Genomic DNA, 40,614 nt, shown 5'->3' on the forward strand with positions numbered 1-40,614 from the left:
AAGGGCATAAAGAAAGCGGATTGCGGGGTGGGCTTTATAGGCCTTATGTGACCAAAGTCTGTGGTAACCCGCCGTGATGGATAAACCACTGGCAAAGGCTAGCACAATAAAGGCAATCCATTCACTGGCACCATAACCGTGCACGATACCGCGCCAAGGGACAAGTATGACCGCGCTAAGGAAGGTCACTGCAAACAAACTGACATTAAGCCAGATGATAGGGGGTTTTTTCATTATAAGTTTCCAATATCCGCATTTGAGCGTACAACTGTAAGCTAATTTAGCCTAGCAATATTGTTTGGTCAAGGTCGATGGGGCTGTGTTTAATGCTTAAAAGCGGTATTATCGCGCTATTACATTCAGTTAGCGGATTTGAGAATGGGTATTCGTGCACAGCAAAAAGAGAAAACTCGTAGGGCATTGGTTGATGCTGCTTTTAATCAGTTAAGTGCTGAGCGCAGTTTCTCGAGTCTAAGTTTGCGGGAAGTGGCAAGGGAAGCCAATATTGCACCAACATCCTTCTATCGTCATTTTAAGGACATGAACGAACTCGGCCTGACTATGGTTGACGAGGGTGGGCTCACCCTAAGACAAATGATGCGCAAGGGCCGTCAGCGAGCCGAAGCGGGTGGGAGTGTTATCCGTATTTCCGTCGATACTTTTATGGAAGTACTTGATTCTAATCCCAATGTGTTTCGAATTTTGCTGCACGAGCGTTCAGGCACTTCGGCGGCTTTCCGTGCCGCTGTGGCCCGTGAGATTGAGCATTTTATCTCTGAACTGGCCCATTACACTGAGGCCACCGCAGGGCGTACACCTATGTTGGCGAGGGCTCAGGCCGAGGCATTAGTGACCTTAGTATTCAATGCTGGCGCATCGGCATTGGATATGAAGCGTGCTGATAGAAAAGTGCTTGCCGATCAACTGGTCATGCAATTGCGTATGGTCGCTAAGGGCGCAGAAGCATTGCAACATAAGGTTGAACATCGTTAGGTTGGATTCGATTTAGCTGAAAAACATAAGGAGCCATAGGCTCCTTATGTTTTTATGTGTACATCTGATAAAGCTAACTCTAACGACGCTCTAGCAGTACACCCGTTTCCATGTGATCTGTGTAAAAGATTTCCAATCTACGGGTGTCCACGCAAGTCCATTGCTGTCTTATATCAAGTTGATTTTATATGATTTTATTTTTACTGTTGTCCATGGATGTCTCAGGGGATACAATAAAAACTCATCCGTCGCCGTACCCCCAGCCGTACCCAGAATTGTTGAGGTTTACTCATGACCACAAAGCGAATTAGCAGCAATGCCACATTACAAGCATTGAGTCCGCAAGATAAAGAGTACCTAATCCCAGATAAAAAAATTGAGGGGCTCAACATCCGCGTCCGCCCAACTGGCACTATGACTTGGGTATTTCGATTTCAAGTTGGTAAGAAGCACGAAAAAATCTCAATGGGCCGATACGACAAGTTAAGACCAGAAACGGGAATGACATTAGAGCAGGCTAGAAAAGAGGCGGGACGTTTTCGTAGTTGGTTAGAAAATAACAAAAATCCTAAGCAAGAATTGTTAAGGGAGCATCGCGAGCAAGAGGAAGCGAAAACATTTGATAATGCTTTTGTGAGTTTTGATGAGAAGCAGCTATCAAAGCAATTGCGGGGTTCTCAGGCAAGAGCCATCTATTTACGCGACATAAAGCCGTATCTTGGCAACATTAAATTAGCTGATTTGAGAATGAATGATCTCAATAAAGTATTTGATGCTAAGGTGGATAAAAATGGTCGGAGGATGGCTGGCGCTATAGGGGTGTGTCACAAGATCATCAATCAGGTTATCAAGCATGCCTTAGCGTTGAATATGCTTGATACGCATCCTGCGCCGCTATTGAGGGCGAGAGATGTTGGTGGTGGGACGAAAATCACAAGGCGAAATTTGAGTTTCGACGAGCTGAAAATATTGCTAACAGGGTTGCCTTCTTGGCGAACGGATGCTGCCAATATTCGGCTATTACATTTTTTACTTGGGTGTGGACAAAGGATCAGTGCAGTACTTGAAATGCGCTGGAGTGAGGTTGATTTTGATAAGAAACTTTGGCTGCTTCCTGCGAGTTCAGAAGAACGACACACTAAGAGCCAAGAAAGTCGCAAAGTGCCATTAAGTGATTACCTTATTAAACTGCTTGAAGATCAACGTGAAACTGTCTCTAGTCATTGGAAATTAGTATGGCCTCAGGTTGGCTCAGATAAAGCACAAGAGCCTTCTGCTATTCGCTCTCATATCAAACGTAATCTGCCAGTGAATTTTGATCGCTTCTCGCCTCATGACTTGCGCCGTACTTTTATCAGTCGATGCAGTGAAATGGGATTAGATATCGTGGCAATTGAAAAGACGGTTGGGCATCAGCTTCCTAGTATGCTTCGAGTATATAACCATCATGATTACTTTGACGAGCAATTATCAGTATTACAAGCTTGGGGTGAGAAGTTGGAAACTCTGATTATTGAGAATGTAGTGCCTTTAACTTCGAGGAAATTCATATAGGCGGCTTTTCCGTCAGATTAGAGTCCGTCAATATTATTGAATACTCCACTATTGAACTTTCTTGCTATGTGAAATCAGTAAATAGTGTGTATGTCTGAACGCAAAAACAACATGAAATACCTCAGGGCGTCAATTCTATGTAACTCATTAATACTATGTAAGAGCGTTAGATTTAACACGCAATTGCCCACTAGCATGACCATGTGACGTGTACAGAATAGCTGCCTTTTAAGCAGAATCGTTCATATTTGAAAAATGTGAAAGCAAACCCATTATGAACTGTTTCTTCATAATATATGTATCATTGTTACCAGCATATTTTACTGATTGTTATTATTTTTATCGGTAGAAATATTTTCCTCTATTAGCACTTCAGGTGTAGGTTCTGGATCTTTAGATGTAATTCTTGAATTTTTAATAAAGGCTATTTTTTGTTGTAGTGACTCGGCTAAATCTCTTAACTCTTGCAGAGTTTCATCATCATTTCTCTTACGTGATTTTGTTTTATTCATAAATCGTATTTTTTTCATTTCATAGTTCTTTTTGAGCTTTTTAAGATATGCTAAGGTTTCCCAATCTTTATCGTGCAATGAGAAATGAATTGACGTAATTATGCAATCCATTTTGTCTTTTGGAGTTATCGGCTCCAGGTTATCCGCGTGTAAATTATTTTTAATATTGTTCCATACCCAATCTATATCTCTATCATGGATATTTAATATCCAATCAGTTATTTTTGATGTTTTGTATTCATATTCTCTAATCTGATTTTTTAAGCTTTCTAATAGGTCAAATTTCGCATGCATATTGTCAGACTGTTTTGGATTCCAAAAATCCATAAAGTATATGATTGAGTTAAATCTGTGCAAGGTATTGTCTAGGTATAGCGAGTTAATTATTAAGTCATATGTTTTTTTATGTTTTTTTGTTGAGAAATATAATGGTGGTGCATATTTACTTTGTATTGATGGAGTGAATTTTGTAATTGTTGATTCTTCAGAGGATCTTATGAAATACCAGCATATTAGAGTATGTAATGAGTTTTTAGGGTTAAGCCATGAAAAATAGTTTTCATCTAAGATATTTAATTTACATTCATAAATAAGTTTTTCATTTCTTAGTTTTGCTAGATCTATTAATAGTTCAGGTTTTAGGTTTGAGTTTAATAACGTAGAGCCGGAAAGTTTTTTAATTTTACTTGATTCAATATTTCCACTAATGATTGATTTTATTTCTCCATAAATAGCTTCCATGCTTGTTGATGTGTGTAACTTTTTTATAATGCCTTCTTTAATCATTACTTTATAAAGGTATATAAATTCTCTTTCTTTTTTAGATGGAATTTTATTTAAGTTTTCTATCATTTTGGTTGTTTATGAGTTGTTTTTCTAATGTTAGCATGTAATTTTTTCGTGGTAAAGATGTGGTTTTTTTGTGGGTTTGTATGTTTTTTATCAACCATTTGAAATTAAAAGTGCTTTTAATTTCAAATGGTTAGGTGTTGCCTGTCGTTCGGCGCACGATTTTTGCGTACTTGTTTAACAATAAACTGTTTTTTGTAGAACTTAGTTTAAGACATAACTCCAGAGTTGAAGATACCAGGATTTAGCGCGTAAAAAGGTTAATTTCTTTGAGAAAGGTTAGCTTTCGTGACTAACTGAATTTCGGATTAGTAATATAGGTAAGTTTGGTGTGGTTTGATGAGGGAGGAGATCTAAGAACATCATACAATGATATCGTGTAGAAAAATACATGCTTGGTACATCTTGTGAATTAATTACACAGGAGTATCACCATGACACCATTCAATCCAAGCTTCTTACAGCTGACTAGCGAATATCCGCTAGTACCAGAGTATCAAGCTATCCTTCAGCGCACACTTGAATTAGAACTTAGCAACTTCAATCGAGTTTGTGCAATGCGCTTTGATTTGAGATTTCCTGACAACATGTTTTATCAGGACCCTAAAGTGATCTCGCGTTTTATTGACTCGTTTAAGGCTCATTTGCTGACCTGGAATAGTCGACGGTCGAGCTCACATAGCATCGGCTTTAGTTATGTTTGGTGTCGAGAAAGATATCGCTCACCAAACTGGCATTACCATTTGATCTTTTTGTTTAATAAAGATGCTGTATGTGGTTTTGGAAGTAATGCCTTCAAAGATGACAGTACCTACAATCGCATTTTAGACTCATGGGCGAGTGCAATTTCCATTCCTGCTGAACAAGCTTTAGGTTTAGTTCATATATGTAATAACGGGGTGTACTGGCTCGATCAACGTTCTGAGTTTTTTCTTGCACAGCTAGACTTGGCAATGAAGCGATTTAGTTATCTTGCTAAAGAAAAAACGAAAGACATTAATGATGGATACCGAAATTTTGGTTCTAGCCAAAAAATTTTTTTGATTTAGTTCCATTATCATTGGCGGTATTCATACCAAAGTATGTTACCCACCAGCAGAAAAAGTGTCAGTATGTTTATTACTAGACGAATATTCATAGCAAATAGGCAATAGATTTGAGTTGGTAGATTATTGCTGCGTGAGCAATCCCTTAGCCTCACACTCACGCAGCAATAACTATGGTTTGCAGTTAAAGTTTACATAGGGTTCTAAGGTTATGAAATTAACCCACAAGGAATGTCAAAATGGATATAGGTCACAGAGAGTTACAACTACATCTTAATAGCCAATATTATTGCTTGGCGCTAGATAAACTCGACTTGATTTCACAAACCATGAGAGCCGCTCTAAATAAGTATTCAAGAGTCTTTATGGTCCGGTTTGATGTGCATTTACCTCGGTTGAATTTAAAATATTCACCAAAAATTTATGATTCAGCTGTAATAGACCGGTTTATTGACTACCTGAAAGGCACTATTCAAAAGGGAAGTTTTCCACAGGGCTGCAAAGGTAAGCAAACTTATCCCAGTAAAATGTTCTATGCATGGTCAAGACACTATTCAGATGCAGATACTGACCATTATCATGTTGTCATTTTCCTTAATCATGATGTTTGCAGTCATTTGGGGGATTTCAGTGTCCATGGATATAGCCTGAATACTAAGATTGTTGAAGCTTGGGCCTGCGCATTGGAGTTAGACATCGACAGTACTAAGTTTCTAGTGGATTACCCTGAGGATACACCTGTTTACTACCTCAATCGTAATGCTAAAAAATTCCCTCAGACTTTTGACAAAGCATTCTTTCGCTTAAGTTACTTAGCCAAACAAGGGACTAAGCACTATGAAGATAGGATGCATTCATTTGGTTGTAGCATAGTGTAGGATTCTCATTAAATCTGCCTGCTGGTGGGATTAACTATTGAGTTTTTAAACGTTTTAATCTGATAGAGCAAAACGCCCAATTAAAACATTGGGCGTTTTTAATTCTAACATTGTTTATTTTTTGAGTTTTGAATGACAGAGAGGTATTGACCAGCTCACTAAGTCTTTATCGGGGGGCGTTGATATCGTTCGTTGGAGAGGATAGTAAGCTATCGTACTGTGGTTGCCTTTATGTTTTTGTTTGGTTGCTAAGTTGTTTTGTTGTGTAACCGTTTATTTTTTATTAATTGCTCATCCTGCATTTTGTAAGGGGTTTATTTGTTATTAGATTTTGCTTAATTGTTGGACGGTGTTGATTTGATTTTGGTTAACGGTTATAGCTCGTTTGTTGCTATGTCAAACGGAGCTTGATGATGTATACCAATCCCTTCAAAACCCTATTAGTCTTTTTTCTCACATTCACCGCGTCTTTCTCTATTTTCGCAGATACCGAAACTGTGGCATTAACAGGTGCATTTCGTGTGAATGAGATGGGAGCTGCAACCTATTCTTTGCCGATAGATGCGGCGCCAGGAAGAGGGGGCATGAAGCCTTCAGTAGCAATAGCGTATTCGTCGTCCGGTTCGGATGGTTATTTAGGTTTGGGTTGGGGTATACAGGCTGCGTCAGCGATAAATCGCTGTCCTAAGACCATTGAACAGGATGGTTTTTTACAAGGTGTCCAATTAACGGATACCGATAGTTTTTGTTTGGATGGCCAGCGATTGATCCTTGTGAGCGGTCAAAATGGTACTGATGGTGCGGAATATCGTAAAGAGATTGATGATGCCTCGTTAATTACTGTATTAGGCCGAGCAAGCGGTGGCGGTCCAGGCGCATTCAAAGTAGAAACTAAAGCCGGTGAAACCTTTTACTATGGTGATGTATATACCCAAGCGGGTAAAAATTTTGTAACGACATCAAACTCTAATAACCAAAGTGACTCGTATCAAGTTGCATTGAAAAATGGCAATGAAGTTATTCATGCTTGGAGTTTAAAGGCGATAGAGGATGTGGTGGGTAACTACATTAGTTACCATTACTTTAAAACTAACGATGAACAGTATTTATCCAGCATTGATTACTCAGGACATACTAACGGCGCATTGCCCTATAAAAAGATTAGTTTTGATTACGGCGCTCGTCCATATCCTAAAAAGGGCATTGTTTATGGTTCAGCGGTTTCGCAGACAAAGTTACTGACTAAAATCATCCTATCAACAGATTCTCAAATTGAAAAAACCTATTATCTCACCTATCAACTAGCCAGTTCTCTGTCCGAGTTTAATTATCTCGATAATATCCGAGCCTGTGTGGGGACAGATACAACTGATTGTACCCGCAGCATTCATTTTACTTGGGAACGAAGCCAAATCCCGCAATCACCAACCTATAAACCCTATACAGGACTGGACACAACTACCAACCTAAATATTCCTTCCGGTGAAAACCTCACCGCCAATATTTTTGATATGGACGGTGATGGGTTGGCGGATATCGTCTATGTTAGAAATGGCACTTGGTATAAGCGATCTATTGCGTCAGGTGTCGAAACGCAAATGGCAAGCATAGGTGCCTCTCAACATGCTTATGCTCAAACTATCGATTTTGACGGCGACGGGCAACGTGATTTGCTTATTGCTGCAAACAACACTTCTCCTTGGCAAGTGCTCTCTTTTAAACCATCACAAGAAAATACCCACGATTGTGAGCCTGATGGTAATGGCGGTCAACTTTGTACTGATAGCACTCGCACGGTGCAATACACCCAAACATCCTTAGGGCAGACAGCGGTTGGTTTGAACGGTAGTGCGATGGTCGCTGATGTGAATGGCGATGCTTTAGAGGACATAGTGTTTCTCGATGCAGGCCAGATTAAGTGGTACAAAAACTTAGGCGGAGGGAGTTTTGCTGCAGCGGCGAGTTTGTTTACGTTCCCTACGGGGAGTGATGCAAGCCCAGGCATTCCACGCATTAATCATACGGCAAAAGGCTTCGAGTCGAGTGCGCTTTTGGATGTCAATGGTGATGGATTGACTGACTTATTGCTGAAAGTCAAAAAGACAGTTAACTATTGCTCTACGGGCTCGGGGATTATTTACGATATTACCCAGTCTGAATGTATTGGCGATTTTAATGGACGCTGGGGACAAAATATCACTGACAACTGGATACTTTATGTATCAACCGGTAGTGGCTATAAAGAGCAGCAAATTATTACCATCGTATCGGGAATGGATACCTTACGGGCAGCTGATTTTAATGGTGATGGACTAACCGATATTGCCTATGTAAAAAGCAATCAATGGTACATCCAGTTATCAGACAGTAATGGTTTTTTAGCACCGATTGCGACAGGGATTGCGACAGACAACGATAAAAAGTTAAACACCTATTTTGTTGATATTTCGGGTAATGGACGTGCTGATATACTTGCTAAATCAGAGTCGCTTCAATCGACTATTTACATGTCAGAGCCAAGTTCAGTCAATGGCGCCTCATCTTGGAAAGCGTCCGGCATAATAGACCATGTCTCTAACCAGCGGCTGTTTTTTGCAGATATTGATGGTATTGGTAAATTGGACATTATCGCTAATGCCAGCGGCTGGTTTCGTTATGCCCCTCTTTCACCCAAATACAACAATACTATCAAAGCCATTACAGATGGTTTTGGGGTGACGACTAACATCAATTATGCCTATTTAACTGAGCAGCTTAATGGTCAAAGCCGGGTATATAAAACTCAAACCTCCAGTAATGTTGATCATTCAAAAAACTTCTCTATCATCGCGCCACTGCAAGTCGTTGCTGAAGTAAGCACACAGGCAAGTAGTACCGGTAGTGTCAGTGTTGCTTACGAATATGGTGGATTACTCGTTAACCGTTTAGGGCGAGGTGTTGCAGGTTTTGAATTACTGAGAACCATTGACAACCAATCTAAGGTTGTTACTGAAACCATGTATGACCAGATATTTCCACGTATTGGGTTACCGATTGCTTCCAAGCAAAGTTACCAATCACAAGCATTATCAGAGGCAAGAACCAGCGTGGATTTTGTCCGCGATAGCTATGGGGTGTATCGACAAACCAGCATGAGCAGTACCGATATTACTCGTCAGTACGGAACGGATAATGTGGTTCGGGAACTTACGCAAGTTGATACTCAAAATACTTATGATGATGCGGGGAATATTCTCAGCAGTGAGGTAGTAACTCGTGACTTACAAACTAACACTGTCGTCTCTACCGTTTCTATCAACAACGAATACAACGGTGCGGGAGGCGACGCCAGTAAGGGGCGGCTAAGTCATTCTGTCGTGACAAAGTCTCGAGCAGGTCAGCGAGATAATGTCCCTGATATCACCAATGAGAGTAGTTTTACTTACTTTGATAACGGCTTAATCAAAGACTCCATCGTATCGCCCAATGACAATCGTTACAAAGTCACTACCTCTGTCACCTATGATATTTATGGCAATAAAACTTCAGAATCGATAACGGCAGGCACGAAGGCTGATGGTTCTGAACCCCAAACTCGTAGCAATTACAGCACCTACGATGCGAGAGGACGCTATTTAAAAACCTCTACCAATCCCCTTGGTGATACGGCAACCTATGGTTATAACGGCACAACGGCCGATAGTGTTACTGGGTTGATCACTAAAGTCACGCTAACGGATGCAAATGGCCGAAGTTTAACAAAGACCGCTGATAAATGGGGACGGCCTGTCGGTGAGTTAACGCCTGATGGCGTATTAACCCAAATCAGCTACCAATCTTGTAGCAGCGGTGGATGTTCTTTGTTTGCTGATGGTTACCTTTTGACGGCCACATCAAAAGCCGGAACGCCGAGTGCAAGTGTCATTACCGACAAATTTGGGCGCACGGTCGGTAATTTGCTGGTGGGATTTGATGGTAAGACGATTGCCACTGCAAAAGAATATGATGGATGGGGTCGTCCAATTAAAGACTATGAGCCTCGGTACGATACCGTATCCACGTATTTTACTGAGCTTAGGTATGACGGTTTTGGCCGAGTCATTGCGCAAGTCAATCCTGATGGTGGTGAAACATTAAATGACGTGCAAGGTTTTGAATCTCTGACCATTGATCCGTTAGGAAATCAAACATCCGTGGTCGTGGATGCCCTTGGGCTGCAGTCTGTTGTAACTGATGCCTTAAATAACCAGTTGCATTTTGTCTATGATGCATCGGGAAATTTACTCAAGTCTTATGTGTCGGGTAATGGTACCGAGATTGTCAGGACGCAGCTGATTTATGACGATTATGGTCGTAAAACCACCTCAATTGATGTTGATAAGGGAACGTGGCGATATACCTATAATGCATTTGGGGAGCTGCTTTCTCAGACGAATGCCAATAGCCAGTCTACTTTCTTCTACTATGACACACTCGGGCGGCAAGTGCGCCGAACTGAGCCTGAAGGCACCTCTTGCTGGGTATATGGTACTAAAGCGGCTAAAAATGCGGGCTTATTGGTTGCTGAAAAACGTTATGACACCATTGTAAGCGATTGCAGCGCGGCAGGTGCTGTACATCAAAAGACCACCAGCTATGATGAATTGGGGAGATTAAAATCCACCACTACCACGATAGGTGCGTCGAGTTATACCTCAAGCGTCAACTACGATAGCCTCGGGCGAGTCGCTGAACAAAGCTATCCTGAAAATCTGCTTACCGTTGTTAACCATTACAATACGTCTGGCTACTTGTACAAGCGTACCGACAAGGCGACGGGTATAGCCTATCAAACCATCGAGCAAATGAACGCTAAAGGTGGCGTTGAAAATGTTATCTATGGCAATGGTACAGAGGAGTTAACTGCTTATGATGAAAAGTTGGGGTGGGTGAAAAGCATTCAGTTAACAAGCCCAGGCGAAATGCTTCACGATTTAGAATACGTCTTTGATGGTGTTGGTAATCTTACTCAACGCAAACACAAATTGTCTTCAGCATCAACGACATTTGCAGAGACCTATAGTTATGATGACCTTCATCGTCTATATAAGCGAACGAAAAGTGTTGAGTTAGACAACATTATTTTACCAAGTGAAGTAAGCACTCTTCAATATGATGATTTTGGGAATATCACCTCAAAAACAGGGGTAGGAACATATCGTTATGATGCGACGAATCCTTATCGATTATTAGATATTTGTGGTGAAGAAGGCTGCGGTACACTTGAAACAACACCTGCAAGTAAATCCTGCCCAACGGGTTATGCGCTTAATGCGGCTGGTACAACCTGCCAAAAAAGTGAAAGCCAGTCTGCATCACTAAGTTATAACTATAGCTGTCCAAGTGGTTATAGTCTTTCAGGTACAACTTGTTCTAAAACGGAAACCAAAGTCGCGCAGGTTAAAACCGAACAAAGTTGTCCTAAAGGCGGTACGTTAAATACCGCTACAGGTCAATGTTCTCGACGTTTTAGTTTCACGGGAACAACCAAACCTTCAGGGGCTGGAGTTGTTTGTGATAACGGCGAACCAATGGGCGGTGGACGACGCCTTTGGGATTGCACTGAAACTTATCAATCAACCGCTAAGCAAGTGTATAGCTGTGATGCGGGCTGGACGGTAAGTGGTGCTAACTGTACACGGACATTATCGCAAGCGGCGACTCAAACACCAGTTTATTCTTGTCCCGCTGGTTGGTCTGTTTCAGGAAGTACTTGCAATCGTACACTCACTGCTTCAATAACCTATAGCTGTCCAGTAGGTTGGACGCAAAATGGCGCTCAGTGCAGTCGTGCACGTCAAGCCAGTTACGCGATGGTTTATGATAAGAATGGCAATATTACCAATGATGGTACTAGAACGCTGACTTATAGTTCCTATGATTTGGTCACCAATATTACCAAAGGTAACGAATCCAGTCGTTTTAAATACGATGCCTCAAGACAGCGTTATGAACGTTATGATGTCAAACTGGAAGACGGGGTTTTAGCCTACTACACCACTTACTATATCGATGGCGCCTATGAAAAAGTAGTGCGTACCGGAGGCGGTAAAGCAGCGCTCACGGAGCAAAAACTGTATGTGGGTAATTTGGTCATTACTAAACGCAGTAACAATAGTACGGATAGTTTCTTGTATTTGCATAAAGACCATCAAGGGTCTACTACGACCATTACGGATGCCGCCGGCAACAGTGTTCAGCAGTTTGTTTATGACCCTTGGGGTAAACAAACCGCAGTATTTGATACTGGTTTATTGGCCAACTATACCACTCCAGCCACCACTAAAGGTTATACCGGCCATGAACATATTAGCCATTTGTATTTAATCCATATGAATGGCCGTATCTATGACGCGACAATTGGGCGCTTTATGCAAGCAGACCCCTTTATTCAAGCGCCAAGTGATACGCAAAGTTATAACCGCTATAGCTACGTGAAAAATAACCCCATGAGCTATACCGACCCCAGTGGCTTTTTCTTTAAGCGTCTTTATAAAGCATTGATGGATATTGGAGGGGTGACTTTTATTCATCGACAGATTGCCAAAGTGGAAGGGCTTGGTTCGGCAATTCAAATTGGCCTAAATTATATTCCATTTTTTGGACAGTTGGCGTCAGCACACTTTGCTTTTGATGCTTCATTTGTCGCTACGGGGAGTTTAAGTTCAGCCTTTAAATCTGGTGCAATATCTTTCGCTGCTTCAAATATGGCACTGAATGGCCTAAACGGTGTGGAGGGATTTGTCATTAGTGGGGTTGCTGGTGGTATTTTTAATGTTGTACAAGGTGGTGAGTTCGGTCATGGATTTATCGCTGCTGGTGTTGGGATGCTTGGAGCTCAAGGCGTTGGAATGTTAGGTATTTCAGGGGTTGTGGGACAAACATTGGCATCAGCAATTATTGGGGGAACGGCCTCAAAGTTAAGTGGCGGTAAATTTGCTAATGGGGCTGCGTCAGCTGCTTTTACTTCGTTGATCAACAGGTTAAGCAGTATAGCTACTAGTAGAGCCAAACAAAATACGAACAATTCAGATAAAGTTGGAGCAGAGAATGCAATCGCAAAATTAAAAGCAGCTGGAAAAATCAGTACAGCTAAATCTTTCGATTCTCCAGATGATACTGCAAGAGATATTTTAAATCTAATGGCGCCAATATCTGATAAATATAATATAGAAATTGGAGGTAGTATTTATCATGATCGTCTTGGATATCACTATAGTTACCCTGAAGTTGGTTCTGCAACGTCCATTAATATTGTAAATGGTGTTGATGGATATCACACTCACCCAAATTCATTTTTCGAGTTTTCTAATCGATTTAATGCTGCCAGTGGTGGAGGTGGGGATGTCGGTTGGTTAAATAGGCTGGAAAATAGGAGTGTTACATTGTATTTAGGAACGCAAATAGATGGGAGTACTTTGATTGGAAGTTGCACATCGGTAACTTGTTTTCATAGCCCATATGGTACACAACCTAACAAGGTGTTATAGCTATGCGTATTATATTTTTGATGATTATGTTTTTAATTCAGTTTGATTGTATGGCTGTAGAAAGAAAATCTGCACAAGATGACTTTACACCATTAATATTTTCTTGTTTAAATGCATATGCTAAAAGTGGTGATGTAAAAGATATAGATGAGATTGACCGTGTATATGTAGTTTATGTTGATAATGGTAAACTTATAGATATATTCTTTTCGCATGGAGATGTAGTGGAGGGGGAAGGAAAGGGGGATTATAAAGGGATTTTATCTTGTAGTGGTATTTTAGATGATGGGTTCAACATATATCGACTTCGAAATCCTTATGTCTCTGACTATTTTATTGATAAACCAAGTGTTGGTAATGGCGTTGTTAATGTTGATACTTGTGGAGCGGCTAAGGAGCGCATGTATATTTTTGAGTCAGGAAAGATTTTCTATCAAGGAGAGAAAATTTTTGAATGTCATTAAATAGTTGTAAGATGTTAAATGTTTTTTTGTGATGTTTAATAAATAATTCATTCCCAGGGGGAGCAAATATTAGTTACAACTATTGTTGGGGGGAACTGCCTAACAGTTAAGTGGCGGTAAATTTGCTAATGGGGCGATGACTGCGGCATTTGCCTACGCGATGGGGGCCGCAGCATCTAAAATCAAATTACAAACCAAACATTACTGGTAGTGATAAAGTTGCCTTTGTAGGTGGAGCTGCGGATAACACTTTTGGTGCTCATGTAGTTAAAGGTCAATACGAAGACTATATTTCACTTTATGGTAGTGATAGTGCTAGTTATTTCGAATGGACGGATGCCGATGCACTTTCAACATATGTCGCTGGTAATAAGGGAAGAGTCACTATTGTTGCACATAGCTATGGTGCTGATGAGGTTGGACATTTGGTTGCTGGTGGTATGCAAGTTTATAAGCTCGTGACGGTCGATCCTGTTGGTTGGACTCGGCCTAATATGCACGCTATAGCTAGTAATTCCGTGATCTGGAATAACTACGATTCAACTGGCAGCATGGGGAGTTCTTGGAACAATGTTGTTTCTACTTTTGGCGGTGCTTGGAACTCGTTGCCATCTGGCTATGCAACAAACCACTATACAAGCAGCCTCGACCACGTGACTATTTGTTCAGTATATTGCCGACCTTAAAGGATCGAATAATGAAAAGCTTTTTTTTAAAATTGACAGCGACGATTTTTTTGTTGGCATTATCTGGTTGTGCTACTAGCTCACCAGAAGATTTCCATGTTGAAAAACTTAGTTTAGTTAAAGTCTCAACGGATACAAAAAAAGAGATTGATTATGGCCGCTATGTAGACGTTGATGGTAGTTTTTATCGCCTAAGATTGGAATTGACCTCTAGTACCGATTTGGTGGATTTGGCTGGAGATTATTCCTTAAGGTATACATCTTATTTGTGTGACCGACCCGATTATAAAGTACTTATAGGCAGCAACGCACTGTATTCGGATGGTGAAAATGTGCAAGGCTTGGGCTTATCAAAGAGATATGGTAGTACTGAGATTCCTGAAAGGATCTTTTTAAAAGAACCTAAGTACAAGATTATACAATCGGCTTATAAAGTCGAAAAAAGACAAAGTATTGAGAAGTCTCTTAATTCTGACGGTACGGATAAGCGCCATGCCTATAATATGTATTTAGGTCTTTATTCCCCTGCGGTTGCAAGCTGGAGAAAGAATTCAGAAGGTAGCTACCAAAATGAATTTGAAGCGTATGATCTAAAGACTCAGCCAGAAGATGTGTGTATTGTCATTGAAGGCCATGCAAAGCTCGGTGGTGGTTTCAAATCAAACGTAGTCAAGGTTGACCGACAATTGTTCAAAGATGTGCTAAACGGAGTTGAATGAGTTATCCCTAATATGGATTAGCAGCTTTATTAGCTGCTAATCAACTAATACTGCTCGAATCTCTTTCCAGAAATAATCTTTTGAACTGGAGGGCAGTGGGTTAACAACTGACGTATAGTGTTAACCATTAAGAACGATGGCGTTGAGGTTTCATTTTGGCAGGTACTATTGTGCCAGCAATGGCGGGACAATATTACGCATTAGGCGTGGGTAACTACCACTATTATTTGACCAATTTTGAGAGGAAACGCTAATGCGAAATGCCTATATAGTGTTGTTGGTGTTGCTGATAACAAGCCTAGTACAAGGATGTGCCTACTATAGTTACAGTACTCGCACTGCTTACGGTGTGCAAAAAGTGGATATCGAAGAGTATTTAGGGCCGATTGATATAGGATATGATTCTCCCATCTTAAGCCCTGTCATCACTTTTGATAATGGTGTGCAAGTCAAGTTTTATATTTCTGGAGCGTATAATTATCCACCCCAAAAAACTGATTCAGAATATTTTAATAACGCAAGAATTGAGATGTTTATCACTTCATTAAAACAAGGGATACAGCTGAATACAAAGCGTATCATTCTAGACCAATATCGTATTGGTAAAAAAATACCCGTTAAGTTTATAGAAAAAACGTTATCCAAGTTTGGCGAAAAACCAGCATGGACTATTGGTTTGTACATATCCAGAATTGAGCCAAAAAGCTTTTTATGATTTTTATAAAAAGGAGAGTATTGAGGTACCTTACATGACTAATCTCAAGTTAGATTTAATAAAGGGTAGCGGTTTGAAGTCAAATTCCAATATTCTCTGTGGTGAATTAGTCGCGATGGATACTAACTTTGCTGGCGAGCAAGGATATTTTACCATCACACTGCCTTTTATCGAGGCGGGAAATGCCAAAGAATACACAGTGCATTTCTATCCAGTAGGGACTCGTTACACCATTAAGTAACTCACCCCTAGTTATCGGTGTTCGGATCAACGTTCAAAAAAGGAATTATTATGAATAGGATCTGGGGATGGGGATTCACTCTAATGTTATTCAGTTGCACGAGTATTGAAAATCGTTATTTCGATTTAAATACCCGTATCGAGTATTCTGAACATTTAAATAGTTTAAAAAATGACTATGGTGAAGGTCGATACTATATGTTTTAAGCTGTTGATTTCACTGAAACAGGCGACCGCCAACCTAGTTTAGCAAGACTTAAAAAACTAATTAACTTACATGCGAACATCCCTGTTGATTGTAAGAAAAATATGGAAATCATCGATAGCACAAGGAATTTATACGAGGGTGGTGGGGAAAGCATTATCATCAAGTGCAGTGAATGATAGGATAAAATCACAGTTACATGAGCAGGCCTATGTTGAAACGAGTTATCAGTTATTTGATGTTTGCATGTTTACTCAGTGCATGTGCTTCTGATCCACGTTTTCGGGCTTTGGAAGACGCCGAAAAAGCACATAATAAGAAACAGCGAGAAACTTCGTTAGTGCTGATGGATTTGGATGAGATATTCCCCGATCCTCAAGTTCGAGCATTGGCGAAAGCGGCAGGAAAAGGCGATGTCAAAAAAAACCGTGAGTTAGTGGCAAATGGGGTCGATGTCAACGCTCAGGGAAGGTCGACAGGTACGCCGCTGTTTTGGGCAATTTATAAGGGTAACCTTGAAGGCTTTGAAGAATTACTAAAACAAGGGGCCACGCCCAATGTCAAACTTGAGGGCTCTAGTACTGTAATGCATTGGGCGACCAGAAATAAAGATAGTCACTTTTTACAGCTGGCATTAGCCTATGGTGGCGACCCCAATCTTAAAGGGGGAATGTTTGATGCCCCACCTATTGAGGAAACCGTGGAGTTAGGCGGAAAAACGATACCCAGAAATTATTATCTGCTCATTGAAGCTGGCACAGATCTTAATATAAAAACAAACACAGATGCTACCTTGTTAACTCAAGCGGCTGGTAGACGTCGATACGATGTTGTTTTAGATCTATTAAATCGAGGAGCAGAATTTCAAATGGTTAACGGAATAGGGCGCGTTGGTCTGTATTATTGGTTAGCCGAGCATGAGCGGGTAATGGATAAAAATGAAGACGCCTATAAACAGAAGAAAAAAGTTGAGCAGTGGTTACAAGACAGAAATATTGACTTCAGCATAATCACTCCAGGCTCAAAGGGGAGTTCTGGCTAATAGTGTCTGAGGATTTTTTGAGTGGTAAAGCCAAGACGTTAACCATGTATTTTTATCTACTCAGTAAAGCCCATTAAGTCACTTGGGTTGATTCGGTTGATGTATTGGCTCAATTAGTTTTGAGCAGTTATGGGCAAGAGTGTAAGGAATGAGTGATGAAGTATTTGTTACTGCTTATCGGTCTTTGCTTGTGTGGCTGCACTTCCACCATTTTGGAGGTCGCCAGTGTGCCTTCAGTTAGCCCTTGGGAGCCAGTTCCTGATACAAGGGAATACACGTATAACAAAAACCTTGATGATATTATTGAGTTTCCCGACGTTAATCTTTCGTTATCGCTGACAAATTATGAAACCAAGTACCGCGGTAATGCCATACTGGGTATCGAGATGAACCGTTGGCCCGATAGTCAATTTAATGATGATGAAATCATACTCGCATTGGGGGTAAAACCCTTGAAATTGAATGTTGAGCTAATCGCAAACAATATCGCGCTAATCATGAAAGTTGATGGTATTGAACAGCATTTCAAACCATATAGGGTGATGAAATTTAAAGACTATGATACTAAATTTTGTGGTTTTGATAACTCTTTTGGTGGATGGGGTACTCGCAGTATAGACATTGCCGATAAAAATGAGAGTTTACGGCTCGGCAGTGAATTTGTAGATAACTGTTATAACTTGTACTTTAAATTCCCTGAAAAGGTCAAAGATGTGGATTTTGCTCTCGATTTTTCCGACTCCCTGCTACCTCTGGATAATCATAAAATCATCTATTTTCATAAGAAACTGATTAAGTGGATGTCATCTAACTAAAACAGACTAAATTTTTGATTTTACGAAAGAGGTAAGTACATCTTGGGAGTTAGCCCCTCATTGAGTGCAGTTTTATGAGAATTTTACATGTGTTGCTTAAAACGGTTGCTACAGTGCTTACTAGCTTAAGTTTGGCAGGTTGTCCTACTCAATTTAATGTTGAGGTTTTGAATGATAGCAGTAGTCCCATCCACATTCTGTCTGGCTATTCAGATGTTGAGTTGTCTCGGATTGAACCAGGTGAAGCAACCCAAGTTGCATATAACCTTGATTGTTTTAGGGTTCGGGCTGGAGAGCAGATTTATGAGTACAAACCTGTGATGCCACCAGCTCATTATGTTCAAAATGGATTGTTTAGCTCGTCATTTAAAGCTGTATTCACGGATGCTCAGGAGCTAAAAATTTATGTGGATGGTGAAAAGCAAAATGAATCGCTCTATCTAGTTCAAGGCTGTAAGTAATATCAACACGTTAAGCTGTAACTTTTTTGCGTTGTTGTTTAAAAGTAAAAGCGTTTTTGACAAAAAATAAGGAGGGTAATCCCTCCTTGTTGTTAGATTTCTAGCTCGACAAAGTCCTTATCAATATCGTCTTGCTCAATACCTATATACCGCAGGGTAGTTTCTTCGGCGCTGTGTCTGAGCATCTTCATTACTCGACCAATGTCTTTGGTTTGTTGATACAGTAGATAGCCACGGGTCTTGCGCATCGAGTGAGTGCCTAAGGCGATTTTGAGCTCTTCCCCAATCATTGCTAGTGCTCGGCAAATATAGCGGCGTGATAAAGGCGCGGGTTTGGTGTTTTTTGCCCGTTGATTACGATAGGACTGAAACAGGTAAATGTGATTCGGATGCTCGCGCGCAATACGCTGTATCCGTTCCAGCGTTTTTGAGTTGAGTTTGATATTGGCGATTTTGCCAGTTTTGGATTCCTTAATGATGAGTCTATCGCCGTGGATATCACTGAACTTAATTGAGAGTAAGTCGGAAATCCTCAGGGCGAGATTAAGGCCGATATTCCACACATCGGGTAGTTGCTGGCTAAACTGTCTTTCGAGCAGATAGCTGATAAGCTTAACGGTGTCTTGATCTTTAACCGCGTGAACCTCAGGCATGGTCATGTTCCTCTTTTTTGCTATAGCGTATTTTTGGGCTCTTGCGTTGTTGAAAGCCTTATGAGGCAAGGGTTTGAGTGTTCCCGTTTTATGGTTACGGGAACTTGCAGGCGTTCAACAACATTGAAATAACGATGCGGGTTAATCCAAGCTCACTTCTACTTGATAGACTTCCATCTGGTAGTAACTTACAAAGTTATCGCTGAACAACTTAATCAGCCCCTGTGATTCCCGCTCCCCAATCCAACCGCTAAACAGGCTATAGACCTGCTTACTGTTAAAGCAGATATCAATGTCTTTAACCAGTTCAGGAAAGGGATGACCGCGAAATGCAAAGTCGGTGACGTAAACTAAACGCCAGTGATCTTGCTGTTTCTCAAGCCTGACTTCGACGGGATGAAAACCACCATCTTCGGCGCTGTAATCTGGGTCTCGAAAATTAAGGGTGATGGCGTTGGCGTCTTTTGGATCGACGTTAGCCAGCTCCTTTTCAATCACTTGGTAAAAACGATCGGGCATCGCTGGCTGTTGGTTACGCTTGATGGTTAATGTCATGGGATATTCCTTGTTTGATTTACGTGCATACGCAAGAGCCAAGGCGCAGTCACGCCTTGGCTCTTGTTGTCTATGCGGTTGGGTTAATAAAACAGTTGTAGGTCGAGCGGTTTAATGAGAGTGGCTTATTGCTAGTGTCTAAGGGCTGCTTGTTAGGGTTATTAAGCTGGGGGGTTAGGGCTAGGTGTTTACAGTTAGGGGATTGGTGCAGGCTTACGATCTAGAACAAGTTATCGAGTGAGGGCGAGGTTGCTGGTGGTCAGTGGCTTAGCTTCGGTTTGATAAATCGCAATATACAAATATCCGTGGCTACCTAAGGTATCTGCCTCACAGGTAAAGCCAGCGTGTTCAATGCTCACGCAGTGCTGCTCTGTGGCATCAATCTCGCCGTTGGCCACCAGCCGCTCAAGCTGTTTAACCATAGCGGGAAAGGCCTCGACAAATTGTTGTTTAATTGCTGGTGGAAATTCACCAACAAAGCTTGACCGGTCATGGAGATAATCCAAGTGCAGACCGCGCAAAATTAGCCTCGCACCAAAGCGGGGAGACACTTTACGGGGCAGGCCCCAGGCGTGCTCAATATCGAAAAGTTTTAGGGTTGCCATAGTGACCTCAATGGTTGAAGGATGAAACTTAGGGAGTGGCTTGCTTGTTAGCGGACTAGCAAGAGCGGTGATAAATACCTAGGCGAGTACAAACGCTGCATACAGCTGGCTAGTGAGCTGAATATAAGACTGGTAATCGTTTTTAGGTATGCACACTCCAATTAGGCTGTTCATTACTGCCATGGTTAAAGTACACCCCGTTGATCACCCTTTGCCATTCACCTGTAGGCACACCATAACTGTCACAGGGGCAAACATAGCGGCAAAAGCTGATCTCCTTGGGCAAGTGCTCAACCACATCACGGTGAAACACACTCAATACGGTTTTATGTAACAGTGGATTAGGTGCGACAATTGGCTTGCCAATCACTTGGCCCATGGCATTAAGTGGCCGCACAAACATCGGCAAAATGAGTTCAACCGCTAAACGGTTACGCAGTTCAGGAAACGCGGCGCAGGCTTCGGCAACACAGGCCTGTGAAAAGCTATCAGTAAATTCAATCATGAAGGACTCCTTGATTTGGCGTGGCAGGTTTAAATGCTGGCTAGAGTAAGCCGCGCTCAGCAAAGGACACTGGCGTGCGGCCAACCACGATATGGTCAAGTACGCGCACATCGATAAGCGCTAATGCATCGGTTAACCGTTGAGTGATGTGCTTATCTGCCGTTGAAGGTTCAGACTCGCCGGATGGATGGTTATGGGCAAAAATCACCGCCGCCGCATTGACGGCTAACACCGCCTTAACCACTTCTCGTGGATAAACACTGGCGGCATCTAAAGTGCCAAAGAACAACTCTTTAAACTCGAGTAATTGATGTTGATTATCGAGTAGCATCACCGCAAACACTTCTCGCTCATAACCGCCGAGTTTGTAAGTTAAAAAATCCTTAGTGGCCTGTGGATTGGTATAGGCGTCCTTCTTCACATAACGCTCGGCAATGATATTGGCGGCAGAGGCGAGGATGACGTCATCCGAGGGCGGCCATAGCGTTACAGGTCGAATGGTAGTTCTGGTGTGCATAGGTTTTGTTGACATATCAGGCTCCTTGAAAGCGTTAATGGGCTTATGCACTGGAGTGATATATAGCTAAAAAATGTTCGAAACAGACATAAAAGCCAAGGTGCTTGTGGGCACCTTGGCTTGGTGAGGACATGACTAACCTAGGCTACATACCTTTGTTTTTCGCCCAGTCGTAACCAGCAATCACGCCGAGAATAAATAACTCAGCCATTGGCTGATTAATGAGCAGGCTAAACATAGTCCTTCTCCTTTAAGCTGCGGTAAATTCCAACGCCAAGCATAAAGCCTGCGATAAATGCGATAGGCATAAAGCCTCCTTAGTTTAAATAGAAAGATTGGCCACTGGTTGCAATCGCTTCCAGTGGCGGGATGTGACAGTAAATGGATTACTGCATCTTAGTGATATAGATGTGAAAAAGGTTGGAGGCTGCCAAATTTCACAGTTAAAGATAACCGCCACTCCTCATGGTTTGAACTAAACCAGAGGATTCAAAAAATGAGATTAATCAGACTAAAAGAAGTTATCAGCTGCACAGGCCTTGCCCGTTCAACCATCTACAAATACATCGCAGAAGGAGCTTTTCCCAAACCCGTATCATTAGGCGATAGGGCCGTTGCGTGGGTCGAAAGTGAAGTTCAGGAGTGGATTTTAGAAAGGATAGAAGCAAGAGATTGTTAACTTAAAGAGTTTGAATGCACTACTTAATAAGTTAAGTCTTAAATGGAATTAGCGATTATGAATATCCGTTTAGAGATGATTTAGTTGCTAAATATGACGTAGGTGTCACAACAACGTTATGGTGAGTAAGCGTTTATGAATGTAGTATGTATTTGAAACGGAGAGCACACTAAGGTTTTTTATGGATGATTTTTCACCTTCTGATTTAAAAACAATTCTGCACTCAAAGCGCGCCAATATGTATTACTTGGAATATTGCCGTGTGATGCAAAAAGATGGCCGTGTGCTCTATTTGACCGAGGCCGATAAAGAAAACCTCTACTTCAATATTCCGATTGCAAACACCACAGTGCTGATGCTCGGCAACGGTACCTCAATTACTCAAGCCGCGATGCGTATGCTCTCACAGGCTGGGGTATTGGTTGGGTTTTGTGGTGGAGGTGGCACGCCACTGCACATGGCTTGCGAGGTGGAGTGGTTCACGCCACAGAGCGAATATCGCCCGACAGAATACTTACATGGCTGGCTTTCATTCTGGTTTGATGATGAAAAACGCTTAACTGCCGCGAAGCAATTTCAAAACGCGCGGATTGATTATTTGCAGCGTGTTTGGCGATCAGATCGAGAACTATCCCTTGAGAAATTTAATCTGCAAGATGAAGTGATAAAGCAATCCCTTGAAACCTTTCACCAGCGTACCGAATCTGCCAGTAAACCTGCCGAACTGCTGCTTACGGAAGCGCAGCTCACCAAAGCCCTATACAAGTATGCCGCTAATAACACAGGCAAAGACGGTTTTACTCGCCAGCACCAACCAGACAAAAAATGCACTGACAAAGCCAATGATTTTTTGAACCATGGCAACTACTTAGCCTATGGGCTTGCGGCAAGCTGCTTATGGGTGCTTGGCATTCCCCATGGTTTTGCTGTTATGCATGGCAAAACCCGAAGAGGAGCTTTAGTGTTCGATGTGGCGGATTTAATTAAAGATGCCATTGTGCTGCCGTGGGCGTTTGTTTGCGCTAAAGAAAACGCCACCGAACAAGAGTTTCGCCAACAAATACTGCAAGCTTTTATCGAGCATAAAGCACTCGATTTTATGTTCGATACGGTGAAAAGTATTGCTCTGCAAGGCCAGACAGAGTCCGAGAACGAACCTGAGAACAAGCCAGAAAAGCACCGAGAGAGCAAGTCGAAGATCGAGCAAGAGAGTGAGGTGAACCCACGATGATGGTCACGTTTGTCAGTCAATGCGAGAAAAACGCCCTCCAGAAAACCCGCCGTGTACTCGATGCCTTCGCCAACCGGATTGGCGATAACACCTGGCAAACGCTCATCACCGAAGATGGTTTGTTGACCGTGAAAAAAATGCTGCGTCAAACCGCCAGCCGCAGCACCGCAGTTAGCTGCCACTGGATCCGCTCCCGTTCGCGTAGTCAGTTTTTATGGGTGGTGGGTAACAAGAAGAAATTTAATGCAGAGGGATATGTGCCGGTCAATAGTACTGAGAAGGATTTGCTCAACAGCGAATATGAAAACGATTGGAAATATTTACCCCTGATTAAGGTGTTCACTGGCATGGCCGCTTTGCTGCACGATTGGGGTAAAGCATCTTTACTTTTTCAGGAAAAGTTAAATCCAGAAATTAAAACCAAGCATAAAGGTGACCCGCTACGCCATGAGTGGATATCTTGCTTGCTGTTTCAACAATGGATCTCTAATCAAAATCATGAACGTCTTGATGAGGTTTGGCTAAATTCACTTATTGATAAAGGCATAGATGAAACTTGCTTTAATACCAATACATTACCCAAAGAAAAGGCGCTTGCCGAATTACCGACAGCGGCAGCTTTGATCGCTTGGTTGATCGTTTCTCATCACCGCCTGCCTTTACCCAAAGAGAAAGACCTGTGTGATAAACAACGAGAAGTTGATAACTCGTCGTTGTCGGATTTACTAGCCAGAATTACTCCAGCATGGGGCTATGAAAACCGCTTTGATGAGTACAACGCGCTGCTGCCGAAATGTTTTGAGTTTCCGTTAGGGCTGCTCTCTAATTCCTCGATTTGGCTTGCAGAGCTAAAACGACGCGCAAAGGATCTATTGCATCACCTGCCTTTACTCGAACAGGCTATAAATGATGGTAGTTGGCGAGGGATTCTACACCATGCAAGGTTGTGCCTGATGTTAGGTGACCACTATTACTCTTCACAACCCAATGATCATCAATGGAACACCTCGATAGAGCTGTACGCTAATACAGATCCCACCACCAAAGCACGTAAACAAAAGTTGGATGAGCACTTAGTGAATGTCGCTAAAGTAGCGGTGAACACAGTGAAGCTACTGCCGTTTTTTGAATCAGAGCCACTAAAAGCCACCGAGCTCAGCGAGCTTGCACCTAAGGCCAACACGCCTAAAGCATTCCGTTGGCAAGACAAAGCGGTACGCAAAATCAATGAGTGGCGTGAACACTCGGAAGACAAAAGCCAAGGCTATTTTGTGGTGAACATGGCCAGTACCGGTTGTGGCAAAACCATCGCCAACGCCAAAATTATGCAGGCATTATCTGACGATGGTGAAAGTCTGCGTTTTATTCTGGCACTTGGCTTGCGGACTCTCACTTTGCAAACTGGTGACGAATACAAAGAACGACTCAAACTAGAAGAGAGCGACTTGGCAGTACTTATAGGCTCTAAAGCGATTTCAGAGTTACATCAATCGGGTAAGACGGTTGAAAAAGATGACATTGAACCCGAACAAGCAGACGCTGGTTCTGAGTCTTTGGAGAGTCTTCAAGATGAAAACGATGTTCTGGATTGGCAAGGTGTGCTGCCTGAAGAAGAGCTCACGACCGTTTTAACTAAAGAAAAAGACCGAAAACTTCTGTATGCCCCAGTACTGGTGTGCACCATCGACCACATCATGGCCGCGACCGAAACCAAACGTGGCGGGCGCTATATTCTGCCCTGTTTACGTTTAATGTCATCGGACTTGGTGATTGATGAAATTGACGACTTTACCGGCGATGATCTGATTGCGATTGGTCGATTAGTGCATTTGGCAGGCATGCTGGGGCGCAAAGTGATGATTTCCTCTGCCACCATACCGCCGGATTTAGCATTGGGTTTATACAATGCCTATCGTCAAGGGCGGGCAGTGTTTGCCGCCAGCCGTGATCGAGTCAGCACTATTAATTGTGTTTATGTCGATGAATTTAGTACCGACACACAGATGGTGGGTAGCGATGATCCTGATTTAGCTGCCTATGAGGCTTTTCAACAACGCTTTGTGTCTAAACGCGTTGATAAACTCAAACAACAAATCTCAAGGCGAAAAGCCGATATCATTCCATGCATTAAACAGAATGAGCAACCGCTGGAGGAACAGTATTTCGAGATAGTCAAGCAAGCGGTTTTGACCAAACACCAGCACCACAACACGTTAGAACCAGAAAGCCAAATGCGGGTGTCGTTTGGCGTGGTTAGGGTTGCCAATATTCAACCTTGCGTCGAATTAACCCAATATCTACTCAGTTGTTATTGGCCAGCCGATACCGAAGTGCGCTGTATGGCTTATCACAGTCAGCAGGTGCTGTTGCTACGCCATGCGCAAGAAAAGCATTTGGATGAGGTACTCAAGCGCAAAGAGAAACCGGAAGAATTACCCATTGCGTTTGCTCATCCAGTGATCCGCGAACATCTAACAGCTTGCCAAGCGAAAAACCTGATTTTTATTCTGGTTGCGACTCCAGTTGAAGAAGTGGGGCGTGATCATGACTTTGACTGGGCGGTGATTGAGCCCTCATCTTTTCGTTCGATCATTCAAATGGCAGGCCGTGTGCGCAGGCATCGTGATGGCGAGGTGGAAATACCCAATATTGGCTTGTTGCAATACAACGTCAAAGGCTTCAGGGGCGGCGCTGAGCGAGTATTTAATCATCCCGGCTATGAAACAGACAGCAGCACCCAGCTCGCCACTCATGATTTATCTGAGTTGGTGGATGAAAAGTCGCTGTTGCAAGCGGTTAATGCCATTGTCCGTATTCAAAAGCGAGCCGTGCTAGAACCGCGCAACAACTTAGCGGATTTAGAGCACTTTGCCACCGCGAAAACCCTTGGTACCGATCAAATAGGCAAGCCACAGCAAGCCAATATTAGCCGTCAGGATAGATACAGCCGTAATCGTCGCAACAGTGCGCCGCAGTCATTCTGGCACGAGCATCTTCATGGTCATATTCACGGCTACTGGTGGCTTACCGCACTGCCGCAATACTTCAAACGCTTTCGTAAAAGTGAACCCACAGTACAAATCTACTTAGTCAAAAAAGCGCGCAGTATTGAGTTTTGTTTGCGTGAAGAGCAGGACGGTTTACACCCGATTGAACGCACCTTGAATATTGAACATCGGCCGCTGGCACCAACGCAGCAACAGAAGCTCTGGTTACATCGTGATTACAGTGAGTTAGTCAGTATATACAGTCCAAGCCCTGAGCTGGAGTTTGCCACGTCAGTACGCTATGGCGAAATCAGTTTTATCTACAGTGAGGGCAATCAGCAATACAGCTACAACGACCAACTAGGATTGGTTAAGGTCAAATAATGGAGGGGAGTCGCGTGTTAGATACAGCAATAGCCGCCTTTTTTGCGGAACGTAAAGAAGCATGGCTAAAGAAAAACATCAGTGCAGCCATGTCTGATACCGAAGTATTGGAAAAACAACAGGAGTGTGAGCAAAACTTTTTATTAGACAATTGGTTGCCTGATGCGGCGCGTAGAATATGCAGTAGGGCGTTAACTACACATCCAAGTAAATTTAGCCATCCAAGTACAGGCGTTGGAAAAACAAATATTAAGGATGGCACATTTGTATCTCCTGTATTATTTGAAGGAAATCAACGTAATGATGGTTTTGTCAGATCTGGCAATGTGAAATTTGATTTGACTGATTCAGTTGGAGACGCTGGCGCGCTGGCTGCTGAAGATTTCCTTAGAGTTACTCTTTCTGATGGTATGAATGTTCTTCAACACATCGAGTCTGAGACTAAAGTAGCTAGAGAGCTTTTAACAGTTAAAGGCGTTGACTATGAACAACTCCGGTCAAGCTTCTTAGCTATTAAAAGTACAAGTGAAGGAACATCTACGAACTCAAAAATCAAGCAGGTTTATTTTCCGGTCGCAGATCAGCAGTATCACTTACTTTCTTTATTGACCCATTCTGGGCACTTATTTGAGCTCCGACAACGGCTTGATGCCCTTCGATTTAGTAATGAAGCTAATGAGGCAAGAGAGTGTAAGAAAGCAAATCGGTTTCATCCCGCTGGTTATCAAGAAATATTTGATCTAACCACGATAGGATTTGGTGGAACCAAACCTGCAAATATAAGTGTGTTAAACAATAAATTTGCAGGTAAAGCACATTTGCTGGCCTCCATTCCACCGGAGTTAACACCTCGCGATATTCGTCTGCCGAGAACGGATTTTTTCAAAGAGAGTTTTAACGCTTGGCAAGCCAAAGAAGTACTTGAATCGCTGCATCGACTCTTTCTCACCGATTACAACAACATCAATATCCGTGATGGGCGCGACTACCGCATACAGCAATACGTTGATTTGGTGATTGAGAAAATGTGGCAAGTACGCCTATTTCTTGAAGAGTATTCCGGTGAATTATCGAGTGCGTTGCCTTTGGAGCAAAAAATCTGGCTTTATCCGGAGTTTGCTGAGCAGCGTCAGCAAGAGGATGAGTGGCTCGATAAAATCATTCGCCACATTGCGCGAGGCTTAATCAACCATTACAGCCGCAGCAAAGTGATCGCCAATCCCGTCACATTGGCAGACCAAGAGCTGCTGGCGATAGAAGAGGTGGTTGCCAGCAATAAGGAGAACTTGCGATGGACGTATTGATTTTACCGCATCTTAAAATTCACAACGCCAATTCACTTTCAAGCCCATTTACCATTGGCTTTCCGGCCATGACGGCATGGTTGGGCTTTGTGCATGCCTTAGAGCGCAAGCTGAACCAGGCTGGGTTATCCGATCTCATGCTGCATAGTGCTGCGGTGGTGAGCCACCGTTGTGATGTACAGACTCATAAAGGTGAAGGTGACTTTGTTCATTCAATTATCGGTACTGGCAATCCACTCGATAAGGATGGTTCGCGCTCGGCGTTTATCGAGGAAGCTCGCTGTCATTTAGATGTGTCCCTTGTCATTGAGTGGCGGGGCAATGAAGATCAAGTTCAGCAGCCTGAGTTTACCCAGCAGTTGCAAGCAGTGATCGCGACGATGAAAGTCGCAGGAGGCGACGTTCTTTCCGTTGGGAAGTCCTCAGTTAAATCTGTGATTACGGAAGAGGATACTGCCCAAGTCCTACGCCAATTAATGCCAGGCTATGTGCTGATCGAACGCCGCGATTTAATGATTGAAGCCATGCAGCAAGGTGATGACGCGATAGATGCGCTGCTTGGTTACCTCACTGTACACCACCATTGTGAACAGCTTGAAGACCAAAGTGTTGTTTGGCATAGCCAGCGCAAGACGAGTGGCTGGATTGTGCCGATTGCAACCGGATTTCAGGGCATATCGCAATTAGGAGAGGCAAAAAATCAGCGCGATTCATCAGTGCCGCATCGCTTTGCTGAAAGTGTGGTCACACTGGGTGAATTTGTCATGGCGCACAAAATCGAACATCTCGATGACATCCTTTGGCAATACCATCCCGATTTAGAAAACGAGCTTTACCTTTGTCAGCCAGTTAACGCTATCAACGAACATCAATAAGGAACAACCTCATGGCTAAAAATAACGATACCGCATCAGTACTCGCATTTGAAAAAAAATTAGTGCCATCCGATGGCTACCTCTTTGGATGCCAGTGGGAAACCAAAGAGCAAGCAACCCCATTAGCCCTGCAAGAAAAATCCGTACGCGGCACTATCTCGAATCGCTTAAAAGCCGCAGTGCAAAACGATCCTGCTAAGCTGAATGCGGAAGTTGAAAAAGCAAACTTACAACGAGTTGATGCCTGTGCTTTGGGGCAGGATCAAGATACTTTGAAGCTACATTTCACACTCAAAGTATTAGGGGGGCTTGCCCAACCTTCTGCGTGTAACAATGCGCTGTTCAAACAGAGCTACAGCGCTGCGGTTTCGCAGTACATTACCAAATATGGCTGTTTCGAATTGGCGAAACGCTATGCCACCAACCTTGCCAATGCTCGTTTTCTATGGCGCAACCGCGTTGGCGCAGAAGAGATTGAAGTGCAAGTTAAGGCATTAAACAAAGGGGCTGAGCAGACCTGGACTTTTAATGCCAAACAATTCAGCACTCGCCACTTTGATCATAACGATTCACAGATCAATAGTTTGGCCGACAGAATTGCTCAGGCACTGGCCAGCGAAACAGATCATTTGATGTTGCAAATTGACTGCTATGCCAAAGTCGGTAAAGCCCAAGAAGTTTACCCCAGTGAAGAGTTAGTGCTGGATAAAGGCAACAGCAAAACCAAGAAAAGTAAAATCCTGTATGCGGTTAATGAGCATGCTGCGATGCACTCACAAAAAATTGGTAATGCACTGCGTTCCATTGATACTTGGTACCCAGATTATGCATCTGAGGAGCAAAGTGCAGGAGCCATTGCGATTGAACCTTATGGCGCGGTCACCAATTTAGGAAAGGCGTTCCGTACCCCGAAAGACAAGCAAGATTTTTACACCTTCTTCGATAAGTGGGCGCGTGGTGAAAACTTGCCCCGTGAAGAAGATGGGCATTACGTTATGGCGGTATTGGTGCGTGGTGGTGTATTTGGCGAAAGTGACAAATAGGTGGCAGTGATGAACTACTACCAAGAGATCACTTTATTGCCAGATGCCGACATTACCTTGGGCTTTATTTGGCAAAACGTCTTTCAACAAGTGCACATTGCCTTGGTGGAGCACAAAGTGGGTAGCAATCAATCTCTGGTTGCGGTCGGTTTTCCTGATTATCGTCAAGCGCAATTTCCGCTTGGCGGTAAGTTGCGTCTCTTTGCAAAAGAGCAAGCGACATTGGAAAAGTTGGATATCCACCGCTGGCTAACTCGCTTAGAAGACTATGTGCACATCAAAGGGATTAAATCCGTACCAAGCGATGTAACTTACGTAAGCTTTGTACGCAAGCAGGTGAAATCGCCCGAACGAATAGAGCGGGATATGCAGCAAAAAGCCGCACTATGGGCAGCAAAATCCGGTAAACCGCTGGTGGAGTGTTTAGCGGATTTGCAACAAAGCAAGCCGACAGAGTTGTGCACGTTGCCGTTTATTTATTTGTATAGCCAGCAAACGAAGCTGCGAGCGCCAGAAAAAAACAGCAAGTTTCCACTGTTTATTCAGATGCAGCAGCAAAGCACATCACAAGATGGGGGCTTCGATTGCTATGGCTTGAGTAGCAAAGCGAATGGACAGTCAATGTTGGCTACCGTACCGCACTTTTAAATTGAACGAAAAAGGTAAGTTTTAACCCTTTATTTTTTGCTCTTTAAAAATATAATTTAAATACAATAAGTTACAATGGGTAGTTTTTAATAAGGTAAAAAAGTAATTTTTATCCTAACTGCCTGTTGTAACTTATTTTTATTGATTTAGTCTATTGTTCACTGCCTTACAGGCAGCTTAGAAAAGCGTTAAATGCTTCTCCTATTTTACTTGTAAGTTCACTGCCTTACAGGCAGCTTAGAAAAGGCTTTCTGGTCATTCATTGCAAAGATTGATGTTCACTGCCTTACAGGCAGCTTAGAAAAAAACAAGAGATAGCTGCACTGGCGGCAAAGTGTTCACTGCCTTACAGGCAGCTTAGAAATTGATATTAGCTATATGGGTATGATGCATATAGTTCACTGCCTTACAGGCAGCTTAGAAAATGCTTCTCCAAGTGAAATGACTGCTGCGGGTGTTCACTGCCTTACAGGCAGCTTAGAAATTTTATCTGAACCAGAAAAAGCGCTTAGTGAAGTTCACTGCCTTACAGGCAGCTTAGAAAGCAATCCGCGAAGCGCTTAAACAGTGGTACGCGTTCACTGCCTTACAGGCAGCTTAGAAAGTGTGAAAGACACTAGAAGATTCCCCAATGGTGTTCACTGCCTTACAGGCAGCTTAGAAAAACAGAAGGCGCTAATTTCCAGTTGTTAGATGGTTCACTGCCTTACAGGCAGCTTAGAAAATAATGACGATGGTTTTGATATTGGAGGACTTGTTCACTGCCTTACAGGCAGCTTAGAAAACGATAGAATCATCTTGCCAATATAATCACCGGTTCACTGCCTTACAGGCAGCTTAGAAACATGCCGGATGTTCTTCAGTGATTTCAGTATCGTTCACTGCCTTACAGGCAGCTTAGAAATGACAAACAAATAATTGCACAAACCAATAGCCGTTCACTGCCTTACAGGCAGCTTAGAAAATTTAAGCTATCTACGTGATACTTGTTTAAGCGTTCACTGCCTTACAGGCAGCTTAGAAAATCGTGGAAACCGTTACGCACAGTTTCTGGGAGTTCACTGCCTTACAGGCAGCTTAGAAAAGCAATGCCATTAAGTGGCGACGCTTACCAAAGTTCACTGCCTTACAGGCAGCTTAGAAAAGTTGCGCCCATCATCTCAGCACACCACTTGAGTTCACTGCCTTACAGGCAGCTTAGAAAGCTAGAATGGCATCAGCAGACCCTATTTATATGTTCACTGCCTTACAGGCAGCTTAGAAAATAGAAGAATTCAACCAATGTGTTGCCGAAATGTTCACTGCCTTACAGGCAGCTTAGAAAAATATCAGCAGCACAACTTTACGCCAGATTTAGTTCACTGCCTTACAGGCAGCTTAGAAAAGTCGTGACAACCGATGTTCAAACAGAAATTAGTTCACTGCCTTACAGGCAGCTTAGAAAAAGTGATCGAATCGCCGAATGTTACAAGCGACGTTCACTGCCTTACAGGCAGCTTAGAAACGTACAGCAAAATTACCATACGGAGTTTTGTAGTTCACTGCCTTACAGGCAGCTTAGAAATGATGAGCTAACTATACCAGCAAACAAAACTTGTTCACTGCCTTACAGGCAGCTTAGAAAAAGATCAATAGCAGGTGTTGATTCGTACTTAAGTTCACTGCCTTACAGGCAGCTTAGAAAATTCAGATTTGTCGTTGTGGATTGTAAATATCGTTCACTGCCTTACAGGCAGCTTAGAAAAGCTTCTCACCAACTTTAACGTACTTATAAGCGTTCACTGCCTTACAGGCAGCTTAGAAAAATTCAGGGACCAGCAATGCTATTCACTCACCGTTCACTGCCTTACAGGCAGCTTAGAAAATCTGAGTCAAAGCTAGTCACGTCACGAATTGGTTCACTGCCTTACAGGCAGCTTAGAAATAGTTGGATGCAACAACGTGTACTTAAGCAGCGTTCACTGCCTTACAGGCAGCTTAGAAATTGGAGAGTCAGAAAACTGGTTTGAGTGCGAAGTTCACTGCCTTACAGGCAGCTTAGAAAGCTTAGCTGGGCGAGCTAGTTACACTGTGCTTGTTCACTGCCTTACAGGCAGCTTAGAAAATTGAATACCACTAAATGATCCATTGGCATTAAGTTCACTGCCTTACAGGCAGCTTAGAAAAGTCAGATAAGGAAAAGGGTGTAACGGTTAACGTTCACTGCCTTACAGGCAGCTTAGAAACTAAAACGGTCGTAGACAAACCCCATTATCAGGTTCACTGCCTTACAGGCAGCTTAGAAATGAATTACAGGGCGTTTATATCCAAGAGTCTGGTTCACTGCCTTACAGGCAGCTTAGAAAGATTGAAGGCGCTTTTTATGCTTGCTGCTAAAGTTCACTGCCTTACAGGCAGCTTAGAAAGTTCCAAGTAACTACTGGGAAGGATTATCACAGTTCACTGCCTTACAGGCAGCTTAGAAACTTCCGCTTCATCATCGTTATCATCTACCTCCGTTCACTGCCTTACAGGCAGCTTAGAAAATCGTTAACCCTTAGCCTCTCGGCATTCAAATGTTCACTGCCTTACAGGCAGCTTAGAAATTTTAAGCCTTTCTTTCTGGCTTCTTTATCAAGTTCACTGCCTTACAGGCAGCTTAGAAAACGATTGAGTTTTTCAGGCTTACCGGTGATGCGTTCACTGCCTTACAGGCAGCTTAGAAACCATTGGGTTTCCGGTTGAGGCTATCGCTTCCGTTCACTGCCTTACAGGCAGCTTAGAAAAGCAGCTTATCAGGACGAGGTGCTTGGCAAGAGTTCACTGCCTTACAGGCAGCTTAGAAAACCAGCACGCCAAGCATTAAATAACTGTGCCGGTTCACTGCCTTACAGGCAGCTTAGAAACACCATACCAACACGCTAAAGCTAGGTGTTGGGTTCACTGCCTTACAGGCAGCTTAGAAATTGAAATAATGGCGCATACCCTCGCCGCTATTGTTCACTGCCTTACAGGCAGCTTAGAAACCGCTTGGTTAGCTGTTGACCTGCGAGCCTTCGTTCACTGCCTTACAGGCAGCTTAGAAAATCACCTTTTAATCCTAGTACGTATTCGTTAGGTTCACTGCCTTACAGGCAGCTTAGAAATGAAGCCTCAACTAGAGCGCCAGTTGTGCCAGGTTCACTGCCTTACAGGCAGCTTAGAAAAGATACACAGGACTGCCATACGATTTTAAAAAGTTCACTGCCTTACAGGCAGCTTAGAAACTAACTCAAATTTGCTCACGAATGACAACACTGTTCACTGCCTTACAGGCAGCTTAGAAATAGACAAATGCTCGAAGGAAGTCGCAAAGCATGTTCACTGCCTTACAGGCAGCTTAGAAATAGACAAATGCTCGAAGGAAGTCGCAAAGCATGTTCACTGCCTTACAGGCAGCTTAGAAATCTCCATACAAATAACACTGACCCTTTGTTATGTTCACTGCCTTACAGGCAGCTTAGAAAAAATTCAGGAAATATCGCATAATGGTATTGCAGTTCACTGCCTTACAGGCAGCTTAGAAATTTCACCTCGATCATGCATTGATAGACAAGTAGTTCACTGCCTTACAGGCAGCTTAGAAAAGAGTCAAAAGCTCTGGACGATGTGCTTTTGGGTTCACTGCCTTACAGGCAGCTTAGAAAATATCCTGACGTCGATCCGACCTTAGCTGTGGGTTCACTGCCTTACAGGCAGCTTAGAAAGTTAGGCGCTGAGGACTTGGTTAAGTCGCTTCGTTCACTGCCTTACAGGCAGCTTAGAAATCAATACCAGCACAAATTTGATTTGTTCTTCGTTGATGTTGCCTAATAACATTAAGCCTTTTTGGGGAGGGCTTTTTATACGTCTACATATATTGATTCAACGTTTTTTTGATGTAAGTCAGTGTTAGTGGATTGGGCTGATTTAAACAAGGATGGCTGAGATGAAATTAGGAGTACCTTTCGGGCAGGATAAAATCACTGGCGAATGGAAAGATGTTGCAGAGGTCGAGCGGGGGCTTGCCTGTGATTGTATTTGCCCTTCTTGTCATTTGTCTTTGTCTGCCCATCAGGGAGCTGAGCGAGAATGGCACTTTACCCACCACACCAGAAACACACTTAAAGCAGACATTGTTGATTGCGAGTTTTCTTTTGAAGTTTCAGTGAGGATGATGATCCATCAATTGCTGCGTGAAGGCGCATCACTCAAGTTACCTGAATATCTTAAGCTTGTTAGTGTGCCAAAGGTTTTGCGAGAAAAGTATCCTCCCGAAGTTAAGGTATTTAAAGAACTGGAGTTAAAGGGCTCTGCGGGTGTAAAGCTTAGGGTAGACGCTGATTTTTGTGGGCATAAAGTTGATGCTTTATATGAATTCAATAAAGCCTCTTTAGTGATCTATTTGGAATACCGAGGGCGTAAATGCCAACTCGAAAAGCCATTATTACAAGAGTTGAATACTGGTGTAGCAACACTAAATATCGATGCTTTATCAACGTTTTTTTATCATCAGCCGATGGTCGAAACAGGAAAACTAGGAACCGCCAGAGCCCAGTTATTAGGCTGGCTTCAAACAAGTATCAAGGCTAAAGATTGGTATTATCATCCCCGAGAGAAGGCGTGTATTGCTAAGAGAGATGAAGATATCAATAAGGCACTGAAAGAATTAACTACCGGAAGCCATGTTTTATCTATCCCTGTACATCAACAGCTCAAATGCCAGTGCCTTGGTTGCGGCAAAATGTTTATGGGTATTCGTAATAAGGTTAACTCCTGTCCGGACTGCCAAACACATCTTTATGTCACAGATAGATAGGATAGATAGGAAGCTACGAAGGTGTGCAACTTCCTAGCTCTTCAATTAGTAAATGCGATTACAGGGTGGCATATGATGTTGTAATGCATTTTTATAATCAAAATCAAAAAGTAACAGACCAATCGCCATCGTCGGTAAGAACATCGACTTGTTTTACATCACAATCACCATTGGCTATCACTGAAATCGATTCTCCAAATTTAAGTAATTTAGGGAGTGCAGATATTATCGTGCCACCACAATTTCCCCTGTTTATGATGACTTGTTTTATCGTAACAGTATCGCTAATGGCTTTAACGTTGATACTTGGGTATGTATAGCCGAATGTTGTTTGATATTCGTAAGTAATTTCAATATTAGGTTGCGAGTTTCCACAACCAAAAATCATCAAAGTAAAAGCTAAAATAACCAATGTTTTATTCATATAAACCACACTTTTTACTGTATGTCAGAGTACCGTTGAACTCTATCAACCTGTTTTAAAGCAAGTTGATTTTCAATGCCCTAGCCCTACGCCCTTTGCTTTTTCAAAGGGCGTAGATGAATCATTACGAGGCACTATTAGTGAGCTTTTTGGTTTGGACGAAAACGGTGATTGAGTATCCAATCCCGTATAACGCTGAAAATATCCCCCATCCGGCAGAAGCTTCTAAATCAACTTCTGCAAATGCAGAGGCAAGAATGAGGCATAAAGGGAAAAACACCATTCCTATGATTGACATGGTTTTTACGACAGACATGTATAACTCCTTTTAAAAATCGTGTTGAACGACATCACTGGTCTTGAAATAAGATGCTTACTTGCAATAGAAGCATTTTTTAGATCTTAAATATCAAAATGACAACTATACAGGTCTAAATGTATTCTTTGTGGCGTGGTTTGTCTATAGGTAGTACTTGAGAATTATCCAGTATTCAATGCTCTGGAGTTCTCAAGTGAATGATGATGAAGTATTAAAAATGGGGATGGCCTTTGGCCGAGCGGTTAAGTTACGTCGTGTTGAGGTGGGGTTTAACCAAGAGGAACTAGCGGATAAGGCTGAACTTGCCAGATCATTTGTATCGAGTGTTGAACGTGGTGTGGCTAAGGCTTCTATCGCTTCAGTGTGGAAACTGGCTCAAGCGCTAAATTGCAATCCATCGGATTTATGGATAACGGCTGAGAGGCTTTATGGCACTCGAAGGGAAAGGTAAGTTAAATTGGCAGTTTTATTTCTCATAATTAAAGATATTAACGTTGCGCTTTAAGCCTGTGTCCTGGTGACATTCCTAATGCTTGTTCGAATGCTCGAGCAAAGGTTGCACTGCCGCTGTATCTCCCAATTAGTGCGACTTGAGTAATGGCTTCCCCTGTCAGTAATTGTTGGCATGCCATCATCATTCCCCATCACTTTCGAATGATTGAAACACTACCAAATTTTCGGCTTCTTATGAGTGAGTAACTGGATATTGCTCACTAAAATCTTTCAAAAATGCATGCGCTGATGTGCCACAGGCAAGGCAAACCTGCTCAAGCTCTAAGATTTTGAGTTGACGTTCCCCGCTCTCGTACTTGGATACGAAACTTTGGGGCTTTCCTAATTTAAGTGCAAGCTCACTTTGATTGAACCCAGCCATTTTACGCATGGCTTTCAGTTCATTACGCAAAGCTTCTTCGCGGTCCGACCATATTTTTTTCATGCTCGGATATTAGAGTAAGTTGCAAAATATCCCATTTTGGGATATTTTGTTTTCACATTTAACGAAGGAGTAGAAATGTATGAAAGTCATCAGGATAATTAAACAGTGTAATGCGCGATACAGTATGGTTTGTGAGGATTGTGGTGCAAACTTCTTCTCAGATAACCAGTATGCTCGATGCCCTGAGTGTGGTTCATTGTCGACCCAGTAAGCACTCCAAAAAATCCCTTAAAAGGTCATCCTGGCCTTGATAGAGAAATGAAGCAAAAGTAAGGGGCAGCCACATGGCTGCCCCCTTACTTTGATGAAGGTGCTGAGATCATATTTTGTGATTGACCGTTTAGCATGGTACTCGATACTGTTGTCTTGCCCTATACGATTTACAAGCAAGTCACTGCAGGTGGGGGAATCACCTTACAAGGCCTGGAAGGCGAGTGCAAAAATTCAGTTGGCTAGAAGTCATAATACTGCCAAAAGAACCAAGCTGTAAGATTAACTTCGGTATTCTGTATCGGGGTTGATTAAGGTACTGGTCCAGAAGTTTTACCACCAAGTACCTGAGAAAATTATCTGATTAATCGCGTTCTATACTAGAAGTTGCTATAAATGGTCGTAATTTTTTAATGTAACTTTACCAAAGCTTGCATTGAATCAATCTTTAAGATACTTGATTCAATGCAAGGGGAAAATCGCCCCTGAATAGTCGCAAATGCAGTGCGAGGTTGGGTTTGAGCGGATAATGTTAGTACGTCTGATGTAGAGTGATTTATGAATTGGAAAATTAGTGAATAAATCCGCCAGCTCTTGCGATCCCTATAATGCCGATCAAAATCCAAAAACCATTGAGTAATGTGTAAGCGGCATCTTTGCGTAAAGCGGCGCACCATGTTAGCAAAACAGCATCTATTGTGTTGAAAATCCAAACAAACATGAAAGGGCTTTCTGGACCAAGCCAACTGACAAGTGAAAAACTAAATATTCGCATTAGAACACCAACCATTTCAAAGGTCCGCATATGTGTGTTCAAAAATGTATTTAATTTATTATAAAACAATTGATTACCACTTTTTTATATAAGCTAATTCTTATCATATAGAACGACATTAGTAGCAACTGTTACCAACTTAATTCCGTTGGCACAGGGTTAATGTGTACTAGCTCAAAGCTGTAGCAGGTTTAGTTGTTCGGTTTAGCACGAGTTTTTATCACTAACATTAGGTGGTAGTGACGATGCTTGTAAATTTGTCTATTAAATTATATGGATATTTCTGAAGCAGAAGATGGTTTTTGAGCCAATACTTTATCAACCCTTTTACCATCCATGTCCATGATTTCGAGTCGCCAACCAGCAACCTCAACAATATCTGCCGTTTGAGGTATTTTCCCTAATTCATACATCAAAAATCCATTTAACGTCTGATAACGCCCCTCCTCTTCATTGGGTAATTGCTTGATACCTAGAGTGTCTTTTAAGTCAAATATGGGTATCAAACCATCTAGTAATAATGTGCCATCTTCCCTTTTTATCACCATCTGATCATTCACATCTTCCTGAAAAAACTCACCAGTCAGTGCATCCATCATATCTTGAAGCGTTACCAGCCCTTTCAAATCACCATATTCATCAACAACAAACACCATCTGCGAACCTGTAGTGCGAAAATGCTCAAGTAGCTCCATTCCTGATAAGCTGTTTGGAACAAAGTTGCAGTTCTGCACGAGATCTACCAGTTCTAAACGTTCACCAGCGATAGACTGTGAAAGGAGTTGTTTTGCTGAAATAATACCCACCGTATCATCGACATTATTGCGACAAACAGGGAATCGTGAGTGAGGAGACTGCATAACCGTTTGTAGGTTTGTCTCAAGAGGGAGGGTTAAGTCGAGAAATACAATATCTGACCTTGGCACCATCAATGAAGAAATAGTTCGCTCATCTAATCGGAAAACATTTTTGACCATCGCATGTTCGTTATGTTCAATCACACCAGCGGATGAACCTTCTTGCAATATAGCCTGAATATCTTCCTGAGTCACATTGTCATCTAACCTATGAGAAAATCCCATTAGACGCATAATCGTATGAGTTGAACCGGATAACATCCACACAAATGGCTTCGTTGCTATTGCGAGAAATACCATTGGTTTAGCCATTATACAGGCGATACTTTCAGCGCTAACTTGACCAATTCGTTTGGGAACCAACTCGCCAATGACAATTGACACATAAGTGACAATGATAACCACTAGAACGGTTGAAAATATATTGGTTAAATCTGGACTTAACTCAAAGGTTTGGAGCCACAGTGACAGAGGTTCGGCGAGGATGGATTCACCAAATATCCCGTTTAAAATCCCGATTGATGTGATACCGATTTGCACAGTTGACAAGAACTGCGTTGGATCTTCTGCTAGTTTGAGTGCTGCTTTAGCTGTACTGCTACCGCCATGAGCAAGGGCTGTTAGCCGTGACTTGCGAGCTGTCACAATGGCGATTTCTGACATAGCAAATAAGCCATTTAACACAATCAAACCAATAAGAATAAATATTTCCATAGTAGTGGCTCAGAGATCCGCTTTAGTTTGAACTAAGTGAGTAATAGATATTGATGCTGAAATTTTATTCACTCAGCTCAATGTGAAAAAGATTAATCATATGTAAATTCATGAAAAATAAAAGAATATATCGAATAACATTCATGCATGTGTTTAGAGTATGGTTTACAATTTTCAGAACGAAGTATCGACCGCATGTAATCAGCTTTCTGATTAGCAGTCTATTTGATTGTAATAACTGCTGTCTTATCTTATTGATATCAAAGAAATGAGGATATTTATTGTTAATAGCTACAACAAGTGAAGTTGCTGCATATTTTCGGTGAGGGTCCATAATCTTACATAAATAACTGATTGTAATTACATATTAAACGAAAATAGTGGATTGTAAACAATTGGTGATTAACATGATTGATGTGAGGTATGGTGTCATGAAACTAAAAAGTGTATAAAATAAGTATTTGTTTCTTTGAGTGTTTTATGGGCCTGTGGTCGTTCGGAACACTTAAGTTTTTGAACCATTCCTAGATTAACAAATATTTAAGAAAAACATCGAAATATTAATGAATTCCTAGTTGATTCGAACAAAACACAAAGGCATAGTGCGCAAATAAATTTTAACCTTTATCACATAGAGGTGGGGGTTTGCTGAACATCCTTAACCTATCTCAAATAACTGGTTGTATTTAGTGGATTACCCGCTTTCTGAGAGTGTAAAAATGCTATACATAAAAGTTTTGGGCCATGGATGTGCAAAATGCGTAAGTACAGCAGCGCTAATTACTTCTACCGCTTCGGATCATGGCATCACTATTAACTTAACTATGGAGTCAAATCCTGAGGTAATAATGAGCTATAGAGTGGTGAGCTCGCCCGCAGTAGTTATTAA

Annotated in this window: 37 protein-coding genes, 1 pseudogene and 1 CRISPR repeat array (1 of these 39 cut by a window edge); of the genes and pseudogenes, 25 read left to right on the forward strand and 13 right to left on the reverse strand. The window is 42.3% G+C overall.

Annotated elements, in window-relative coordinates:
• Positions 1–234 carry the beginning of a fatty acid desaturase gene (locus MJO46_RS13940; RefSeq protein ID WP_253989821.1) on the reverse strand. It extends 873 nt beyond the left edge of the window, so 234 of the gene's 1,107 nt are visible here — the first part of the coding sequence; its start codon is at positions 232–234; its stop codon lies off the left edge, out of view.
• A 144-nt stretch (positions 235–378) separates the two neighbouring features.
• Here MJO46_RS13940 and fabR point away from each other — a divergent pair, with 144 nt between their 5' ends.
• Both fabR and MJO46_RS13950 read left to right on the forward strand, forming a co-directional pair.
• Positions 379–993, forward strand: a complete 615-nt coding sequence (fabR, locus tag MJO46_RS13945) for an HTH-type transcriptional repressor FabR (protein ID WP_011070594.1) — start codon at positions 379–381, stop codon at positions 991–993.
• Positions 994–1,284: 291 nt separating this feature from the next.
• The gene (locus MJO46_RS13950) at positions 1,285–2,547 is read left to right on the forward strand and encodes a site-specific integrase (RefSeq protein ID WP_253989822.1); all 1,263 of its coding nucleotides are present in this window, start codon (positions 1,285–1,287) and stop codon (positions 2,545–2,547) included.
• Positions 2,548–2,867: 320 nt separating this feature from the next.
• Here MJO46_RS13950 and MJO46_RS13955 read toward each other — a convergent pair whose 3' ends face one another.
• Positions 2,868–3,911, reverse strand: coding sequence for a hypothetical protein (locus MJO46_RS13955; protein ID WP_253989823.1), 1,044 nt, complete (start codon positions 3,909–3,911; stop codon positions 2,868–2,870).
• Positions 3,912–4,342: 431 nt separating this feature from the next.
• Between MJO46_RS13955 and MJO46_RS13960 the strand changes: the two genes are divergently transcribed.
• From MJO46_RS13960 to MJO46_RS14015, 12 genes are all read left to right on the forward strand, one after another.
• Positions 4,343–4,957, forward strand: a complete 615-nt coding sequence (locus tag MJO46_RS13960) for an inovirus Gp2 family protein (protein ID WP_253989824.1) — start codon at positions 4,343–4,345, stop codon at positions 4,955–4,957.
• A 236-nt stretch (positions 4,958–5,193) separates the two neighbouring features.
• The gene (locus tag MJO46_RS13965) at positions 5,194–5,832 is read left to right on the forward strand and encodes an inovirus Gp2 family protein (RefSeq protein ID WP_253989825.1); all 639 of its coding nucleotides are present in this window, start codon (positions 5,194–5,196) and stop codon (positions 5,830–5,832) included.
• Positions 5,833–6,362: 530 nt separating this feature from the next.
• Positions 6,363–13,340: an FG-GAP-like repeat-containing protein gene (locus MJO46_RS13970; RefSeq protein WP_301541991.1), complete on the forward strand. Its 6,978-nt coding sequence runs from the start codon at positions 6,363–6,365 to the stop codon at positions 13,338–13,340.
• 2 nt (positions 13,341–13,342) lie between these two features.
• The gene (locus MJO46_RS13975; RefSeq protein ID WP_253989827.1) at positions 13,343–13,804 is read left to right on the forward strand and encodes a hypothetical protein; all 462 of its coding nucleotides are present in this window, start codon (positions 13,343–13,345) and stop codon (positions 13,802–13,804) included.
• Between the two features lie 149 nt (positions 13,805–13,953).
• Entirely contained in the window at positions 13,954–14,490 is a 537-nt protein-coding gene (locus tag MJO46_RS13980) for a hypothetical protein (RefSeq protein ID WP_253989828.1), read from the forward strand.
• 11 nt (positions 14,491–14,501) lie between these two features.
• Entirely contained in the window at positions 14,502–15,209 is a 708-nt protein-coding gene (locus MJO46_RS13985; RefSeq protein WP_253989829.1) for a hypothetical protein, read from the forward strand.
• Between the two features lie 253 nt (positions 15,210–15,462).
• Positions 15,463–15,924, forward strand: a complete 462-nt coding sequence (locus MJO46_RS13990; RefSeq protein WP_253989830.1) for a hypothetical protein — start codon at positions 15,463–15,465, stop codon at positions 15,922–15,924.
• Positions 15,925–15,997: 73 nt separating this feature from the next.
• Positions 15,998–16,165 (forward strand): hypothetical protein, encoded by a 168-nt coding sequence (locus MJO46_RS13995; RefSeq protein WP_253989831.1) that lies wholly within the window; start codon positions 15,998–16,000, stop codon positions 16,163–16,165.
• A 50-nt stretch (positions 16,166–16,215) separates the two neighbouring features.
• Positions 16,216–16,371: a hypothetical protein gene (locus MJO46_RS14000; protein ID WP_253989832.1), complete on the forward strand. Its 156-nt coding sequence runs from the start codon at positions 16,216–16,218 to the stop codon at positions 16,369–16,371.
• 209 nt (positions 16,372–16,580) lie between these two features.
• Positions 16,581–17,411, forward strand: coding sequence for an ankyrin repeat domain-containing protein (locus MJO46_RS14005; protein WP_253989833.1), 831 nt, complete (start codon positions 16,581–16,583; stop codon positions 17,409–17,411).
• A gap of 155 nt (positions 17,412–17,566) precedes the next feature.
• Positions 17,567–18,226 (forward strand): hypothetical protein, encoded by a 660-nt coding sequence (locus tag MJO46_RS14010; RefSeq protein ID WP_253989834.1) that lies wholly within the window; start codon positions 17,567–17,569, stop codon positions 18,224–18,226.
• 74 nt (positions 18,227–18,300) lie between these two features.
• Positions 18,301–18,687, forward strand: coding sequence for a hypothetical protein (locus MJO46_RS14015; RefSeq protein WP_253989835.1), 387 nt, complete (start codon positions 18,301–18,303; stop codon positions 18,685–18,687).
• Between the two features lie 92 nt (positions 18,688–18,779).
• On the opposite strand, the gene MJO46_RS14020 is transcribed toward MJO46_RS14015, so the two are convergent.
• From MJO46_RS14020 to radC, 5 genes are all read right to left on the reverse strand, one after another.
• Positions 18,780–19,340, reverse strand: a complete 561-nt coding sequence (locus MJO46_RS14020) for a tyrosine-type recombinase/integrase (RefSeq protein ID WP_253989836.1) — start codon at positions 19,338–19,340, stop codon at positions 18,780–18,782.
• Between the two features lie 141 nt (positions 19,341–19,481).
• On the reverse strand, positions 19,482–19,895 hold the full coding sequence (locus MJO46_RS14025) for a DUF2787 domain-containing protein (RefSeq protein WP_253989837.1): 414 nt from the start codon (positions 19,893–19,895) through the stop codon (positions 19,482–19,484).
• Positions 19,896–20,125: 230 nt separating this feature from the next.
• Complete coding sequence (locus tag MJO46_RS14030) at positions 20,126–20,500, reverse strand: type IV toxin-antitoxin system YeeU family antitoxin (protein WP_253989838.1); 375 nt, start codon at positions 20,498–20,500, stop codon at positions 20,126–20,128.
• 142 nt (positions 20,501–20,642) lie between these two features.
• Positions 20,643–21,005 carry a hypothetical protein gene (locus tag MJO46_RS14035; protein ID WP_253989839.1) on the reverse strand — a complete coding sequence of 121 codons (363 nt, stop codon included), beginning with the start codon at positions 21,003–21,005 and terminating at the stop codon, positions 20,643–20,645.
• A gap of 40 nt (positions 21,006–21,045) precedes the next feature.
• Complete coding sequence (radC, locus tag MJO46_RS14040) at positions 21,046–21,537, reverse strand: DNA repair protein RadC (RefSeq protein ID WP_367880932.1); 492 nt, start codon at positions 21,535–21,537, stop codon at positions 21,046–21,048.
• A 481-nt stretch (positions 21,538–22,018) separates the two neighbouring features.
• Here radC and MJO46_RS14045 point away from each other — a divergent pair, with 481 nt between their 5' ends.
• The 8 genes from MJO46_RS14045 (at position 22,019) to MJO46_RS14080 (ending at position 35,489) form a co-directional block, all read left to right on the forward strand.
• Positions 22,019–22,201 (forward strand): AlpA family transcriptional regulator, encoded by a 183-nt coding sequence (locus MJO46_RS14045; RefSeq protein ID WP_253989840.1) that lies wholly within the window; start codon positions 22,019–22,021, stop codon positions 22,199–22,201.
• 181 nt (positions 22,202–22,382) lie between these two features.
• Positions 22,383–23,432: a type I-F CRISPR-associated endonuclease Cas1f gene (gene cas1f / locus MJO46_RS14050; protein WP_253989841.1), complete on the forward strand. Its 1,050-nt coding sequence runs from the start codon at positions 22,383–22,385 to the stop codon at positions 23,430–23,432.
• Positions 23,429–26,803, forward strand: coding sequence for a type I-F CRISPR-associated helicase Cas3f (cas3f, locus tag MJO46_RS14055; protein WP_253989842.1), 3,375 nt, complete (start codon positions 23,429–23,431; stop codon positions 26,801–26,803). Before cas1f ends, cas3f begins: the two co-directional genes overlap by 4 nt.
• Positions 26,804–26,817: 14 nt before the next feature.
• Positions 26,818–28,107 carry a type I-F CRISPR-associated protein Csy1 gene (locus MJO46_RS14060; RefSeq protein WP_253989843.1) on the forward strand — a complete coding sequence of 430 codons (1,290 nt, stop codon included), beginning with the start codon at positions 26,818–26,820 and terminating at the stop codon, positions 28,105–28,107.
• The gene (gene csy2, locus MJO46_RS14065) at positions 28,095–28,982 is read left to right on the forward strand and encodes a type I-F CRISPR-associated protein Csy2 (RefSeq protein ID WP_253989844.1); all 888 of its coding nucleotides are present in this window, start codon (positions 28,095–28,097) and stop codon (positions 28,980–28,982) included. Before MJO46_RS14060 ends, csy2 begins: the two co-directional genes overlap by 13 nt.
• 11 nt (positions 28,983–28,993) lie before the next feature.
• Positions 28,994–30,025 (forward strand): type I-F CRISPR-associated protein Csy3, encoded by a 1,032-nt coding sequence (gene csy3 / locus MJO46_RS14070; protein ID WP_253989845.1) that lies wholly within the window; start codon positions 28,994–28,996, stop codon positions 30,023–30,025.
• A 9-nt stretch (positions 30,026–30,034) separates the two neighbouring features.
• Complete coding sequence (gene cas6f / locus MJO46_RS14075; RefSeq protein ID WP_253989846.1) at positions 30,035–30,673, forward strand: type I-F CRISPR-associated endoribonuclease Cas6/Csy4; 639 nt, start codon at positions 30,035–30,037, stop codon at positions 30,671–30,673.
• Positions 30,674–30,829: 156 nt separating this feature from the next.
• A CRISPR array of direct repeats spans positions 30,830–34,458; the repeat unit is 28 nt; unit sequence GTTCACTGCCTTACAGGCAGCTTAGAAA.
• 161 nt (positions 34,459–34,619) lie between these two features.
• Positions 34,620–35,489 (forward strand): hypothetical protein, encoded by an 870-nt coding sequence (locus tag MJO46_RS14080; RefSeq protein WP_253989847.1) that lies wholly within the window; start codon positions 34,620–34,622, stop codon positions 35,487–35,489.
• 103 nt (positions 35,490–35,592) lie between these two features.
• On the opposite strand, the gene MJO46_RS14085 is transcribed toward MJO46_RS14080, so the two are convergent.
• Positions 35,593–35,913: a hypothetical protein gene (locus MJO46_RS14085; RefSeq protein ID WP_253989848.1), complete on the reverse strand. Its 321-nt coding sequence runs from the start codon at positions 35,911–35,913 to the stop codon at positions 35,593–35,595.
• A 124-nt stretch (positions 35,914–36,037) separates the two neighbouring features.
• On the reverse strand, positions 36,038–36,229 hold the full coding sequence (locus MJO46_RS14090) for a hypothetical protein (protein WP_037415839.1): 192 nt from the start codon (positions 36,227–36,229) through the stop codon (positions 36,038–36,040).
• Positions 36,230–36,425: 196 nt separating this feature from the next.
• Here MJO46_RS14090 and MJO46_RS14095 point away from each other — a divergent pair, with 196 nt between their 5' ends.
• A complete protein-coding gene (locus MJO46_RS14095; RefSeq protein ID WP_253989849.1) occupies positions 36,426–36,683 on the forward strand; it encodes a helix-turn-helix transcriptional regulator in 258 nt (85 codons plus the stop codon).
• Positions 36,684–36,720: 37 nt separating this feature from the next.
• Here MJO46_RS14095 and MJO46_RS14100 read toward each other — a convergent pair whose 3' ends face one another.
• Positions 36,721–36,870 carry a hypothetical protein gene (locus tag MJO46_RS14100; protein WP_253989850.1) on the reverse strand — a complete coding sequence of 50 codons (150 nt, stop codon included), beginning with the start codon at positions 36,868–36,870 and terminating at the stop codon, positions 36,721–36,723.
• A 47-nt stretch (positions 36,871–36,917) separates the two neighbouring features.
• Entirely contained in the window at positions 36,918–37,169 is a 252-nt protein-coding gene (locus tag MJO46_RS14105) for a helix-turn-helix domain-containing protein (protein ID WP_253989851.1), read from the reverse strand.
• Between the two features lie 336 nt (positions 37,170–37,505).
• Between MJO46_RS14105 and MJO46_RS20005 the strand changes: the two are divergent.
• A pseudogene (locus tag MJO46_RS20005) lies at positions 37,506–37,625 on the forward strand (YceK/YidQ family lipoprotein); the annotation flags it as partial.
• Positions 37,626–37,950: 325 nt separating this feature from the next.
• Here the strand turns inward: MJO46_RS20005 and MJO46_RS14110 are convergent.
• Positions 37,951–38,154: a hypothetical protein gene (locus tag MJO46_RS14110; protein WP_253989852.1), complete on the reverse strand. Its 204-nt coding sequence runs from the start codon at positions 38,152–38,154 to the stop codon at positions 37,951–37,953.
• Positions 38,155–38,423: 269 nt separating this feature from the next.
• Positions 38,424–39,725 carry a hemolysin family protein gene (locus MJO46_RS14115; protein ID WP_253989853.1) on the reverse strand — a complete coding sequence of 434 codons (1,302 nt, stop codon included), beginning with the start codon at positions 39,723–39,725 and terminating at the stop codon, positions 38,424–38,426.
• A gap of 719 nt (positions 39,726–40,444) precedes the next feature.
• On the opposite strand from MJO46_RS14115, the gene MJO46_RS14120 reads away from it, so the two are divergent.
• Positions 40,445–40,614 (forward strand): thioredoxin family protein (locus tag MJO46_RS14120; RefSeq protein WP_253989855.1); only part of this gene is annotated, 170 nt, incomplete at its 3' end.

Source organism: Shewanella sp. KJ2020 (assembly GCF_024197625.1).
Classification (GTDB): Bacteria; Pseudomonadota; Gammaproteobacteria; order Enterobacterales; family Shewanellaceae; genus Shewanella.

Excerpts from the sequence above, each read along its gene's own strand:
- MJO46_RS13960 (WP_253989824.1), top strand. The coding sequence starts at position 4,343 with ATGACACCATTCAATCCAAGCTTCTTACAGCTGACTAGCGAATATCCG.
- MJO46_RS14005 (WP_253989833.1), top strand. The coding sequence starts at position 16,581 with ATGTTGAAACGAGTTATCAGTTATTTGATGTTTGCATGTTTACTCAGT.
- MJO46_RS14100 (WP_253989850.1), bottom strand. The coding sequence starts at position 36,870 with ATGATGATGGCATGCCAACAATTACTGACAGGGGAAGCCATTACTCAA.
- MJO46_RS14105 (WP_253989851.1), bottom strand. The coding sequence starts at position 37,169 with ATGAAAAAAATATGGTCGGACCGCGAAGAAGCTTTGCGTAATGAACTG.
- cas6f (WP_253989846.1), top strand. The coding sequence starts at position 30,035 with ATGAACTACTACCAAGAGATCACTTTATTGCCAGATGCCGACATTACC.
- MJO46_RS14085 (WP_253989848.1), bottom strand. The coding sequence starts at position 35,913 with ATGAATAAAACATTGGTTATTTTAGCTTTTACTTTGATGATTTTTGGT.
- fabR (WP_011070594.1), top strand. The coding sequence starts at position 379 with ATGGGTATTCGTGCACAGCAAAAAGAGAAAACTCGTAGGGCATTGGTT.
- MJO46_RS14000 (WP_253989832.1), top strand. The coding sequence starts at position 16,216 with ATGAATAGGATCTGGGGATGGGGATTCACTCTAATGTTATTCAGTTGC.
- MJO46_RS14025 (WP_253989837.1), bottom strand. The coding sequence starts at position 19,895 with ATGACATTAACCATCAAGCGTAACCAACAGCCAGCGATGCCCGATCGT.
- MJO46_RS14010 (WP_253989834.1), top strand. The coding sequence starts at position 17,567 with ATGAAGTATTTGTTACTGCTTATCGGTCTTTGCTTGTGTGGCTGCACT.
- MJO46_RS14090 (WP_037415839.1), bottom strand. The coding sequence starts at position 36,229 with ATGTCTGTCGTAAAAACCATGTCAATCATAGGAATGGTGTTTTTCCCT.
- MJO46_RS13965 (WP_253989825.1), top strand. The coding sequence starts at position 5,194 with ATGGATATAGGTCACAGAGAGTTACAACTACATCTTAATAGCCAATAT.
- MJO46_RS14030 (WP_253989838.1), bottom strand. The coding sequence starts at position 20,500 with ATGGCAACCCTAAAACTTTTCGATATTGAGCACGCCTGGGGCCTGCCC.
- cas1f (WP_253989841.1), top strand. The coding sequence starts at position 22,383 with ATGGATGATTTTTCACCTTCTGATTTAAAAACAATTCTGCACTCAAAG.
- MJO46_RS14045 (WP_253989840.1), top strand. The coding sequence starts at position 22,019 with ATGAGATTAATCAGACTAAAAGAAGTTATCAGCTGCACAGGCCTTGCC.
- MJO46_RS14115 (WP_253989853.1), bottom strand. The coding sequence starts at position 39,725 with ATGGAAATATTTATTCTTATTGGTTTGATTGTGTTAAATGGCTTATTT.
- MJO46_RS14080 (WP_253989847.1), top strand. The coding sequence starts at position 34,620 with ATGAAATTAGGAGTACCTTTCGGGCAGGATAAAATCACTGGCGAATGG.
- cas3f (WP_253989842.1), top strand. The coding sequence starts at position 23,429 with ATGATGGTCACGTTTGTCAGTCAATGCGAGAAAAACGCCCTCCAGAAA.
- MJO46_RS14035 (WP_253989839.1), bottom strand. The coding sequence starts at position 21,005 with ATGATTGAATTTACTGATAGCTTTTCACAGGCCTGTGTTGCCGAAGCC.
- MJO46_RS13955 (WP_253989823.1), bottom strand. The coding sequence starts at position 3,911 with ATGATAGAAAACTTAAATAAAATTCCATCTAAAAAAGAAAGAGAATTT.
- MJO46_RS13950 (WP_253989822.1), top strand. The coding sequence starts at position 1,285 with ATGACCACAAAGCGAATTAGCAGCAATGCCACATTACAAGCATTGAGT.
- csy3 (WP_253989845.1), top strand. The coding sequence starts at position 28,994 with ATGGCTAAAAATAACGATACCGCATCAGTACTCGCATTTGAAAAAAAA.
- MJO46_RS14015 (WP_253989835.1), top strand. The coding sequence starts at position 18,301 with ATGAGAATTTTACATGTGTTGCTTAAAACGGTTGCTACAGTGCTTACT.
- MJO46_RS13985 (WP_253989829.1), top strand. The coding sequence starts at position 14,502 with ATGAAAAGCTTTTTTTTAAAATTGACAGCGACGATTTTTTTGTTGGCA.
- MJO46_RS14110 (WP_253989852.1), bottom strand. The coding sequence starts at position 38,154 with ATGCGAATATTTAGTTTTTCACTTGTCAGTTGGCTTGGTCCAGAAAGC.
- MJO46_RS13990 (WP_253989830.1), top strand. The coding sequence starts at position 15,463 with ATGCGAAATGCCTATATAGTGTTGTTGGTGTTGCTGATAACAAGCCTA.
- MJO46_RS13975 (WP_253989827.1), top strand. The coding sequence starts at position 13,343 with ATGCGTATTATATTTTTGATGATTATGTTTTTAATTCAGTTTGATTGT.
- MJO46_RS14020 (WP_253989836.1), bottom strand. The coding sequence starts at position 19,340 with ATGCCTGAGGTTCACGCGGTTAAAGATCAAGACACCGTTAAGCTTATC.
- MJO46_RS13970 (WP_301541991.1), top strand. The coding sequence starts at position 6,363 with ATGGGAGCTGCAACCTATTCTTTGCCGATAGATGCGGCGCCAGGAAGA.
- csy2 (WP_253989844.1), top strand. The coding sequence starts at position 28,095 with ATGGACGTATTGATTTTACCGCATCTTAAAATTCACAACGCCAATTCA.
- radC (WP_367880932.1), bottom strand. The coding sequence starts at position 21,537 with ATGTCAACAAAACCTATGCACACCAGAACTACCATTCGACCTGTAACG.